The 57671-nt window shown below is 66.3% G+C and carries 40 protein-coding genes (1 of these 40 running past the window's edge); 33 read left to right on the plus strand and 7 right to left on the minus strand.

Annotated elements, in window-relative coordinates; translation table 11 throughout:
- Nucleotides 1–190: 190 nt before the first annotated feature.
- Nucleotides 191–1132 carry a hypothetical protein gene (locus YH64_RS23435; protein ID WP_046806703.1) on the plus strand — a complete coding sequence of 314 codons (942 nt, stop codon included), beginning with the start codon at nucleotides 191–193 and terminating at the stop codon, nucleotides 1130–1132.
- A gap of 61 nt (nucleotides 1133–1193) precedes the next feature.
- Here the strand turns inward: YH64_RS23435 and YH64_RS23440 are convergent, their stop codons facing one another.
- Nucleotides 1194–2441, minus strand: a complete 1248-nt coding sequence (locus YH64_RS23440; protein ID WP_046806704.1) for an NnrS family protein — start codon at nucleotides 2439–2441, stop codon at nucleotides 1194–1196.
- A gap of 262 nt (nucleotides 2442–2703) precedes the next feature.
- On the opposite strand from YH64_RS23440, the gene YH64_RS23445 reads away from it, so the two are divergent.
- The 20 genes from YH64_RS23445 to YH64_RS23540 all read left to right on the plus strand — a co-directional run bounded on the left by YH64_RS23445 (nucleotide 2704) and on the right by YH64_RS23540 (nucleotide 36738).
- Entirely contained in the window at nucleotides 2704–3954 is a 1251-nt protein-coding gene (locus tag YH64_RS23445) for a nitrate/nitrite transporter (RefSeq protein WP_046806705.1), read from the plus strand.
- Between the two features lie 8 nt (nucleotides 3955–3962).
- Nucleotides 3963–5348: a NarK family nitrate/nitrite MFS transporter gene (locus YH64_RS23450; RefSeq protein WP_046806706.1), complete on the plus strand. Its 1386-nt coding sequence runs from the start codon at nucleotides 3963–3965 to the stop codon at nucleotides 5346–5348.
- Nucleotides 5349–5494: 146 nt separating this feature from the next.
- Nucleotides 5495–9256: a nitrate reductase subunit alpha gene (locus YH64_RS23455; RefSeq protein WP_046806707.1), complete on the plus strand. Its 3762-nt coding sequence runs from the start codon at nucleotides 5495–5497 to the stop codon at nucleotides 9254–9256.
- The gene (gene narH / locus YH64_RS23460; RefSeq protein ID WP_046806708.1) at nucleotides 9253–10821 is read left to right on the plus strand and encodes a nitrate reductase subunit beta; all 1569 of its coding nucleotides are present in this window, start codon (nucleotides 9253–9255) and stop codon (nucleotides 10819–10821) included. The genes YH64_RS23455 and narH overlap by 4 nt, the downstream gene beginning before the upstream one ends.
- A 16-nt stretch (nucleotides 10822–10837) precedes the next feature.
- Nucleotides 10838–11506, plus strand: a complete 669-nt coding sequence (gene narJ / locus YH64_RS23465; protein ID WP_046806709.1) for a nitrate reductase molybdenum cofactor assembly chaperone — start codon at nucleotides 10838–10840, stop codon at nucleotides 11504–11506.
- Entirely contained in the window at nucleotides 11503–12186 is a 684-nt protein-coding gene (gene narI / locus YH64_RS23470; protein ID WP_046806710.1) for a respiratory nitrate reductase subunit gamma, read from the plus strand. The genes narJ and narI overlap by 4 nt, the downstream gene beginning before the upstream one ends.
- Before the next feature lie 24 nt (nucleotides 12187–12210).
- Entirely contained in the window at nucleotides 12211–13023 is an 813-nt protein-coding gene (locus tag YH64_RS23475; RefSeq protein ID WP_046806741.1) for a peptidylprolyl isomerase, read from the plus strand.
- Nucleotides 13023–14126 (plus strand): GTP 3',8-cyclase MoaA, encoded by a 1104-nt coding sequence (locus tag YH64_RS23480; RefSeq protein ID WP_370512772.1) that lies wholly within the window; start codon nucleotides 13023–13025, stop codon nucleotides 14124–14126. Before YH64_RS23475 ends, YH64_RS23480 begins: the two co-directional genes overlap by 1 nt.
- A gap of 16 nt (nucleotides 14127–14142) precedes the next feature.
- Complete coding sequence (locus tag YH64_RS23485) at nucleotides 14143–14802, plus strand: carbonic anhydrase (protein WP_046806711.1); 660 nt, start codon at nucleotides 14143–14145, stop codon at nucleotides 14800–14802.
- Complete coding sequence (mobB, locus tag YH64_RS23490; RefSeq protein WP_046806712.1) at nucleotides 14799–15296, plus strand: molybdopterin-guanine dinucleotide biosynthesis protein B; 498 nt, start codon at nucleotides 14799–14801, stop codon at nucleotides 15294–15296. The genes YH64_RS23485 and mobB overlap by 4 nt, the downstream gene beginning before the upstream one ends.
- A gap of 115 nt (nucleotides 15297–15411) precedes the next feature.
- The gene (locus YH64_RS23495; protein ID WP_223264967.1) at nucleotides 15412–17424 is read left to right on the plus strand and encodes a type IV pili methyl-accepting chemotaxis transducer N-terminal domain-containing protein; all 2013 of its coding nucleotides are present in this window, start codon (nucleotides 15412–15414) and stop codon (nucleotides 17422–17424) included.
- Between the two features lie 12 nt (nucleotides 17425–17436).
- On the plus strand, nucleotides 17437–18111 hold the full coding sequence (locus tag YH64_RS23500) for a response regulator transcription factor (protein ID WP_046806713.1): 675 nt from the start codon (nucleotides 17437–17439) through the stop codon (nucleotides 18109–18111).
- A gap of 502 nt (nucleotides 18112–18613) precedes the next feature.
- The gene (locus tag YH64_RS23505; RefSeq protein WP_143215506.1) at nucleotides 18614–30184 is read left to right on the plus strand and encodes an ESPR-type extended signal peptide-containing protein; all 11571 of its coding nucleotides are present in this window, start codon (nucleotides 18614–18616) and stop codon (nucleotides 30182–30184) included.
- A gap of 96 nt (nucleotides 30185–30280) precedes the next feature.
- On the plus strand, nucleotides 30281–30742 hold the full coding sequence (locus YH64_RS23510) for a DUF4019 domain-containing protein (RefSeq protein WP_046806715.1): 462 nt from the start codon (nucleotides 30281–30283) through the stop codon (nucleotides 30740–30742).
- Between the two features lie 114 nt (nucleotides 30743–30856).
- The gene (locus YH64_RS23515) at nucleotides 30857–31873 is read left to right on the plus strand and encodes a peptidase U32 family protein (protein WP_046806716.1); all 1017 of its coding nucleotides are present in this window, start codon (nucleotides 30857–30859) and stop codon (nucleotides 31871–31873) included.
- On the plus strand, nucleotides 31870–32763 hold the full coding sequence (locus YH64_RS23520; RefSeq protein WP_046806744.1) for a U32 family peptidase: 894 nt from the start codon (nucleotides 31870–31872) through the stop codon (nucleotides 32761–32763). The genes YH64_RS23515 and YH64_RS23520 overlap by 4 nt, the downstream gene beginning before the upstream one ends.
- On the plus strand, nucleotides 32760–33179 hold the full coding sequence (locus YH64_RS23525) for an SCP2 domain-containing protein (RefSeq protein ID WP_046806717.1): 420 nt from the start codon (nucleotides 32760–32762) through the stop codon (nucleotides 33177–33179). Before YH64_RS23520 ends, YH64_RS23525 begins: the two co-directional genes overlap by 4 nt.
- 154 nt (nucleotides 33180–33333) lie before the next feature.
- Nucleotides 33334–34683, plus strand: coding sequence for an MFS transporter (locus YH64_RS23530; protein ID WP_046806718.1), 1350 nt, complete (start codon nucleotides 33334–33336; stop codon nucleotides 34681–34683).
- Entirely contained in the window at nucleotides 34680–35699 is a 1020-nt protein-coding gene (locus YH64_RS23535; RefSeq protein WP_046806719.1) for a histone deacetylase family protein, read from the plus strand. Before YH64_RS23530 ends, YH64_RS23535 begins: the two co-directional genes overlap by 4 nt.
- 67 nt (nucleotides 35700–35766) lie before the next feature.
- Entirely contained in the window at nucleotides 35767–36738 is a 972-nt protein-coding gene (locus YH64_RS23540; RefSeq protein WP_104145800.1) for a LysR family transcriptional regulator, read from the plus strand.
- Nucleotides 36739–36784: 46 nt separating this feature from the next.
- On the opposite strand, the gene YH64_RS30635 is transcribed toward YH64_RS23540, so the two are convergent.
- Both YH64_RS30635 and YH64_RS23555 read right to left on the minus strand, forming a co-directional pair.
- On the minus strand, nucleotides 36785–39331 hold the full coding sequence (locus YH64_RS30635) for an ABC transporter permease subunit (RefSeq protein WP_046806745.1): 2547 nt from the start codon (nucleotides 39329–39331) through the stop codon (nucleotides 36785–36787).
- Between the two features lie 63 nt (nucleotides 39332–39394).
- Nucleotides 39395–40414 carry an amino acid ABC transporter substrate-binding protein gene (locus tag YH64_RS23555; RefSeq protein WP_046806721.1) on the minus strand — a complete coding sequence of 340 codons (1020 nt, stop codon included), beginning with the start codon at nucleotides 40412–40414 and terminating at the stop codon, nucleotides 39395–39397.
- 169 nt (nucleotides 40415–40583) lie between these two features.
- Here YH64_RS23555 and YH64_RS23560 point away from each other — a divergent pair, with 169 nt between their 5' ends.
- Both YH64_RS23560 and YH64_RS23565 read left to right on the plus strand, forming a co-directional pair.
- A complete protein-coding gene (locus YH64_RS23560; RefSeq protein WP_046806722.1) occupies nucleotides 40584–41723 on the plus strand; it encodes an aminotransferase class V-fold PLP-dependent enzyme in 1140 nt (379 codons plus the stop codon).
- A gap of 38 nt (nucleotides 41724–41761) precedes the next feature.
- Nucleotides 41762–43057, plus strand: a complete 1296-nt coding sequence (locus tag YH64_RS23565; RefSeq protein WP_046806723.1) for an O-acetylhomoserine aminocarboxypropyltransferase/cysteine synthase family protein — start codon at nucleotides 41762–41764, stop codon at nucleotides 43055–43057.
- Here the strand turns inward: YH64_RS23565 and YH64_RS23570 are convergent.
- A complete protein-coding gene (locus tag YH64_RS23570; protein ID WP_046806724.1) occupies nucleotides 43054–44004 on the minus strand; it encodes an AraC family transcriptional regulator in 951 nt (316 codons plus the stop codon). The two genes, YH64_RS23565 and YH64_RS23570, sit on opposite strands and share 4 nt — an antisense overlap.
- 237 nt (nucleotides 44005–44241) lie before the next feature.
- Between YH64_RS23570 and YH64_RS23575 the strand changes: the two genes are divergently transcribed.
- The 5 genes from YH64_RS23575 to YH64_RS23600 all read left to right on the plus strand — a co-directional run bounded on the left by YH64_RS23575 (nucleotide 44242) and on the right by YH64_RS23600 (nucleotide 49145).
- Entirely contained in the window at nucleotides 44242–44796 is a 555-nt protein-coding gene (locus YH64_RS23575; RefSeq protein WP_046806746.1) for a carboxymuconolactone decarboxylase family protein, read from the plus strand.
- Nucleotides 44796–45929 carry an acyl-CoA dehydrogenase family protein gene (locus tag YH64_RS23580; RefSeq protein ID WP_046806725.1) on the plus strand — a complete coding sequence of 378 codons (1134 nt, stop codon included), beginning with the start codon at nucleotides 44796–44798 and terminating at the stop codon, nucleotides 45927–45929. The genes YH64_RS23575 and YH64_RS23580 overlap by 1 nt, the downstream gene beginning before the upstream one ends.
- A gap of 104 nt (nucleotides 45930–46033) precedes the next feature.
- Nucleotides 46034–46831, plus strand: a complete 798-nt coding sequence (locus YH64_RS23585) for an ABC transporter ATP-binding protein (RefSeq protein WP_082134605.1) — start codon at nucleotides 46034–46036, stop codon at nucleotides 46829–46831.
- A gap of 32 nt (nucleotides 46832–46863) precedes the next feature.
- Nucleotides 46864–48054 carry an ABC transporter substrate-binding protein gene (locus YH64_RS23590; protein ID WP_046806726.1) on the plus strand — a complete coding sequence of 397 codons (1191 nt, stop codon included), beginning with the start codon at nucleotides 46864–46866 and terminating at the stop codon, nucleotides 48052–48054.
- A gap of 341 nt (nucleotides 48055–48395) precedes the next feature.
- Nucleotides 48396–49145, plus strand: a complete 750-nt coding sequence (locus tag YH64_RS23600; RefSeq protein WP_046806748.1) for an ABC transporter permease — start codon at nucleotides 48396–48398, stop codon at nucleotides 49143–49145.
- Nucleotides 49146–49352: 207 nt separating this feature from the next.
- Here YH64_RS23600 and YH64_RS23605 read toward each other — a convergent pair whose 3' ends face one another.
- Complete coding sequence (locus tag YH64_RS23605) at nucleotides 49353–49820, minus strand: surface-adhesin E family protein (protein ID WP_255444694.1); 468 nt, start codon at nucleotides 49818–49820, stop codon at nucleotides 49353–49355.
- Between the two features lie 246 nt (nucleotides 49821–50066).
- On the opposite strand from YH64_RS23605, the gene YH64_RS23610 reads away from it, so the two are divergent.
- Complete coding sequence (locus tag YH64_RS23610) at nucleotides 50067–51386, plus strand: hypothetical protein (RefSeq protein ID WP_046806729.1); 1320 nt, start codon at nucleotides 50067–50069, stop codon at nucleotides 51384–51386.
- Nucleotides 51387–51552: 166 nt separating this feature from the next.
- Here YH64_RS23610 and YH64_RS23615 read toward each other — a convergent pair whose 3' ends face one another.
- Complete coding sequence (locus tag YH64_RS23615; protein ID WP_046806730.1) at nucleotides 51553–52242, minus strand: GntR family transcriptional regulator; 690 nt, start codon at nucleotides 52240–52242, stop codon at nucleotides 51553–51555.
- Between the two features lie 120 nt (nucleotides 52243–52362).
- Between YH64_RS23615 and araD the strand changes: the two genes are divergently transcribed.
- The 3 genes from araD (at nucleotide 52363) to YH64_RS23630 (ending at nucleotide 56062) form a co-directional block, all read left to right on the plus strand.
- Complete coding sequence (gene araD / locus YH64_RS23620; protein ID WP_046806731.1) at nucleotides 52363–54093, plus strand: L-arabinonate dehydratase; 1731 nt, start codon at nucleotides 52363–52365, stop codon at nucleotides 54091–54093.
- 147 nt (nucleotides 54094–54240) lie between these two features.
- The gene (locus YH64_RS23625; protein ID WP_046806732.1) at nucleotides 54241–54951 is read left to right on the plus strand and encodes a ribonuclease activity regulator RraA; all 711 of its coding nucleotides are present in this window, start codon (nucleotides 54241–54243) and stop codon (nucleotides 54949–54951) included.
- 121 nt (nucleotides 54952–55072) lie between these two features.
- Nucleotides 55073–56062: a tripartite tricarboxylate transporter substrate binding protein gene (locus YH64_RS23630; protein ID WP_046806733.1), complete on the plus strand. Its 990-nt coding sequence runs from the start codon at nucleotides 55073–55075 to the stop codon at nucleotides 56060–56062.
- A 79-nt stretch (nucleotides 56063–56141) separates the two neighbouring features.
- On the opposite strand, the gene YH64_RS23635 is transcribed toward YH64_RS23630, so the two are convergent.
- Entirely contained in the window at nucleotides 56142–57128 is a 987-nt protein-coding gene (locus YH64_RS23635) for a tripartite tricarboxylate transporter substrate binding protein (RefSeq protein ID WP_104145809.1), read from the minus strand.
- A gap of 203 nt (nucleotides 57129–57331) precedes the next feature.
- Here YH64_RS23635 and YH64_RS23640 point away from each other — a divergent pair, with 203 nt between their 5' ends.
- On the plus strand, nucleotides 57332–57671 hold the beginning of the coding sequence (locus YH64_RS23640) for a LysR family transcriptional regulator (protein WP_046806735.1). It continues 560 nt past the right edge of the window; only the first 340 of its 900 coding nucleotides appear in the window; the start codon lies at nucleotides 57332–57334; its stop codon lies off the right edge, out of view.

Genomic DNA, 57671 nt, shown 5'->3' on the forward strand with positions numbered 1-57671 from the left:
TTGTGCTGAGAGATGTTGCGCTGACGTGGCGAAGACGTGGCGAAGAGGTTGCGGGCAGGGTGTGCCGGACAGCCGAGATTCTATATTAATAATAATGATTAGCGTTATTAACTGAAAAACCCAAGAGGGGTTTGCCCGAATCGTTTAGAGTGGCGGCTACTTTCATTACCCGGTTTGCAAGGAGCAGGTCATGGGCCAACATTCACTGGAAACCCCGCGTCAGTTATTCGAGCGGCTACAGGCACGCCTGGAAACGGAACGCGGCCGCCTGGATCAATGGCAGGCGGTCGAGGCCGAATACCAGCGCAAGTACACGGAAGGCCTGGCGCCGCTGGAAAAGAAGCTGCACGAACTGCGCATGAAGCTCGTGCTGTGCTTTGACCACGCGCACAAGAACATGGGGCTGTCCAAGGCCGAACGCGAATTCGTGTCTGAGCTGGTGACCGAGTTTTCGGCGGAATTGCTGCTGCTGGACGCCAAGGGCGAACTGCCGGCCGGTTGCGATGCCGACAAGCTCAAGACCCTTTACAAGAAGCACAGTGGCCTGGACTACGACGAGGCCGCCGCTGACGAATCCGAAGACGCCAAGGCGGAACTGATCGAGGCGCTGGAGCTGGACCCCGACACCGATCTGTCGACCTTTACGCCGACGCAACTGCTGCGCATCATCCAGGACCAGTTCGAAGACGACGAAGCCGAAGACCTGCTGGCCCTGGCCCGCGCTGCCTTGCGCAACACCACGCCGAACGCGGTGGCGTGGCAGGCGATGCAGGACGAAGAAGCGGCGCGGCGCAAGCTGGGCACGCCGGATTTGACGCCGCTGGCCGATGTGCCCGACGGCGGCCTGCCGCAAGCCAACGCCACCTTGCAAGCGCAACTGGACGAAGTGCTGCATCAGGCCAGCTACGCCGAAGAAGGCTTCAAGCTGCGCTACGACCTGGACCCGTTCGCCTCGTTCGACCCCGAGACGGTGCTGGAAGAACTGGATGACGACATCGTCGACATCCAGGAGTACATCGGCGAACTGGAACACGAGGTGATGCAGTTCTCGGATCAGGCGTTGCTGAAGGCGTGGCTGAAGGCTATGCGCCGCGAAGTCGAGGCGATCGAGCGCCGGGAAGGGCGCGGCTAAACGAGACGGCTATACCGGCCTGCTAAACAGGCCGGCGGGCAGGCGTGGCGGGCCGCCCCACTCAGACGCGCGGCCGGGCGACCGGCATCACGCGCATCATCGGCGCCGCCGGCTTGGCGGCGTCGGCGCGTGGGCGGATCATCAGCGGGAAAAAGCGCCACAGGTACAGAGCCATCGCCAGTACCCAGGCGCTGGTGGCGGCATGCAGCAGACCGGTGGCGGCCACGCTGGGCCACAGGGCTGCCAGCCGCAACAGCGCCGCCACGATCACCAGCACGAAACTGGCCACCATGCAGCGATCGGTTTGCAAGGGCCGCCCCAGGTGGCCTAGTGCCGTGCGGGTCACCATGCCCACGATCAGCACCGCATACCCCGCCACGCCGATCACGTGCGCGGGCCACGCCAGCCGGACGACCACGCCCGCCAATTGCGCCGCGCCCACCAGCAGCCCGGCGCCCAGGCCGACATAGCCGGCATACAAGATCCACAGCAGCGGCACGCGCCGCACGGCCCACGGCTTCCATGACACCCATTGCCATAGCGCGATCAAGCCCGTGGCCGTCAAGGCCGCGGCGGCCAGACGCGGCTGCCCCGCAAGCAAACCGGCAATGGCCGCCACGCCCGTGCCCAATTGCCAATGACCGCTGCGGGTCTGGGCGGGTATGTCCAGGCCCGTCACGGCACGCTTGGCAAAGAACGGAATCACGCGACGCGCAATCAGCAGCGTCAGCACGGCCATGCAAAGCAGGCCGGCATTGAAGTAGCGCATCACCGCCAGATAGTCGCCTTGCGCAGCGGCCCATAAATACAGCGCGTTGGTGGCGGCCAAGCCCAGCATCAAGACCGGCACGCCCGCGTTGCGCTGGTTGCGCGTGACCCACACGGCGCGGCCCAGGGCGGCGGCGCCCCACACGAAAAACCCCAGGTCCGCCACGACGGCGATCACGTACGCGGGCCTGCCCGGCGTCAGGTAGCCCACCCGCGCCACCACCCATAACAGGCACAAGAGCGCCAGCGCGTTGCCGCGCAAGGGGTTCTTGCCCGTCCAGTTGGCGCCGGCCGTCAGCAGAAAGCCCACGGCAATCGTGGCGACAAACCCCCACAGCATTTCGTGCGCATGCCAGAACACGCCGGCCATCAGCCCGGTGATGCGACCCGGCGCATGCACCCACAACCACACCGATACCAACGCCCACAGGCAGCCGGCCAGATACAGCGGCCGGAAGCCCATTTCGGTGAAGGCGCGCCATTGCGGGCGAGGCCGGCGGGGTGGCGTGGCGGGTTCATCGATGGTCAGCAACGAGGGCATGGCGGTCTGCGCCTTTTTGAAGGTGTATTGGTGAAGGTGTATTCGCAATACATATTAAGCCTGGGCCTGCGCCGGGCATAGGCCAACGCTTGATCCAGCGCAAACGCGGGCACGGAAACCGGGTGACTAGGCACATCGGCGTGGCCCGAATGGTCGGCCGGCGAATGGTCGCCGGCGCGGCGCGTGCCTAGGCTAGCGCCATGTCTTCGTGAGTAAAGCGAGAGTAACCATGACAGCAGCAACATCCCCGTCCGGCAGGCCGATGCGGGTCCTGATTTCAAGCACGTTCGCCTTCACCATCTGCTTTGCGGTATGGATGATCTTCGCGGTGCTGGGCATACCCATCAAGGCGCAACTGGGCTTGTCCGAAACGCAATTCGGCCTGTTGGCCGCCATGCCGGTATTGACCGGTTCGCTGGTGCGCGTGCCGCTTGGCATCTGGACCGACCGCTACGGCGGCCGGCCCGTGTTCTTCATCCTGATGCTGTTGGCGGTGGTGCCGATCTGGCTGCTGTCCTACGCCACCGAGTACTGGCAATTTCTGGTGCTGGCCTTGTTCGTGGGCCTGACGGGCGGCTCGTTCTCGGTCGGCACGCCGTATGTGGCGCGCTGGTTTCCGCGCAACAAGCAGGGCCTGGCCATGGGCGTGTTCGGCGCGGGCAACTCCGGGTCGGCCATCACCAAGTTCGTGGCGCCCGCGTTGATCGCGGCGGCCGGCGGCGCCTGGGTCATCGTGCCCCAGGTGTACGCGGTGGCGCTGCTGGTCACGGCGGTGCTGTTCTGGATGTTCTCGGCATCGGACCCGTCGCACCGGGTGACCCAGCGCGCCACGCTGTCGGCACAATTTGCCATGCTGCGCGACCCGCGCGTCTGGCGCTACTGCCAGTACTACTCGGTGGTGTTCGGCGGCTATGTGGCGTTGGCGCTGTGGATGACCAAGTACTACATCGGCGAATACGGCTTCGACATGAAGCTGGCCGCGCTGCTGGCCGCCTGCTTCTCGTTGCCCGGCGGCGTCTTGCGCGCCATGGGCGGGTGGATCTCGGACCGCTACGGCGCCTACAAGACCACGTGGTGGGTGATGTGGGTGTGCTGGGTGGCGTTCTTCCTGCTGAGCTACCCGCAAACCCAGTTCACCGTGATGACCACCGGCGGCCCCCGGCAGTTCGGCATTGCGTTGGGCCCGGTCTCCTTCACTGTGCTGCTGTTCGTGGTCGGCATCGCCATGGCCATCGGCAAGGCGTCGGTCTTCAAGTTCATCTCGGACGAGTTCGGCGAAAACATCGGCGCGGTGTCCGGCATCGTGGGCCTGGCGGGCGGCATGGGCGGCTTCGTGTTGCCCATCCTGTTCGGCGTGCTGCTGGACCTGACCGGCGTACGGTCCAGCGCCTTCATGCTGCTGTACGGCACCGTCTGCGTGTCGCTGATCTTCATGCACTTCAGCTTCCGCCCTGAAAGCGCGGCGCTGGGGCGGGCGTCGCTTACGACCCCGCAACCCATTTCCTCCAAATAGAGGCTCCTATGTTCACACAAGTCCTGACGCGTTGGGAGCCGGAGAACCCCGGCTTCTGGAAGCAGACCGGCGCCCGCGTCGCCAACCGCAATCTTTGGATCTCGATTCCCGCGCTGATGCTGGCGTTCAGCATCTGGATGCTGTGGAGCGTGGTCGTCGTCAACCTGGACCGCGCCGGTTTCATGCTGTCCAAGAACCAGCTGTTCTGGCTGACGGCGCTGCCCGCGCTGTCGGGCGCCACCTTGCGCATCTTCTATTCGTTCCTGGTGCCCGTGTTCGGCGGACGCAAGTGGACGGCGATCTCGACGGCGTCCTTGCTGGTGCCCGCGTTGGGCATGGGTTTTGCGCTGCGCGACCCCACCACGTCGTTCCCAACGCTGCTGATCCTGGCGCTGCTGTGCGGGCTGGGCGGCGGCAACTTCAGTTCCAGCATGGCCAACATCAGCTTTTTTTTCCCGAAGGAAAAGAAGGGCCTGGCGACGGGGCTTAACGCCGGCATCGGGAACCTGGGCGTGTCGCTGGCGCAGTTTGTCGTGCCCGTGGTGATTTCGGTGGGCGTCTTCGGCGCGGCCGGCGGCGCGCCGCAGGACATCACGGTCAATGGCGCGTCGCAGAACCTGTGGCTGCAAAACGCCGGTTTCATCTGGGTGGTACCGATCGCCATTGCGGCCATCGCGGCGTGGTTCGGCATGAACGACATCGCCGACGCGCGTGCGTCGTTCGCGGACCAGGCGGTGATCTTCAAGCGCAAGCACAACTGGTTGATGTGCTGGCTGTACGTGGGCACGTTCGGCTCCTTCATCGGGTTTTCGGCGGGCTTCGCCATGCTGACCAAGACGCTGTTCCCCGACGTCAACCCCATGGCGTACGCGTTCCTGGGGCCGCTGGTGGGCTCGTTGACGCGGCCCGTGGGCGGCTGGGTGTCGGACAAGCTGGGCGGCGCGCGCGTCACGCTGGTCACCTTCGCCGGAATGATTGCGGCGGTGCTGGGCGTGATGCTGTTCCTGCCCGGGGCCGGCCAGGGCGGCAACTTCAACGGTTTCCTCGCGATGTTCATTGTGCTGTTCGCGCTGACGGGCGTGGGCAACGGCTCGACGTTTCGGATGATTCCCGTGATCTTCCTGCGCGAACGCACCCAGGCGGCTGCGGGCAAAGGCTCCGACGCGCACAAGCGTGCGCTGGGCGAAGCGGCCAAGGAATCGGCGGCGGTGTTGGGCTTTTCCGGGGCCATCGGCGCCTACGGCGGCTTTTTCATCCCGCGCAGTTTCGGCACGTCGCTGGAAATGACGGGCAGCGTGCAGGCGGCTCTGTTTTGCTTCATCGGTTTTTACGCCACGTGCATGGTGATTACGTGGTGGTTCTATGCGCGCAGGAACGCGCCGGTGCCTTGCTGAACAAAGCGCGCGGCGGGTGACTAGTCACTTTGCCGCGCCCGGCCTGGCCCTCTGGCGAATGGTCGGGGGACGGACCCCGACCTACAGTGAAACCAGCGCAACGATTGCAGTACGCGCCGCCGACGCGGCGCTCTTGGAGAAACACAATGAGTCACTTCCTGGACCGGTTGAAGTTCATGTCCCGGGTCAAATCCACCTTTGCCGATGGTCACGGCGAAACGGTCAATGAAGACCGCAAGTGGGAAAACGCCTACCGCGCCCGTTGGCAGCACGACAAGGTGGTGCGGTCTACCCACGGCGTGAACTGCACGGGCTCGTGCTCGTGGAAGGTGTACGTCAAGAACGGACTGATCACCTGGGAAACGCAGCAGACCGACTACCCGCGCACGCGGCCCGACCTGCCCAACCACGAACCGCGCGGCTGTCCGCGTGGCGCCTCGTACAGCTGGTACGTGTATTCGGCACAGCGTGTGAAGTACCCGATGATCCGCGGCCGCCTGATGCAGATGTGGCGCGAAGCCCGCAAGACGATGGACCCCATTGCCGCCTGGGAATGGATCAGCCAGGACCCCGTGCGCGCCAAGCGCTACAAGTCAGTCCGCGGCCTGGGCGGCTTTGTTCGCGCCGATTGGGACACCGCCACCGAAATCATTGCCGCCGCCAATGCGCTTACCATCAAGAAATTCGGTCCCGACCGCGTGATCGGCTTTTCGCCGATTCCCGCCATGTCCATGGTCAGCTACGCCGCCGGCGCGCGTTACCTCAGCCTGCTGGGCGGCGCATGCCTGAGCTTCTACGACTGGTATTGCGACCTGCCGCCGGCCAGCCCGCAGATCTGGGGCGAGCAGACCGACGTGCCGGAATCGGCGGATTGGTACAACTCCACCTACCTGATGGTGTGGGGATCGAACGTGCCGCAGACCCGCACCCCCGATGCGCACTTCTACACCGAGGTCCGCTACAAGGGCACCAAGACGGTGGCCGTGTCCAGCGACTTCGGTGAAATGGTCAAGTTCGGCGACATCTGGCTGGCGCCCAAGCAAGGTACCGATGCCGCGCTGGCGATGGCGATGGGCCACGTCATCTTGAAAGAGTTCCACCTGTCGGCCAACCCGTCGCCGTACTTTCGCGACTACGTGCGCCGCTACACCGACATGCCCATGCTGGTGTTGCTCAAGCCGCGCGATGGCTTCTACGCACCCGACCACTTCCTGCGCGCCTCGCACCTTGACGGCGCGCTGGGCGAACAGAACAACCCCGACTGGAAGACGCTGGTGCTGGACGCGCACAGCGGCGCCCTGGTGGCGCCCAACGGCAGCATCGGCTTTCGGTGGGGCGAGGGCGCGGTCAACGATGGTGAAAAGGTTGGCCGCTGGAACCTGGAATCCCGCAATGGCGGCAATGGCCAGGCCATCGAACCCACCCTGAGCCTGCTGGGCCAGGGCGCGGAAACGGTGGGCGTGGGCTTCCCGTACTTTGGCGGCGAGCACGACGACGTGCTGGTGCGCAACCTGCCGGCCCGCCGCATCCGCCTGGCCGATGGCGCGGACGCGCTGGTCGCCACGGTGTACGACCTGCAAATGGCCAACTACGGCCTGGACCGTGGCCTGGGCGGCGCCAACGTCGCCACGTCCTACGACGATGACGTGGCCTACACGCCCGCCTGGCAGGAAAAGCATACCGGCGTGCCGCGCGCGCAGGTGATCCAGGTGGCGCGCGAATTCGCGCAGAACGCGCACGACACCGAAGGCAAGTCGATGGTGATCGTGGGCGCGGGCCTGAACCACTGGTACCACATGGACATGATCTACCGCGGCATCATCAACATGCTGATGATGTGCGGTTGCGTGGGCAAGAGCGGCGGTGGCTGGGCGCATTACGTGGGCCAGGAAAAGCTGCGCCCGCAGTTCGGCTGGGCCCCGCTGGCCTTTGCGTCGGATTGGGTGCGTCCGCCGCGCCAGATGAACGGCACGTCGTTCTTCTACGCCCACACCAGCCAGTGGCGCCATGAAAAGTTGAACGTGCAGGAAGTGCTTGGCCCCACCGCCGACCGCGCCAAGTACGGCGACCTGTCGATGATCGACCTGAACGCGCGCGCCGAACGCATGGGCTGGCTGCCGTCGGCCCCGCAACTGCGCACCAATCCGCTGGACCTGGTGGCCCAGGCCGACGCCGCCGGCAAGGACCCCATTGCGCACGCCGTGGAACAACTGAAGTCCGGCGCGCTGCGCATGTCTTGCGAAGACCCGGACGACCCGGCCAACTTTCCGCGCAACATGTTCGTATGGCGCTCCAACATCCTGGGTTCCAGCGGCAAGGGCCACGAGTACTTCCTGAAGTACCTGCTGGGCACGCAAAACGCCGTGTTCGGCGACGAAGCCGCCGCCATCAAGCCCACCGAAGTGACTTATCAGGAAGACGCCGCCGAGGGCAAGCTGGACTTGCTGACGGTGCTGGACTTCCGCATGAGCACCACCTGCCTGTACGGCGACATCGTGCTGCCCACGGCCACCTGGTACGAAAAGGACGACTTGAACACGTCCGACATGCACCCCTTCATCCACCCCTTGAGCGAAGCCGTGCAGCCGCTGTGGGAAAGCAAGACCGACTGGGAAATCTACAAGCTGCTGGCCAGGAAGTTCAGCGAGATCGGCGGCCCCTACCTGGGCAAGCGCCGCGACCTGGTACTGACCCCGCTGATGCACGACACGCCGGGAGAACTGGGCCAGGCGTTCGAACCGCGCGACTGGAAGCTGGGCGAATGCGATCTGGTGCCGGGCAAGACCGCGCCGTCGATGACGGTGGTTGAGCGCGACTACAACGACATCTATCGCAAGTTCACGTCGGTGGGCCCCTTGCTGGACAAGCTGGGCAACGGCGGCAAGGGCATCAACTGGAACACCGAGCACGAAGTGCACGAGCTGGCCGGCATCAACGCCAGCGTGGGCGAGGCCGGCGTCAGCCAGGGCCGCCCGCGCCTGGACACCGCCATCGACGCGGCGGAAATGATCCTGACCTTTGCGCCCGAAACCAACGGCCATGTGTCGGTCAAGGCATGGGAAGCGCTAGGCAAGATCACCGGGCGCGACCACACCCACCTGGCCGTGGGCCGCCAGCACGACAAGATCCGTTTCCGGGATATCCAGGCGCAACCGCGCAAGATCATTTCGGCGCCGACGTGGTCGGGGCTGGAAAGCGAAGAGGTCAGCTACAACGCGGGCTACACCAACGTGCACGAACTGATCCCGTGGCGTACGCTGACCGGCCGCCAGCAGTTCTACCAGGACCACCGCTGGATGCTGGATTTTGGCGAGGGTTCGTGCGTGTACAAGCCCGCCATCGACACCAAGACGGTGGCGCCCATGCTGGGCAAGTATCCCAACGGCGAAAAGGAACTGGTGCTGAACTGGCTGACGCCGCACCAGAAATGGGGCATCCACAGCACCTATTCCGACAACCTGCGCATGCTGACCTTAAGCCGTGGCGGCCCCCACGTGTGGGTGTCGGAAACCGAGGCCAAACAGGCCGGCCTGGTGGACAACGACTGGGTTGAAGTCTTCAACGTGAACGGCACCTTGACCGCGCGCGTCGTGGTCAGCCAGCGCGTGCCGGTGGGCATGTGCCTGATGTACCACGCGCAGGAAAAGATCGTGAACGTGCCCGGCGCGGAAACCAGCGGCAAGCGCGGCGGCATCCATAACTCGGTTACGCGCACGGTGCTCAAGCCCACGCACATGATCGGTGGTTACGCGCAGCAGGCCTACGGCTTTAACTACTACGGCACCGTGGGCGCCAACCGCGACGAATTCGTGGTGCTGCGCAAGATGAAGAAGGTGGACTGGCTGGAAGGCCCGCTGGTCGAGGACCCGGCTGAACAAGCCACGCAACAAGAAGAGAAGCAATCATGAGGATACGCGCCCAAATCGGCATGGTGCTGAACCTGGACAAGTGCATCGGCTGCCACACGTGTTCGGTCACCTGCAAGAACGTCTGGACCAGCCGCGACGGCGTCGAATACGCCTGGTTCAACAACGTGGAAACCAAGCCCGGCATCGGCTACCCCAAGGAATGGGAAAACCAGGACAAGTGGAAGGGCGGCTGGAAGCGCACCGCCGCCGGCAAGCTGGAACCGCGCCAGGGCGGCAAGCTGCGCATCCTGGCCAACCTGTTCGCCAACCCGAACCTGCCGGCCATTGACGACTACTACGAACCCTTCACCTTCGACTACGAACACCTGCAGAACGCGCCGCTGTCGCAAACGCCGCCCACCGCGCGCCCCGTGTCGGTGCTGACCGGCAAGAAGATGGACAAGATCCATTGGGGCCCGAACTGGGAAGACGACCTGGGCGGTGAATTCAGCGCGCGCAGCCGCGACGCGTTGTTCGAAGGCGTGCAGAAAGAGATGTACTCGACGTTCGAGAACACGTTCATGATGTACCTGCCGCGCCTGTGCGAACACTGCCTGAACCCCGCCTGCGTAGCCAGCTGCCCGTCGGGCTCGATCTACAAGCGCGAAGACGACGGCATCGTGCTGGTGGATCAGGACAAATGCCGCGGCTGGCGAATGTGCATCTCGGGCTGCCCGTACAAGAAGATCTACTACAACTGGAGCAGCGGCAAGGCCGAGAAGTGCACGTTCTGCTATCCGCGCATTGAAGCCGGCCAGCCCACCGTGTGCTCGGAAACCTGCGTGGGCCGCATCCGTTACCTGGGCGTCATGCTGTATGACGCCGACCAGATCGAACGCGCGGCCGCCACCGCCAACGAACAGGACCTTTATGAATCGCAGCTGGACCTGTTCCTGGACCCGCATTCCCCGGCGGTGATCGCCGCCGCGCGCGAACAGGGCATACCCGAATCGTGGCTGGAAGCGGCCCGGCAGTCGCCCGTCTACAAGATGGCCGTGCAATGGCGCGTGGCGTTTCCGCTGCATCCGGAATACCGCACCTTGCCGATGGTCTGGTACATCCCGCCGCTGTCCCCTATCCAGACGGCGGCCGAAGCCGGCCAGATGCCGCAGCGCACCGTGGGCAAGAGCGCGATGATTCCGGACGTGTCCAGCCTGCGCATTCCCGTGCGCTACCTGGCCAACCTGCTCACGGCCGGCAAGGAAGCGCCTGTGTTGCAGGCGCTGGAACGCATGCTGGCGATGCGCGCCTACAAGCGCTCGGAAACCGTGCACGGCGAACGCGACACGGCGCTGCTGGAACAGGTGGGGCTGTCCGAGGAAACGGTGCAGGACATGTACCAGATCATGGCGATTGCCAACTACGAAGACCGCTTCGTCGTACCCAGCAGCCACAAGGAAATCGTGGAAGACAGCTTCAACGAAAAAGGCAGCTGCGGCTTTACCTTCGGCAACGGCTGCTCGGGCGGCGTGTCCGAAGGCACTTTGTTCGGCCGCAAGCCGCAGGGCAGCGAAATCTTCATCGAGATGCCCAAATCCCGCAAGAAGGCCGCCCAGGCGCGCTAGGACAGGAGAGAACACCATGACGCACTACCGCTTGCTTTCCGCCTTGCTCAGCTACCCCGAGCCCGATCTGCTGGACGCGCTGGGCGAGGTCGAGGCCGCGTTGGCCGACGACCCGGACGCCGAAGAAGCCTTGCAACCGCTGGTCGCCTATCTGGCAACCAATGACCTGATCACCGTGCAGGAAAACTACGTTGCCACCTTCGACCGCAACCGCTCGCATTCGCTGCACCTGTTCGAACACGTGCATGGCGAAAGCCGTGACCGGGGTCAGGCCATGGTCGACCTGCTGGATACGTACCGGCAGCACGGCTTTGAGCCGGTCGTGTCCGAGCTGCCCGACCACGTGCCGCTGTTCCTGGAATTTCTGGGCGTGATCGACCCGGCCGACGCGCAAGACCTGTTGGACGAAGCCATCCACGTGCTGGCCGCCATCGGTGCGCGACTGGCGCGCGGCGACAGCCCGTACGCGGGAATCTTCCAGGTGCTGCGCGCGGCGGCCCGGGTGGTGCCGCGCGAGCAGACCGACGCGCCCGTGCGCGACATGGACGAAGCCATGGACACGTTCGGCGTCAGCGCGGACGGCGTGGAACCGCTGCTGCGGCCGTTCGCGGGCGATGCCGCACAAGCCGTGCGCTTCTATCCCCGCGCCAACCCCCCCATTCGTGCTCAGGACGACGCATCATGAATTCCCTGAATCAATTCCTTTTCGGTATTTATCCCTACATTGCGCTGACCGTCTTCCTGCTGGGCAGCCTGGCCCGTTTCGAGCGCGAGCAATACACCTGGAAGACCGACAGCTCGCAGCTGCTGCATCGCGGCCAGCTTCGGCTGGGCAATATCCTTTTCCACGTCGGCATCCTGGGCTTGTTCTTCGGCCATCTGGCCGGCCTGCTGACGCCGGTGGTGGTGTGGGACACGCTGGGCGTAAGCCACACGCTTAAGCAGACGGTGGCCATGGTGGCGGGCGGCGTGATGGGCGGGCTGTGCTTGATCGGCCTGTTGATCCTGATCCATCGCCGCCTGACCGATCCCCGCATCGCGCGCACGACCCGGCCGGGCGACAAGCTGCTGCTGCTTTGGATACTGGTGACCTTGCTGCTGGGGCTGTCGACCATCGTGCTGTCCGCCGGCCACATGGACGGCGACATGATGGTGCGGCTGATGACGTGGGCGCAGCACATCGTGACGTTCCAGGGCGACGCCGCCAGCTATATCGCGGGTGTGCCGCTGCTGTTCAAGGCGCATCTATTCATGGGGCTGACGCTGTTCGTGATTTTCCCGTTCACCCGCTTGGTCCACGTCTGGAGCGGCTTTGCCTCGCTGGGCTATCTGGGCCGCGCCTGGCAACTGGTGCGCCCACGCTGAAACCGTTTGAACCAGGAGCCCAACATGCCTGTCATCGTCAATGGCGTCGAACTGAACGACGCCGATCTGGAACGTGAACTGCCTTTGCACGCCGACGCCGGCAACCCGATGCGCCACGCCATCACGGCGCTGGTCTTGCGGCGGGTGTTGCTGGACGAGGCGCTGCGCCTGGGCGTGGGCAGCGTCGGCAACCAGGACGCCGACAACAACGGCGCCAACGACAGCGCCATCGGTGACAACGAAGACGCCATCATCACCGCCTTGCTTGCCCGCCAGGCCGCCGCGCCGGTGGCGGACGACGCCGCCTGCCGGCGCTTCTATCATGCCAATCCGCAGCGCTTCATGGTGGGCGAGCTGGTCGAAGCCGACCACATCCTTTTCCAGGTGACGCCCGACGTCAACCTGGACATGCTGCGCGCCCATGCCAACGTGGTGCTGCAAGATTTGCTGGCCGATCCGTCAAGCTTTGCCCAGGTGGCGCGCGAGCAGTCCAACTGCCCGTCGGCCGCCGTGGGCGGCAGTCTGGGCCAATTGGGCCGGGGCGATACCGTGCCCGAGTTTGAACGCGCGGTGTTCGCGCTGCCGTCTGGCGGGCTGTTGCCGCAGCTGCTGCAAACGCGGCACGGGCTGCACATCGTGCGGGTGACGCGCCGCATCGAAGGGCGCATGCTGCCCTACGAACACGTCGCGCAGCAGATCGCGGCGTCGCTGTCGGCCATGAGCCAGGACACCGCCTGGCGGCAATACACCAAGCTGCTGGTGGATCAGGCGGACGTGCAGGGCATAGACCTGCAAGGCAGCGAGGCGGATCGCGTGGTGGGCGGGAGGGCCGCGTGATGGGCGACCCTGCGGTAATGGACGACCCCGCCGCCGCCCGCGACTTTTGCACGCTGACCGACGGCTACGGCCGACGCATCGATTACCTGCGCGTGTCCGTCACGGATCGCTGCGACCTGCGTTGCAGCTACTGCCTGCCCAAGGATTTCAAGGGCTTTGAAACGCCCGCCAACTGGCTGACGCATGCCGAAATGGCGCGGGTGATCGGCCTGTTTGTGGCGCTGGGCGTAGGCAAGGTGCGGCTGACGGGCGGCGAGCCGCTGCTACGTCGGGGCGTGGCGGATCTGGCCGGCGTGGTCGCCGCCATGCCTGGCGTGACCGACCTGTCGGTATCCACCAACGGCACGCGGCTGGCGCGCCATGCGCGGGCGCTGCGCGCGGCGGGCGTGACGCGGCTGAACGTCAGCCTGGATACGTTGGACGCAGAGGCCTTCAAGCAGATCACGGGGCGCGATTGTCTGGCGGACGTGCTGGCCGGCCTTGCCGCTGCGCGCGACGCGGGCTTTGCGCCCATCAAGCTCAATAGCGTCGTGCACGCGGCAACGCCGCACGCGGACGTGCGGCGGTTGTTGGACTACGCCATCTCGCAGGGCTTCGTACTACGCCTGATCGAACCCATGCCGATGGGCACGTGCGGGCAAGGCATGCGGCATACGGACTTGAATGCGCTGGGCGCCACGCTGGCCGCCGAGGCGGGGATGGTGCCGGCGATGCCGGTAGCGGACCGGCCGTTGGGGCAAGGCACAGGCACGCACGCGGGCTCGGGTTTCGGGTCGGGTTTCGGTTTGGGCTTCGGCGCCGGCTCCGGCCCCGCCCGGTACTGGACCGCCGGCCATGGCGCGCCGGTGCTGGGCGTCATCACCCCCATGTCGCGGCATTTCTGCGCGGCCTGCAACCGTGTCCGCCTGGGCGTGGACGGCACCTTGTACCTGTGCCTGGGCCAGGAAGACCAGGTGCCCCTGGGCCGCATGCTGCGCGCCGGGGCCACCGACGCCGCGCTGACGCGCGCCATCCTGGCCGGCATCGCCGCCAAACCGGAACGCCACGACTTCCTGGCCCAGCCGGATCGCATCGTGCGCTTCATGGCGCAGACGGGCGGCTGAAGGACGAGGAAAAATCATGCGCGACATCGAACGATTCATCGACGGCTTCCAACGTTTTCAACAACAGTATTACGAGGAGGCACCCGCGCTGTACCGCCACCTGCGCGATGGCCAGCACCCCAGCACCTTGCTGATCGGATGCTGCGATTCCCGCGTGGACCCGGCCATGTTGCTGGGCTGCGACCCCGGCGACATCTTCGCCGTGCGCAACGTGGCCAACCTGGTGCCGCCGGCCAGCGCGGATCGTGGCCTGCAAGGCGTGCTGGCGGCGATTCAATTCGCGGTCGAGCAACTGCGGGTCAGCCGCATCATCGTGCTGGGCCATGCGCATTGCGGCGGCATCCGCGCGCTGATGGAGCAGCGCACCCGCAGCGATGGCGAAACCGATTACCTGGAACGGTGGATGGACATCGCCGAACCGGCCCGCGACCGCGTGTTGCGCCAGATGCCGGCCGCGACCGACGCCGAACGGCGGCGCGCGTGCGAGCAGGCGTCCATCCTGATTTCGCTGCGCAACCTTGACGACCTGCCATTCGTGCGGCGCGCCGTGGCGGCGGGCAGCCTGACGCTGCACGGCTGGTATTTCGATCTGGTGGCCGGGGCATTGCTGGCATACTCGCCCCGGGCAGACGCGTTTCTACCCATTGTCTGTCCCTTGTTTTCGGAGCATGCATGAGCCCAGTTTTCGGTATCGCCGGCCGGTCCGGCAGCGGCAAGACCACGCTTATCGAAGCGATGCTGCCGCTATTGGCGGCGCGCGGCCTGCGCGTGAACGTCATCAAGCACAGCCATCACGACTTTCAGATGGAACCGCCTGGCAAGGACAGCGCGCGCTTTCGGCTGGCGGGCGCGCAGGAGGTGATGGTGGCCTCGCCGTACCGCTACGCCATCGTGCATGAATTGCGCGACGCGCCCGAACCCACGCTGGACGAGCAATTGGCGCGGCTGTCGCCCGCCGACCTGGTGCTGGTCGAAGGTTTCAAACAGGCTGCGATTGCCCGCCTAGAAGTTTATCGACCCGCCCTGGGCAAGCCTGCGCTGCATGCGGAGGACGGCAGTTTCCTGGCCGTTGTGACTGACACCGCGCTGGACACCGCCTTGCCGTGCCTGCCGCTGAACGACCCCGCGCGGGTCGTGCAATTCATCTGCGACCAACTGGGCCTGCCCTGAAGGCGAATACACTAGGCACCGCGCGGGACGCACGGCGGGCATTGCAAGCATCGCAACCACCGCAACCACCGCCAACACTGCACCGCACGTCCCGCATCGCCCTGATCCGATCACCATGACGACTTCTCCGTCCACCGCCGGTACCGCCACCCGCACCGACCGTGGCGCCACCGCCAGCGCTGCCTCCAGCGCCCGCACCGCTGCGCCGGATGTCGGCTCCGACGGCCTGCCGTCGCCCCGGCATCGGCTGTCCACGCGCATCGTCGCCAGCTCACTGGCCGCGTTGGTGGTGGTGCTGTCAATGATCAGCTGGACGCTGTGGCTGTCGTGGCAGCTGGAAGGCGCGGGCGCCGCCATCAACGACACCGGCAGCCTGCGCATGCGCGCCAACCGCGTCGCCGTCGAGCTGATGCGGCCGCAAGCAGGCCGCGAGGCGCGCAGCCAGGAACAGATGGCCGAAATGGACGAGACCATTTCCCGCCTGGCGCGCGGCAACCCGGCGCGCCCGCTTTTCATCCCCAATAACGAAGCGATCCGCACGCAATGGCATGACGTGGCCAATTACTGGCACGACGTGATGAAGCCCGCTGCCCAGCGCGCGCTGATGCAACCGGACGCGGCCGTGTACTTGCAGACGCTGCCCGAGTTCGTCACGCGCGCGGACACGCTGGTGCGCATGATCGAGCAAGACAACGCCGGCAAGACCACGGCGTTGCGGCTGTCGCAAGGCGTGCTGGCCGCCATCGCCTGCGCCGGCACGCTGGCGATGATCTATCTGCTGTACCTGTGGATCATCGCCCCGGTGCTGCGCCTGCGCGACGGCCTGCAACGCATGGCCGAGCGGGATTTCAGCACGCGGCTGCCCGTGGAAAGCGAAGACGAATTTGGCGTGCTGGCGCGCGGCTACAACCGCATGGCCGACCAGCTGCAAGACCTGTACACCGGCTTGGAAACGCGCGTCGAACAAAAGACCGCGCAGCTGGCCGCGCAAAACCGAGACATCGGCGCGCTGTACGACATGGCTGCCTTCCTGAATCAGCCCAACGACATCGAAGCCATGTGCGACGGCTTCCTGCGCCGCGTCATGTTGCAGTTCGACGCCGACGGCGGCAGCATCCGCGCGCTGGACCCCGACAACGAAAAGCTCAACCTGGTGGTGTCGGTGGGCCTGTCCGACGCGCTGGTGGAATCCGAACATTGCATGAAGGTGGACGACTGCTATTGCGGCGTGGCCACGCGCCAGGCGGGCGTCGTCGTCATCCAGGATTTCCGGCATTCACCGCCCGACATGGACTTGAACTGCGTGCGCGACGGCTTTGCCAGCGTGGCGGTGTTCCGCATCGTGACGCGAGACGAAGTGCTGGGTTCGTACTCGCTGCATTTCCGGCAACAGCGCCGGCTGGCGCCGTCCGACTCGCAGCTGCTTGAAACGCTGGGCCAGCATCTGGGTGTGGCGCTGGATAACCGCCGCCTTAGCGCGCAGGCCCGGCAACTGGCCGTGGTTCAGGAACGTGGGCTGGTCGCGCAAGGCTTGCACGACAGCCTGGCGCAAGGGCTGAATTTCCTGAACCTGCAATTGCAGATGCTGGACGCGGCCGTCAAGCGCGGCGACGAAGACGAGGTGGCTGAAATTCTGCCGCTGCTGCGCACCGGCGTTGACGAAAGCTATCAGGACGTGCGCGAACTGCTGAACAACTTCCGCACCAAATTGGGCCAGGGCGACTTGCAAGCCGCTATCGAAAGCACCGTGGAGCGTTTTCGGCGCCAGACGGCCATCGACATCACGCTGCGGTTTGATCGGGGCGAAGGCGCGCCGTTGCCGCCTGACCAGCAACTGCAAGTCCTGTTCATTCTGCAAGAAGCCCTGTCCAACGTGCGCAAGCATTCCGAGGCCAGCCGCGTAGACGTCACGGTGGGCAACGACCGCGACTTCAGCCTGCACATCGTCGATAACGGCCAGGGCTTTGACCCCGCCGATGTGGCGGCGCGCGGCGACGCGCACGTGGGCCTGCACATCATGCAAGAGCGTGCGGCCCGCATGCGCGCCCTGATAAAACTCGAATCGCAGCCCGGCGCCGGTACGCGCGTCATGCTGACTTTGCCTGGCAGCGAGCGCCAGGCCGCCTGACCTTTATTGACCATGCCCATCCGTATCCTGCTTGTCGATGACCACACCCTGTTCCGTTCCGGCGTGCGCCTGCTGCTGCAACGCCAGCCCGACTTTGAAGTGGTGGCCGAAGCGGGCGACGGCGTGGAGGGGATCAAGCGCGCCAAGGAATTGCAGCCCGATGTGATACTGCTGGACTTGAACCTGCCCGGCTTGTCCGGCCTTGAAACGCTGCAACTGCTGACGCAGGATCTGCCGTCTTGCGCGGTCATCATCCTGACCGTGTCGGAAGAAGCCGATGAACTGGGCCAGGCCTTGCGCGACGGGGCGCGCGGCTATCTGGTCAAGAACATCGACGCCGACGTGCTGACATCGGCCATCCGGCGCGCAGCCAGGGGCGAATCGGTGATAGCCGAGAGCATGACGGCCAAGCTGGTGGACCAATTCCGTGGCCAGGCCACGCAGGCGGCCCAGGCGGCGCAAGGCAAGGGCGCGGCCGAACGCCACCGCCTGACCGCCCGCGAGACGCAGATCGTGCAATGCCTGGCGCGCGGCGCCAGCAATAAAGTCATCGCGCGCGAACTGGACGTAAGCGAAAGCACGGTGAAGATCCATGTGCAGAACGTGCTGAAGAAATTGAACCTGACCAGCCGGGTGCAGGTGGCCGTCTATGCGGTGGAACACGGCCTGTATTCCGAAGAAGAATGACGGCTGCGTCATTAAACAATGACGGGCATGAAATATTGAATCTAAGACCGAATTCAATATTAGTACGACGGAAATACCCGGATTTCTGTCAATTCATATAAATAAGATTTCAGGCATCTGGCATACCGAATCCGTTTCGGTATCGCCGGATACTGCGTCCGTTTTTTCATCTTTCCGCCATGCCCACCCGTTGGCATTGTCAGGCGGCATAACCCTCTCCCGATGTTGTCTCCCTTGCCGCCCACCGTTGAATGGGTGTGTGGCGAATCATTTGCGCGCGGCTATTTTTTTAGCAATTCATTTTTGCCATCTGATTATTCAGACGGAATTTATAAGAGGTTTCACGCGCTAGCGACAAAACACAAGTCGGATTAATTCCTTTCACTAGGATTCGTGACAGAAATGTCTGAATTTGCTGGGAAAAATCCTCTGATTCCTACTAGAAGAATCAGCGTCGCATTTACTGCTGGCGAATCGCGAAATTCGTCAATGGAGATTGGCCGTGAATAAAATCTATAGCCTCGTTTGGAACCGTGTGACAGGTGCGTGGGTCGTCGTGTCGGAATTGACGAAATCCCGTGGAAAGTCCAATCGAGGTGCGCGGCAAGCCGCGTTGCGCAGGGCGGGCGGCATCGCGGCGCCATTGATACTTGCGGCGGCAATGGGAGGGACGGTCTGGGCGGGTACCGCCATTCAGGGCATCATCATCAACCCGATCACCACCGGCGGCATTTCACCGGCCGCGGTCGACGCGAACTCCATCGCGATCGGCGGCGGCGGGGGGGCAACGGCGACGAACGTCAGCGTGGCAATCGGCGATGGGTCCCTGGCCACAGGGGCGAGCTCCATCGCGGTGGGCCGTAATTCCTCGGTGACCGGCAATAACGCGACGGGCGTAGGCTCGAAGTCGACGGCCACCGGCATCAATTCGTCTGCGTTCGGTTCCGACTCCAACGCCGGCGCCAACAATACCGTGGCGGTGGGTGCTTCCTCGACCGCGTCCAACACGGGCGCAACCGCCGTGGGGCAAGGGTCAACCGCGTCTGGCAACAGCTCGGTGGCGGTGGGCACGGGCGCTTCAGCGCTTGCCACGGGTGCCGTGGCGCTTGGACTGAACACCACAGCCGCCGGCAACAGCACCGTCGCCTTGGGCCAATTGTCCAGCACGTCCGCGGCTAATGCCGTGGCCATCGGCGTGTCGTCCACAGCCACGGCCACGGGCGCGGTGGCGCTGGGTGCGTCAGCGGCATCAGGCGGTATCGGATCGATCGGGATCGGCGTCAACGCGCAAGCCTTGAACCAGAACTCGTTGGCCATCGGGTCCAGCGCGGTGGCCGGCGCAACGGTGGGCGGCCCCATCAACGACACGGCGCTGGGCAACAACGCGCTGGCCAGCGGCGGCAGTTCGCTGGCGGCCGGCAACGGGGCGCGCGCCACCGCGGCCGGTGCGGTCGCGTTGGGCGCCAACGCGACGACGGGCGCCTCTTCGGCCGCCATCAACGGCATCGCGATTGGCGGACAATCGTCGGTGACCAGCCTCGCCACGTCGGGCATCGCCATCGGTCGCAATGCGCAGACCCTCGGCGCGTTCGGCATCGCGGTGGGCGATGGGTCGCGGGCCAGCGGCACGGGGCAGAACGTGGCGATTGGCTCGTCCGGCACGGCGGCCAACAGTGCCACTGCCCTGGGCGGGGCGGTGGCCATCGGGCGCCAACAAACCGCAACGGGCGACGGCGCGGTGGCAATCGGTGATCCCAACACCGCGACGGGCACGGGCGCGGTGGCGGTAGGCGCGGACAATAACGCGGCGGCGGACGGCTCGCTGGCCGTGGGTAACGGCAATACGGCCCTGACACCGGGATCGATTGCGCTGGGATCCACTTCGCAGGCCAACGGCGGCAATGGCGCTTTCGGCGCGGGCTTTTCTTCTGTGGCCGCCGGGCGCGGCGCGGTCGCCATCGGCAACACCAACCCGGCCACTGGCCAAGGCGCCGTCGCCATTGGCGACCTGAACACGGCGACCGGCCTGGCGTCCATCGCCATCGGCTCCGGCTCCCTGGCCACGGCGGGCAGCACCATTGCCCTGGGTTACCAGGCCAAGGCGTCGTCGGGGCAGGCCATTGCCATCGGCTATCAAAGCACCACCGCTGGCGTGAACGCAGTGGCGCTGGGCTATCTGACCAGCGCGGGCGGGTCCCGATCCGTGTCTATTGGCCCTGAAGCCAATGCGGCGGGATCGTCGTCCATCGCCATCGGCGACCTGTCAGTAGCCAAGGCGACGCAAGACACGTTTATCGGCTATCTGGCGGGCAGCGGGCTGAACACCAGCGTGGGGAACAACACCGCCATCGGCGCGCAAGCGGGCACGTTGGCGGCGGGCTCGTTCAACACGGCCGTCGGCAGAAGCGCCGGCCAGAACGTCAGCGGCAACTACAACATGGCGGGCGGGCACCTGGCCGGCAACAACGTGTCGGTGGACCGGACCGTGGCGCTTGGCTATCTGGCGACGACCAACATCGCCAACTCGGTGGCGCTGGGCAGCAACACCACCACCACCAGTATCTCGACGGCGTTTACGTCCGGCATGAACGCGTATGCCAGCAGCACGATCGGCGGCAACACGTACACCTACCTGGGCGGCCAACTCGTGCCCACGGGCGTGGTCAGCGTCGGGATTGACGGCAACACCACGCGCCGCATCCAGAACGTGTCCGCCGGCTTGCTCAGCGCCACCAGCACCGACGCGGTCAACGGTTCGCAGCTGTACGCGGTGGCGCAGCAGGTGTCCTCGTCGGCACCGACCCCCACCAACTATTTCAACGCCAACTCCACGGCGACCGGCGCGGGCAGCAATACGCGCGCCAACTCGGGCGCGACGGGTACGGACGCGGTGGCCGTGGGCGCCAGCGCCGCCGCCACCGGGCTGAACGACATGGCGTTCGGCAAGACGGCCACGGCGGGGGCGGGCAACGCCATCGCCATGGGTGTCGGGGCGCAGGCGACCGGCATCGCATCCATAGCGCTGGGCGCGGGCGCGACATCGACCGTGCCGGGCGGCGTTGCACTGGGCACGAACGCGGTGGGCTCGACCAACATACAGACCAGCGGTGTGGTGTCGCCCAGCACGGCGGGGCCGATCGCGGGTATCGCCTTCGACAACACGTCGAATATGGGCGTGGGCGCCATTTCTGTCGGCACGGCCACCGGCAAGCGCCAGATCAAGAACCTGGCGGATGGCTCCGATCTGACGGACGCCGTCACCGTGCGGCAGATGACGGCGGTGACCAGCGCGGCCAACTCGGGCATGAACAACGTGGGCACCAGCGTTGCCACCAACCTGGGCGGCGGCGCGACCTACACGGCGGCTACCGGCACCATCGGCACGCCAACCTACAGCGTGCAAGGCACGTCCTACACCAACGTGGGCACCGCGATAGGCGGGCTTAACACGGCGGTGACGAACCTGGCGACGGGCAAGATCGGCCCCTTTGTATCCGACAGCAGCGTGACCACGGTGCAGGCGGTGTCCTCGGGCGCGGGCGCGGCCGCGGGCGGTTTCGGCGCGTCGGCTACCGGCGCGGCATCCACCGTGGTGGGCAACCAATCGAGCGATAACGCGGTTGCCAACTCCGCCGTCCTGGGCCAGGGGGCGTCGGTCACGGCGGGCTTGACGGGCAAGAACGTGGTGCTTGGTCAAGGTTCGACGGCGACGATCGGGTCGCAAGCCGGTTATTCCTCGTTCGGCCTGGCGGCGGCGCAGAGCTCCGCCGGTGAAGTGTCGGTGGGCACGGCGGGCAGCCGTCGCAAGATCACCAACGTGGCGGCCGGCAGCGCACTGACCGACGCCGTGAACGTGGGTCAGCTGAGCGGCGCGGCGTCCAACGTAGGCAGCAGCCTGGCCACCGGCCTGGGCGGTGGCGCTACCTACAACAGCACGGCGGGCACGGTCAGCGCGCCCAGCTACACGGTGCAGGGCACGGCATACACGAACGTGGGCGCGGCATTGACGGGGGCCAACACGGCCATCACCAACCTGGTGTCGGGCGACACGGGGCCGTTCGTCTCGGACAACAGCGCGACCACGACGCAAGCCGTGGCCTCTGCCGCGAACAGCAGCGCGGGCGGCTTTGGCTCGTCGGCGACCGGTGCGGCATCGACGGTGGTGGGCAATCTGGCCACCGATAACGCGGTGGCCAATTCCACCGTGATCGGGCAAGGCGCTTTGGTCGCCTCGGGCCTGTCGGGTTCCAACGTGGCGGTGGGCCAGGGGGCGTCGGCCACAGTGGGTTCGCAGACCGGCTACACCGCCTTTGGCTTGGCGGCGACGCAGACCTCGGGTGGTGAGATGTCGGTAGGCACAGGCGCCAGCCGTCGCAAAATCACCAACGTAGCGGCAGGCAGCGCGGCGACGGACGCGGTGAACGTCGGCCAGTTGACGGGTGCGGCATCCAACCTGGGCACCAGCCTGGCCACGAGCCTGGGCGGGGGGGCCGCCTACAGCAGCGCGGCCGGCACGGTCAGTGCGCCCGGCTACACGATTCAAGGCACGTCCTACGCCAACGTGGGCGCGGCGTTGACGGGTGCCAACACCGCCCTGACCAATCTGGCGACGGGTAAAACCGGTCCGTTCGTCTCGGACAACAGCGTGACCGCGACGCAGGCGGTGGCCTCGGCGGCGAACAGCAGCGCAGGGGGCTTTGGGTCATCGGCCACGGGCGGAGCATCGACCGTGGTGGGCAACCAGGCCACCGACAACGCCGTGGCCAATTCCACGGTGATCGGGCAAGGCGCGCGCGTTACGGCCGGCTTGTCCGGCTCGAACGTGGCGCTGGGGCAGAACGCCAACGCCAGCACAGGGTCGCAAACCGGCTACACCGCGTTCGGCTTGTCGGCCACGCAGACGTCGGCCGGCGAAGTCTCGGTGGGCACGTCGGCCAACCGCCGCAAGATCAGCAACGTGGCGGCCGGCAGCGCGCTGAATGACGCTGTCAACGTGGCGCAGCTGAGCGGCGCCGCGTCCAACCTGGGCACGAGCCTGGCCACGGGCCTGGGCGGCGGGTCGACCTACAGCAGCGCGGCCGGCACGGTCAGCGCGCCCAGCTACACCGTGCAGGGCACGTCCTACGCCAATGTGGGCGCGGCGTTCGCGGGCACGGACGCGGCTATCAGCAGCTTGCTGACGGGCGATACGGGGCCGTTCGTGTCCGACAACAGCGTCACCACCACGCAGGCGGTGGCGTCGGGCGCGAACAGCAGCGCCGGCGGCTTCGGTGCATCGGCAACCGGCGCGGCGTCCACGGTGATCGGCAACGAAGCCACCGACAATGCGGTCGCCGGCTCGACGGTACTGGGGCAGGGCGCGCACATCGCCACGGGCGTGTCGGGTTCGAACGTGGCGCTCGGGCAGGACTCCAGCGCGGCCACCGGTTCGCAGACCGGCTACACGGCGTTCGGCTTGTCCACGGCGCAAGATTCCGATGGCGAGGTGTCGGTGGGATCCAGCACCATCCAGCGCAAGGTCACCAATCTGGCGGCCGGCAAGGCGCCGACCGACGCCGTCAACGTGGCGCAACTGAGCGGCGCGGCGTCCAACCTGGGCGCCAGCGTGGCGACGGGCCTGGGCGGCGGGTCCGCCTATAACCCGGCCACCGGCCAGGTCGCGCCGCCCAGCTTCGGCATCCAGGGCGGCACCTACAACAGCGTGGGCGACGCGCTGAGCCAGCTGGATTCCGCGGTAAGCGGCATCAGCAGCGGCAGCACCGGCCCATTCGTGTCGGACGACAGCGTGACGGCATTGCAACCGGTCGCCTCCGGTGCCGATGCAGTGGCGGGCGGCTTCGGCGCTTCGGCAACGGGGGCGGCGTCGACGGTCGTCGGAAACTCGGCGACGGATAACGCGGTGGCGGATTCCACTGTGCTCGGTCAAGGCGCGTCGGTTGCGGCGGGGCTGACGGGTTCTAACGTGGCGTTGGGTCAAGGCTCGATTGCGGCGGTCGGTGCCGAAACCGGCTACACCGCGATTGGCTTGTCGGCGGCACAAAGCTCCAGCGGTGAAGTGTCGCTGGGTTCGGCGGGTGCCGAACGCAAAATCACCAATGTTGCAGCGGGTAGCGCGGCAACCGATGCCGTGAACGTCGGTCAACTGACGGGTGTGTCGAACGCGGCGACGTCTGGTTTGAATACGCTGGGCACAAGCGTGGCGTCCAACCTGGGCGGCGGATCGGCGTTTGATCCGACGACCGGCACCGTTACCGCGCCCAGCTACGGTGTGCAAGGCAATTCGTATTCCAACCTGGGCGGCGCCATTGGCGGGCTGGACTCGGCAGTCACCGGTCTGGATTCGGCAGTCTCCGGTTTGGACTCAGCGGTCTCCGGCCTGGACTCCGCAGTTGCCGGCCTGAGCAGCGGCAACATCGGGCCCTTTGTGTCGGACAACAGCGTGACGACGACGCAAGCCGTCGCGTCGGGCGCCGATGCGTCGGCGGGTGGCTTCGGGGCTTCGGCAACGGGCGCCGCGTCGACGGTCTTGGGCAATTCCGCGACGGATAACGCGGTTGCGGATTCGACTGTCCTGGGTCAAGGCGCGTCGATCACGGCGGGGCTGACGGGTTCAAACGTGGCGCTGGGTCAAGGCTCAACCGCAACGATTGGGTCGGAAACCGGCTACACCGCAATCGGACTGACGGCACCCCAAAGCTCCAGCGGTGAAGTGTCCCTTGGCTCGGCAGGTGCCGAACGCAAGATCACCAACCTTGCTGCGGGCAGCGCAGCCACCGATGCGGTCAACGTCGGGCAACTGACGGGCGTGTCGAACGCGGCGACGTCTGGTTTGAATACGCTGGGCACGAGCGTGGCGTCCAACTTGGGCGGCGGATCGGCGTTCGATCCGACGACCGGCACGGTTACCGCGCCAAGCTACGGCGTCCAAGGCAATTCGTACTCCAACCTGGGCGGCGCCATTGGCGGGCTGGACTCCGCAGTCACCGGTCTGGACTCGGCAGTCACCGGTTTGGACTCGGCAGTGGCTGGCCTGGACTCCGCTGTTTCCGGTCTGGACTCCGCAGTTGCCGGCCTGAGCAGCGGCAACATCGGGCCGTTTGTGTCGGACAACAGCGTGACGACGACCCAAGCCGTGGCGTCGGGCGCGGATGCGTCGGCGGGTGGCTTCGGGGCCTCGGCAACGGGCGCCGCGTCGACGGTCCTGGGCAATTCCGCGACGGATAACGCGGTTGCGGATTCGACTGTCCTGGGTCAAGGCGCGTCGATCACGGCGGGGCTGACGGGTTCTAACGTGGCGTTGGGTCAAGGCTCGATTGCGGCGATCGGTGCCGAAACCGGCTACACCGCGATTGGCTTGTCGGCACCCCAAAGCTCCAGCGGTGAAGTGTCGCTGGGCTCGACGGGCGCCGAACGCAAGATCACGAATCTTGCAGCGGGCAGCGCAGCCACCGACGCCGTCAACGTCGGGCAACTGACGGGTGTGTCGAACGCGGCAACATCGGGCCTGAATACGCTGGGCACGAGCGTGGCATCCAATTTGGGCGGCGGATCGGCATTCGATCCGACGACCGGCACGGTTACCGCGCCCAGCTACGGCGTCCAAGGCAATTCGTATTCCAACCTGGGCGGCGCCATTGGCGGGCTGGACTCCGCAGTCACCGGTCTGGACTCGGCAGTCACCGGTTTGGACTCGGCAGTGGCTGGCCTGGACTCCGCGGTTTCCGGTCTGGACTCCGCAGTTGCAGGCCTGAGCAGCGGCAACATCGGGCCTTTTGTGTCGGACAACAGCGTGACGACGACCCAAGCCGTGGCGTCGGGCGCCGACGCGTCGGCGGGTGGCTTCGGGGCTTCCGCAACGGGCGCCGCGTCGACGGTCCTGGGCAATTCCGCGACGGATAACGCGGTTGCGGATTCCACTGTCCTGGGCCAAGGCGCGTCGATCACGGCGGGGCTGACGGGTTCTAACGTGGCGTTGGGTCAAGGCTCAACGGCAACGATAGGTGCCGAAACCGGCTACACCGCAATCGGACTGACGGCACCCCAAAGCTCCAGCGGTGAAGTGTCGCTGGGTTCGGCGGGTGCCGAACGCAAGATCACCAATCTTGCAGCGGGCAGCGCTGCCACCGATGCCGTCAACGTCGGGCAACTGACGGGCGTGTCGAACGCGGCAACATCGGGCCTGAATACGCTGGGCACGAGCGTGGCATCCAACCTGGGCGGTGGATCGGCATTCGATCCGACGACCGGCACGGTTACCACTCCCAGCTACGGAGTGCAAGGCAACACCTACTCCAACCTGGGCGGCGCCATCGGCGGGCTGGACTCGGCAGTCACCGGTCTGGACTCGGCTGTGGCTGGCCTGGACTCCGCAGTGTCCGGTTTGGACTCCGCAGTTGCGGGCCTGAGCAGCGGCAACATCGGGCCCTTTGTGTCGGACAACAGCGTAACGACGACGCAAGCCGTGGCGTCGGGCGCTGATGCGTCGGCGGGTGGCTTCGGGGCCTCGGCAACGGGCGCCGCGTCGACGGTCTTGGGCAATTCCGCGACGGATAACGCGGTTGCGGATTCCACTGTCCTGGGTCAAGGCGCATCGATCACGGCGGGCCTGACGGGCTCTAACGTGGCGTTGGGTCAAGGCTCAACCGCAACGATCGGTGCTGAAATCGGCTACACCGCGATTGGCTTGTCGACACCCCAAAGCTCCAGCGGTGAAGTGTCCCTTGGCTCGGCAGGTGCCGAACGCAAGATCACCAATCTTGCAGCGGGCAGCGCAGCCACTGATGCCGTGAACGTCGGGCAACTGACGGGTGTGTCGAACGCGGCAACATCGGGCCTGAATACGCTGGGCACGAGCGTGGCATCCAACCTGGGCGGCGGATCGGCGTTCGATCCGACGACCGGCACGGTCACCGCGCCGGCCTACAGCGTGCAAGGCAATACGTACTCCAATTTGGGCAGCGCCATCGGCGGGCTGGACTCCGCGGTCACCGGTTTGGACTCCGCCGTTTCCGGTCTGGACTCGGCAGTGGCTGGCCTGGACTCCACTGTCTCCGGCCTGGACTCCGCAGTTGCGGGCTTGAGCAGCGGCAACGTTGGCCCCTTTGTGTCGGACAACAGCGTGACGACGGCGCAAGCCGTGGCGTCCGGCGCTGATGCGTCGGCGGGTGGCTTCGGGGCTTCAGCAAGCGGCGCCGCGTCGACCGTCTTGGGTAACTCTGCGACGGATAATGCCGTGGCCGGTTCAACCGTCCTGGGTCAAGGCGCATCGATCACGGGGGGCCTGACGGGCTCTAACGTGGCGTTGGGTCAAGGCTCAATCGCAACGATCGGTGCTGAAATCGGCTACACCGCGATTGGCTTGTCGGCAGCACAAAGCTCCAGCGGTGAAGTGTCCCTTGGCTCGGCAGGTGCCGAACGCAAGATCACCAACCTCGCAGCCGGCAGTGCGGCAACCGATGCGGTCAACGTCGGGCAACTGACGGGCGTGTCGAACGCGGCGACAGCGGGCTTGAACACGCTGGCCACCAGCGTGGCAACCGGCCTGGGCGGCGGATCCGCCTATGACCCCGTCACTGGTTCGATCAGTGCGCCCACCTACACCGTGCAGGGCAATACCTACACGACGTTGGGCAACGCAATCGGTGGGCTGGATGCCACCGTGTCGAACATCAGCAGCGGCAAGTCGGGGCCGTTTGTGGCGGACGCGTCGGTCACCACCGCGCAACCGTTGGCAGCAGGCGCCAACAGCGCGGCGGGCGGCTTTGGCGCGCTGGCCACGGGTGCGGCATCGGTCGTGCTGGGTAACCAGGCTACCGACAACGGCGTGGCCAGATCCACGGTGCTGGGCCAGGGGGCGACCATCAATGCCGGCTTGACTGGCGCCAACGTGGCCTTGGGCCAGGGGTCGGTGGTGTCGATGGGCGCGCAGAACGCGTATGTGGCCTTTGGCCTGGCGGGCACGATCAGCTCGGCGGGCGAAGTCTCGGTGGGCTCGCCGGGCAACCTGCGCAAGCTGACCAACGTGGCGCCGGGCAGCGACCTGACCGATGCCGTCAACGTACGCCAGCTGCAAACCGTGAATACGCGTCTGGCGCAGGTGAATACCGACGCCTTGATGTGGGACCCGTCGTCCAACGGGGGCGTGGGCGCCTACACGGCCGCGCACGGCAGCATCGGCGGACCCAGCATCATCACCAGCGTGGCGCCGGGCGTGCTCAGCGCAACCAGCTGGGATGCCGTGAACGGAGCGCAGCTGTTCGCCACCAACGAAGCAGTGTCGGAGTTGACCACCGCGGTGAACAGCTATACCAGCACCTTGGACCCGGCAGTCAATGGCCAGGGCGTTCGTTACGAGCGCACCAACGACACCGGGATGACTCCGAGCGACGCGTTTGCAAGGGGACAGGGCTCAACCGCCATCGGCTACAACGCCCAGGCGGACGGCGCGGGCAGCCTGGCCTTGGGCGCCAACACGCACGTCACTGTGGATGGCGGTATCGCCATCGGCGAAGGGTCTATCTCGGATCGGGCCGCCGTGACGCGCGCCGTGGCGCCGGGGGCGTTCTCGGTGGGCGCGCCAGGCATGCTGCGCCAGGTCATCAACGTGGCCGATGGCACACAAGCGCAGGACGCCGTGACGGTGCGCCAACTGCAAGGAGCCATCGCGTCGGTCGCAGTGACGGGCACCCAGTACTTCCACGCCAACAGCACGTTGGTGGATTCGTTGTCGGTGGGCACGGACGCCATCGCCGTCGGACCCGAAGCGGTGGTCAACGGGGACTCGGGCATCGGCATTGGGCTGGCGGCGGAAGTGGACAGCACTGCCACCAACGGCATTGCCATCGGTTCCTCGGCGCGATCCGCGCTGGACTCGGCCGTGGCCTTGGGCTCGTCCGCCCTGGCCGGGGGCTCGCAGTCGTTGGCCTTGGGCGCCTCGGCGAGCGCCGCGGGTGATCGCAGCGTGGCGCTGGGCGGTTCCGCCAGCGCCGCCGGGGATAACACCGTGGCGCTGGGCACTGGCGCGCAGGCCTTGCAAGCGGGCGACGTGGCGCTGGGCGCCGATGCGGTGGCCGACATGGGCGCGGCGCCGGCCTACACCGGCAAGTACTCGGGCGTGTCCAACACCATCGCTGGCACGGTGTCCGTGGGCACGGCGGGCGCGGAACGCACCGTCAGCAACGTGGCCGACGCGCAAAACGCCACTGACGCCGTGAACCTGCGGCAGCTGGATGGCGCGGTGACGCAGGCCAACCTGTACACCGACCAGCAGATCGCCACCGTCAATAGCGGCTTGACGCAAGGCGGCAGCGGCATGTTCCAGGTGAACCAGGCCAGCGCCACACCGGCGCCCACGGCCACCGGCGCGGATGCCACCGCGGCCGGCGCGGGCGCCGTCGCCTCGGGTGACGGTAGCACCGCGTTGGGCAACGGCGCCGAAGCGCGTGGCGCCAACTCGGTGGCGCTGGGGGCGGGCAGTACCGACGGCGGACGTGCCAACGTCGTGTCCGTCGGGGCGGCCGGCAAGGAACGCCAGGTGACCAACGTGGCGGCCGGCACGGCACAGACGGACGCGGTCAACGTGCAGCAGTTGGACGCGGCCAAGCAGGGCTCGGTGCAGTACGCCACCACGCCGGGCACGGGCGCGGTTGACTACTCGCGCGTCACGCTGGGCAACGGCGGGGCACCGGTCACGCTCAGCAACGTGGCCGATGGCGTCGACAACAACGACGCCGTCAACGTGCAGCAGTTGAACGCCGGGCTGGGCGGCGCGGTGCAGCAGTCCAACGCCTACACCGACGGCAAGTTCCAGAACCTGCGCAACGACGTCGATCGCTATCGCCGCGATGCGGCGGGCGGCACGGCCACGGCGTTGGCGGTGGCGGGTCTGGCGCAAGCCTACGCGCCGGGCCGGGGCATGTTCTCGATAGCGGGCAGCACGTACGACGGGCAGCAGGGCTTTGCGATGGGCTTGTCCACCGTGTCGGCCAGCGGCAATTGGGTCTACAAGCTGTCCGGTTCCACCAACACGCGCGGTACGTATGGCGCGGTGATCGGAGCGGGCTATCAGTGGTAAGGGAACGTCGGCTTGCCGGAACGATTTTCCGGCAAGCCGGTGGACTTGTGCAGTGCTTGTGCCAATGCGGTGTTTATCTTTTCACAGTGAGGACTTATGCAACAACAAACTCTGATTTCTCGCGCCTTGCGCGTCGGCCTCTTCAGCGGCGCCCTGTTGCTGGCGGCGCCGGCGCTGGCGGCCGATCCGTCGCTGGACAGCGCGGTGACGGCGGCCCAGCAATGGGCGTCGATGTCGGATAGCGGCGCCACGGACAAGATGTGGAGCGCCAGCAGCGACATCATGAAAAAGCGCGTGGACAAGCAGGGCTGGTCCGAATACCTGAGCCAGCTGCGCAATGAAGTCGGCCGCCACACGAAGCGCGAGTGGCTACAGGTGGTGCGCGTGTCCGACCCGGCCGACCTGCCGCAAGGCCAATACGTGAACGTGATTTTTTCCACCAAGTTCCTCAACATGCCCGCCACCGAAACCGTATCGATGGTGGCCGGCAAGAACCGCTGGATACCGATGGGCTACGTGGTGCGCAAGATTGCACCGGATGGGCAAGCGCCGATGTAAGCCGGCGGCGCGCGCGGGGCGGCGCCTCGGGGATGCGCCCCGGGGCCTGCCCAGCCGGGCCAAGTTTGATTTGCGACAAGGCCCGCGTGTGCGCCGGACTCTAGACTGCCGGGCATGGAAACCTCTTCCCATCCCCTGGAACTGGTCGCGCCGGCCGGTAGCCTTGCAGCGCTGACCGCCGCATTGGATGCCGGCGCCGATACCGTCTATCTCGGCCTGCGCAACGCCACCAACGCCCGCAACTTCGCCGGGCTGAATTTCTCTGAAAACGACATACGCCACGGCGTCGAGCTTGCGCATCGGCGCGGACGCCAGGTGCTGTTCGCCATCAACACCTTTGTGCAGGCGGGCAGGGCGGCCGAGTGGCACGCGGCGGTGGATGCCGCGCACGCCTTGGGCGCCGACGCCGTCATCATGGCCGACCCCGGCCTGTTGGCCTATGCCAGTGATCGCTACCCCGACCTGCGCCTGCACCTGTCGGTGCAAGGGTCGGCCACGCACGCCGACGCCATCGAACTGATGAAGGAACAATTCGGCATCCGCCGCGTGGTGTTGCCGCGCGTCCTGACCTTGTCGGAAGTGGCGCGCATCTGCGCCAACGTCAGCGTCGAAGTCGAAGTGTTTGGCTTTGGCAGCCTGTGCGTGATGGCCGAGGGCCGCTGCCTGCTGTCGTCGTACGCCACGGGCGATTCCCCCAACAACAAGGGCGTGTGCTCGCCCGCCCACGCAGTGCGCTGGGTGGAAGCGAACGGCCGCATGGACGCACGCTTGTCGGGCATTTTGATCGACCGCTACGAACCCGGCGAATCGGCCGCGTACCCCACGCTGTGCAAGGGGCGGTTTCAAGTTGATGGCCGCGACGATCATGCGCTGGAAGAACCCACCAGCCTGAACGCCATCGGCCTGTTGCCGCGCCTGGCGCAGATGGGGGTGCGCGCCATCAAGATCGAGGGCCGCCAGCGCAGCCCGGCTTATGTGGCGCAGGTGGTCGCCACGCTGCGCGCCGCGCTGGACAGCGCGCAGGCCGACCCCGCACGCTTTGCCCCGCTGGCCAAGTGGAACGCCTTGCTGGCGCGCCACGCGGAAGGATCCCAAGTCACACAAGGCGCATTTGAACGGCCATGGAAATGAACCCCAAGCAATATCAAATATCGGTCGGGCCGCTGCTGTACTACTGGACTCGGCGCGACACGCTGGACTTCTACGCCGCCTTGGCCGACGGCCCGGCTGACATTCTTTATGTGGGCGAAACCGTCTGTAGCCGCCGCCATGAATTGCGCGCCGACGACTGGCGCGACCTGGCGCACGACCTGCGCGCCGCAGGCAAGACGGTGGTGCTGTCGGGCCGCACCTTGATCGAGACGGGGGCGGAAGCCAGCGCCTTGAAGAAGCTGTGCGCGCAGGACGACTTCATGATCGAAGCGGGCGAGCTGGGCGCGGTGCGGCATCTGGCCGGGCGGCCATTTGTGGCGGGGCCGCACGTGAACGCGTATCACGGCGGCACGCTGCAATGGCTGGCGCAGCAGGGCGCCATGCGTTTTGTGGCGCCGCTGGAGATGGACGGCGAAACGTTGGCGCGGCTGCTGCAAGAGCGGCCCGTCGGGCTGGCCGCCGAAACGCTGGTATGGGGTCGCATGGCGCTGGCGTTCTCGGCGCGCTGCTTTACCGCGCGGCATTTTCGCTTGAAGAAAGACGAGTGTGGCTTTCGCTGCATTGAGCATCCCGATGGCCTGGACATGCGCACGCGTGAATCGCGTGAATTTCTCAGCATCAACGGCATCCAGGTGCAGTCCGCCGCGTGCCTGGATCTACTGGCGCAGGCCAGCGAGCTGGCGCGGATGGGCGTCGACGTCTTGCGCGTCAATCCGCAGTCGGCCGGCACGCACGAGGCCATTGCCGCGCTGGATGCCATACGCCATGGCCAACCCGCGGGCACGGTGCTGCCACCGGCCGGCATGGGGCGATGCAACGGCTATTACCACGGCCGCTCGGGCATCGAATTGCTGGAGGCCACGGCATGACGGCGCCCGCGCACATTCCGGCCTTTCTGGCGGCGTTGGGGCGCCGCGTGCCGGCGCCGCTGGCGTCGTTGCACATGGCGGCGGGGCTGGAACTGGCGCGTCGCGTCAAGTGGCTGGCGCCACCCGCCGAACTGGACGGCCGTACTTTTGCCATCACCATCGAGGACCTGGGCCTGCGTGCCGGCTTCTCGGTGCAAGGCGGCGCATTCCGCCCGGCCTGGACCCGCGCGCCGGCCGACCTGGAGCTGGGCGCGGTTTTGGCGGACCTGATCGGCATGGCGCGCGGCGACACCGATGCCGATACCCTGTTCTTTCAACGGCGCCTGCGGATATCCGGGGATACCGAACTAGGGTTGATCGTGAAGAACTGGCTGGACGCCGCGCCGCGCCCGGCCTGGATGCGGGCAGCAATATAAGGTCTTGGGCGGGCCTGAAAACCCGCTAAAACTAGGGGTTTCCACTCATTAGGCAAAGTAATTCAGAGGATAAGAAATAAGAATTTTTCTTATGGCGGGGCCGGGGCTATAACGATTGCCTGATAGACCTCAACCTACGTAAGAGAGATAAGCCATGAGGGGAAATTCCGTGACGGGCCACCAACCGGTGCGCGCGTCGACCGCCGCTTTTGTCGGCACCATGATCGAGTGGTACGACTTCTACATCTACGCCACTGCTGCCGCGCTGGTGTTCGGCAAGTTGTTCTTTCCGTCCGCGTCGGGCTTTTACGGCACCTTGGCCGCGTTCGGCACTTTTGCCGTGGGCTTTTTCGCGCGGCCGCTGGGCGGCGCGATCTTTGGCCACATCGGCGACAAGATCGGCCGCAAGAAATCCCTGGTGATCACCTTGGTGATGATGGGCTCGGTCACGGTGCTGATCGGCCTGTTGCCCACACACGCGTCCATCGGCGTCTGGGCGCCCGTGCTGTTGATCCTGCTGCGCATCGTGCAGGGCATTGCCGTGGGCGGTGAATGGGGTGGGGCGGTGCTGATGGCGGGCGAACATTCGCCGGACAAAAGCAAGCGCACGTTCTTTGCATCGTTTGCGCAGCTGGGCAGCCCGGCCGGGCTGATTTTGTCGATGCTGATGTTCAAGCTGGTCACCGGGCTGGATGACGAGGCGTTTCTCAGCTGGGGCTGGCGCGTGCCGTTCCTGTTCTCGGCCGTGTTGCTGGTGGTGGGGTTCGTGATCCGCCTGAGCGTGAACGAATCGCCCGACTTCGTGGCCGAGCAGGCCGCACAGGCCACGCGCGCCAAGTCCGCCGCGCTGGCCGGCGCCAAGCCCGCGCAGGCGCCGCTGGCACAGGTGCTGCGCGGCGCACCGGGCCTGCTGGCGCTGGCCGTGGGCGCCAATGTGCTGGGCATTGCCGGCTTCTATTTCACCAACACGTTCATGATTGCCTACACCACGCAGTACGTGGGCCTGAACCGCGCGGTGATCCTGGACTGCCTGCTGGTGGTGTCGATCATGCAGTTCTTCATCACGCCGCTGTCGGCCTACATTGCCAGCCGCGTGGGCAACCTGCGCTTTCTGGGCGCCATGGCGTTTGCATCGATCTTCACGCCCTACGCGATGTTCAACCTGGTCGACCAGGGCTCGCTTACCAGTATTACGCTGGGGGTCGGCGTGGCGGTACTCTTCATGGGCGCCTACTACGCCGTTATCGCCGGCTACGTCAGCGACAGCTTTCCCACCCGCATCCGCTACACCGGTATTTCGATGGCATATCAGTTGTCGGGCGCCATCTTCGGTGGCTTGACGCCGCTGCTGGGTACGGTGCTGGCCGAGAATTTCAAGGGCCAGTGGTGGCCGCTGGCGCTGTTGTTCTCGGCGATTTCGTTGCTTTCCCTGGTTTCCGTCCTGCTGCTGGGCACTGTCGGCCAGCGCACCCAGAATTTTCAACTGAAGGATCAGCAAGCATGAAGGCATTTTTTCACGACGACCAGAAGCTGCATCATCCCCAGACCTATTTTTCACGCGGCAAGATGCGCACGCCGCAAGAAGTGCCGGCCCGCCTGGACGGTCTGGTGCAGGCGGCGCAGAAGCTGGGCTTTGACGTGCAGGCGCCGGCCGATCATGGCGCGCGCGCGCTGGCGGCGGTGCATTCGCTGGACTACCTGCGTTTTCTGCAAGACGCGCATGCCGACTGGATGAAGCTGCCGGGCGACTGGGGCGGCGAGGTGGTCTCGAACGTGTTCGTGCGTGAACCCAACGCCTTGCGTGGCGTGCTGGCCAAGGCCGGGCGTTACCTGGCGGACGGCAGCTGCCCCGTGGGCCCGCATACCTGGCAGTCGGCCTACTGGGCGGCGCAGTGCGCGGTGGCCGGCGCCGGAGCCTTGCTGGCCGGCGACCCGCACGCCTACGCCATCTGCCGCCCACCGGGCCACCATGCGCGGCGCGATGCGGCGGGTGGCTTTTGCTACCTGAACAACGCGGCCATCGCGGCGCAGCGGCTGACGTCGAAGTTTCCCCGCGTGGCCATCCTGGACACCGACATGCACCACGGGCAAGGCATCCAGGAAATCTTCTACGAACGCAACGACGTGTTGTACGTGTCGATTCACGGCGATCCTGAAAACTTCTACCCGGTGGTCGCGGGCTTTGAAGACGAGCGTGGCGCGGGCGCGGGCTACGGCTACAACATCAACCTGCCCATGCCGCACGGCTCCAGCGAAGCCGTGTTCTTCGACCGGCTGGCGCAGGCGCGCCGCGCCATCGAGCTGTTCCAGCCGGACGCGCTGGTGCTGTCGCTGGGTTTCGACATTTTCGAGAAAGACCCGCAGGCCATGGTCAGCGTCACGGAAGACGGTTTCGAGCGCTTGGGCGGCGAGGTCGGCGCGCTGCGCCTGCCCACGCTGATCGTGCAGGAAGGCGGCTACTATATCGACGGATTGGAATCCAACGCGTCGCGCTTCTTCGCGGGGCTGACCGGCGTCTGAAACACGGGGCATCGGCGGGGCCGGCGTGGACTCCACCCGGCCTTTTTTTCGCCCTTGACCCCACGCCATGCCCCAGCCGCCCGTTCGCACTGTCCCGTCACAACCGCTTGCCCCCGAACGCATGGACTGGAACCTGCTGCGTACCTTCATGTTTGTCGTGCAAGAGCGCGGCGTGGGTCGCGCGGCGCAGGCGCTGCATCTGAGCCAGCCGGCGGTCAGCCAGGCGCTGAAGCGGCTTGAAGATGCAGTGGGTGGGCTGCTGCTGCACCGGCGCAACGGCGAATTCCGTCTGACCGGCCTGGGCGATGAAATCTACGCCATTGCCCGCGACATGTACGGCACGATGGCGCGCATTGAAAACGCCACCACCCAGGACCGCGCCGAAATTGCCGGTACGCTGCGGCTGCTGGTCATGAGCAAGGTGCAAAGCCCGGCCTATGACGATTTCCTGGCGCAGTTTCACCGGCGCTATCCCAAGATTGAGTTTCACGTGGATGTGCTGCCCAGCGCCGCCATCCTGGACGCCCTGGCCAAGCGCGTGCCGGCCCTGGGCATCTGTCTGTGCCGCAAACCGGTTGACGCGCTGGAGCGGCGGCTGTTTCTGCGCCACCATTACGCGGTCGTCTGCGGCCGTCATCATCCGCTGTTCTCCAAGCCGCGCGTCAGCCTTGAAGACCTGATGGACCAGAACTTCGTGTGCTTCGCCAGCGACCAGATCGGCGATACGCTATCGCCCTTGACGATCTTTCGCGATCAGCAGGGGTTTACCGGTCGCATCGTGGGCACCTCGCCCAATATCGAAGAAATACGCCGCATGGTGGTGGCCGGCATCGGCCTGAGTTTCCTGCCGGAACATTTGATACGCCAGGATGTGATGAGCGGTGACCTGCGCCGGCTGCCGCCCGCGGAGTCGGTGGCCGAGATCGATGTGTTCCTGACCTGGCACAAGCAACGCAAGCTGAGCACGGTGGAAGTCGCGTACCTGAGCGCCTTCGACCGTTTTCTGAACCGCATCCCGCTGGATTCGCGCGCGGGGTGATGGCGCCGGGCCGCGGCGCGCCTGCCAAGCGCGGCTACCGAAGGCGCTAACCCGCGCGCGTTTCCATGCGCCGGGCCACGCGTGACAGCGCCAGGCTGGCGCCGAAATACAGCAGCGCCACCGCCAGGTAGACCTCAACGTGATAGGGCCGCCAGTCGGTGCCCGCGACCACCGCCTTGGCCGCGCCCAATACGTCGAAGACGCCGATGATGCTGACCAGCGAGGTGTCTTTTACCGCGCCCACGAACACGCCCAAGGCGGCCGGCGCGGCGATGCGGCGGGCTTGTGGCCAGATCACCGTGGCATAGGCCGTGAACGGCCGCATGCCCAGCGCGCGCGCCGCCATCATCTGGCCGGGCGGAATCGCTTGCAGTGCGCCGCGCAGCACCTCGGCCAACAGACACGCCGTATGCAGGGTCAGCGCGGCCAACGCCATGCTGAACTTGGACACGTTGCCGCCCAACAGCATGGGCAACACGAACGACGCGAACAATAGTTGGGTCACCAGCGGCACGCCGCGCACCGCTTCGATCAGGCCGGCTGCCGCCATCGACCCGGCCCGGCTGCCGGACCGGCGCAGCAGCGCCAGCGCAAAGGCCAGCGGCACGGCGGCGGCCAGCGCGGCAATGGCCAGGATCAACGTGACCAGCAAGCCGCCCCAGCGTTGCGGCCCGATTGGCGTGCCGCCCCAGGGCCACCCGGACAAGGCGGAAACGGCGATGGCCAGCAGCGTCAGAAGTAATACAGGCAGCAGTGCCGGCAGGAACTTCGGCAGGAACTTCGGCAGGAACTTCGGCGGCAGCTCGGGCAGCAGCTTGGGCAGAAACTTCGGCAGCCACTTCGGCAGCCACTTCGGCAGAAACTTCGGCAGCCACTTCGGCAGCAACGCCGGCAGAAACTTCGGCAGCAACGCCGGCAGCGAACCTGGCGTCCACCTCGGCTGCAACGCGGCGAGCGAGCCCAGCAGGTGCCCCGGCACCGACCCGACCCGGCGCGGGCGCGCGGCCAGGCCGCCTGCGCCCAGCGTCAGCGCGATGCCTGCGACCAGTGCCGCGCAGGCGACCAGCGCGGCGCTCCGGTCGCCCGGAGCCATCGTGCCAAAGACCAGCAGCGGCAGGTTTTCGCCCACGGCCGCCCAGCATGCGCCGGCGGCGCGCGCGCAGGCTTCGGGCTCGCCATGCCATACCGCGCCCAGCACGGCCCAGTCCAGCAATGCCCACGCCGCTATCGCAAGCGCCAGTGTGATTGCCACCGTCATGGCAAGCCGGAATCCGGCGACCAATGCCGCCGTGATTGCCCAGGCGTACGTCGCCCGTGTTGCCAAGGTCAATGGCGCGGTGATTGCCGATGCCAAGGCTTGCCGTGTTGCTGGCGCCGCCAGCCCGTTCAGCGCGACCTGCCCAAGCTTGCCGCGCCAGCGTCGGTGGCCGTCCGTGGCGTTCCAGCGGGGTCGGTCACCCAGGCGCGGCCCGTGCGTGTCGCCCGGACCATGCCGTGCGTGGCGCGCATTCCAGGCCGACAGGCCGCCGCCCACCAGCAGCGCCAGGCTCAGGTAAATGGCCAGCGCCAGCGCAATGCCTTCCAGCGCCAGCCCCGTCTGCGTGATGACTGTGTTGATGACGGCCATCAGTTCCTGGTAGCCGATGGCAATGGCCAAGGTGCTGTTCTTGATCAGCGCCAGGCATTGGTTGGCGTAAGGCGGCAGCGCCACCCGCACGGCATAGGGCGCAATCACCCGCTGCATCACGGCGCGCGGCGTCAAGCCCATGGCCTGGCCGGCTTCCACTAGCCCCAGCGGCACCGCGCGCACGGCGGCGCGCACGATGTCGGCGATGTAGGCGGCGTGAAAGACCACCAGCCCGATCAGCAGCGCCACGAACTCGATGCTGGGTTGCCAGCCGCCATGCAGCCCCAAGCCACGCTTGACCGGCAAGTCTATCTGCACGGCGGGCAGCAACGCCCAAGCGATCAGGACGGCGGCGGCCAGCGCCGCATACACCGCGCGCGGGCAGGCGCGGCGTCGCGCCCAGGCGACCAGCGCCAACGCAACCAGCACCACGGCGGCATACGGCAAGCAGCCATGCAAGGCAGGCAAGGCCAAGCCCCGATTGGACAGCAATACGGATGGCAACGGCGACCAGGCTTGCCGTGCATCCGGCAGCCGCAACAGCACCCCATACCAGACGAACAATTGCAGTAACACCGGCGTGTTGCGCAGCGGGGCGATGATGGCGGCTGCGGCGCGCGCCGCCAAGGCGTTTGCCGATAGCCGCATCAAGCCCAGCGCGATGCCCAGCAACGTCGCCAGCGCAATCGCCAGGACGGCCACGGTCAGCGTGTTGACCAGGCCTGCCGCAATCGACATCCAGTAAGGATCGTCAGGCGTGACGCTCAACAGGCTTTCCGAAATGCGAAAGCCCGACGGCTGAAGCAGGAAGCCGAATCCGCCTTGCACCCCGCGCGCGGCCTGTACGCCTTCGATGTGCGCCAGCAACACGGCGGCCATGCCGCCCAGCACCAGCGTCCATGCCAGCGTGGGCAGCCAGCGGCGCAAGAAGCCGGGCGGCGCAAAGGGAAGTGTGGTTGCAGTCATTGAAGTCTTGCCCATGCAAAAGGCGGGCCGGTGGCCCGCCCGCCGCGTTCAGTCCTTAGCGCTTCACTGGAATGGCGGCGAATACAGCAGGCCGCCCTTGTTCCATTGCGCATTCAGGCCACGGTCCAGTTTCAGCGGGGTGTTGGCGCCCAGGTTGCGGTCCCACACTTCGCCGTAATTGCCCACGGCCTTGATGGCGTTCTTGGCCCAGCTTTCGTCCAGGCCGAAGCTTTTGCCGATGCCCGGGTCCACGCCCAGCAGGCGGCGTACCTGTGCGTCGGTGCTTTGCGATTGGGCGTCGGCATTGGCCGACGTCACCCCCAGCTCTTCGGCGGCCACCAGCGCGTTGACCGTCCACCGCACAATGGCGGCCCAGTTGGGATCGTCCTGCCGAACGAAGGGGCCCAGCGGCGACTTGTTGATGCGTTCGGGCAGGATGACGAAGTCGTCCGGCTTGGCGGCGCGCGCCGCGCGGCTGGCGGCCAGCGTGGACGCGTCCGACAGGTACACGTCGCAGCGCCCGGCGTAGAACGCCTGTTCCAGTTCGACCAGGTTTTCAATCACCACGGGCCGATACGTCAGCTTGTTCTTCTTGAAGTAGTCGACCAGGTTCTGTTCATTGACGGTGCCCGGCTGCACGCAGACCTGCGCGCCTTCAAGCTCGGTGGCGCTTTTGACGCCCAGCTTGCGCGGCACCAGAAAACCCTGGCCGTCGTAGAACACGATGCCGGCCGACGCAATGCCCAGGCCCGCGTCACGGCTGGACGTGATGGTGGTGTTGCGGTTCAGTACGTCGATTTCGCCGGACTGTAGCGCGGGAAAGCGCTGCTGCGAACTCAAGGGCACGAAGCGGGTTTTGTTCGCGTCGCCAAGCACGGCGGCGGCCAGCGCGCGGCACAGGTCGGCGTCCAGGCCGGTCCAGCGGCCGTCCTTGTTCGCAATCGACAAGCCGGCCGACCCTTGGCTGACGCCGCAAACCAGTTCGCCGCGCTTCTTGATGGTATCGACGGTGCCTGCCTGCGCCACGCCCGCGGCCAGCGCCACCGCCGCGCCCGCCGCCTTCCAGAATTGAATCAATCGCATGCCGTTCCCGTATCGTATGTATGCAAGAAAGGCATGAATTCTAGGGGCGCGCCCGCGATATCCGAGCGACTGTATCGTCATATCAATATAAGAACTAAGCCTTATCCAGATGCGCATCGGGTCCCTAGAATTCGGCCATACCAAGTTGCAATCCACAGGAAGGCCGCGCATGAGCTGGCAGGACGAATTCAGGCAGTTATTTCCCATCACGCGTGACAAGGCCTACGCCAACATCGCCTACACCAGCCCGCTGTCGCCCAAGGTGGCCGATGCGGTGGCACAGTTTTTTGAGGGCATCACCCATGCCCGCAGCGACAAGCCGCAATGGCTGCGCGATGCCGATGCGTTGCGCGTGCGCCTGGCACGTCTGATCGGCGGCGACGCCCGGCGGCTGGCCTTCACCAAGAACACCACCGAAGGCTTGAACACCGTGGCCCAGGGCCTGCCCTGGCAACCCGGCGACAACCTGGTCGTGGATGACCAGGAACATCCCACCAATGCCTTGCCGTGGTTGAACCTGCGCCGCCACGGCGTGCAGGTGCGCGTGGCGGCGGTGTCGTCGCATCGCTATACGGTGGACGATTTATGGCAGCACGTGGATGCGCGCACCCGTCTGATCGCGGTGTCATGGGTGCAGTACGGCACCGGCCTGCGTACCGACATTGCCGAGCTGGGCCGCCGCTGCGCGCAGCGCGGCATCTGGCTGGTGGTCGATGGCATCCAGGGGGCAGGGCTGCTGCGCGCGCGGGTAGACGAATGGCAGGTGGATGCCTTCGCCAGCGGCGCGCACAAGGGCATGCTGGGTCCGCTGGGCGTGGGCCTCTTGCATGTGTCGGAAAAATTGCTGGACGCGCTGGACCCGCTTTACGTGGGGCCATCGGGCGTCACTACCTTGGACAAGTCGGGCCTGCAATGGCAGGTGGGCGTGGCGGATGCGGGCGACGCGCGCCGTCTGGAAACGGGCAACCTCAACTACCCGGGCATCGCGGGTTGGGCGGGCGCGCTGGATCTGATCGAAGGCGCCGGCCCGGATCGCATCGAACCCTGGGTACTGGAACTGTCGCACGCCCTGCACGACGGCTTGCGGGCGCAGGGGGTGGCCGTGGTATCGCCGTCCGACCCCGAATTGCGCAGCACCACAACAGCGTTGCGCGTGGCCGACCCGGCCGCCGCGCTGGCGCATTTGACGCGCGCCGGTGTGGTGGCCAGCGTGGTGGAGTATGGTTACGTGCGCTTGTCCGTCGGCGCCTATAACAACCACGCGGACATCGACCGTATCCTGAGCGCCACGCGCGCCCTGGCGGCCTGATCCGCAAACTCGAATCAACGACATTCCTGGAGAGACACATGACTGAACCGAAGAAGCCCAACTGGCGCCTGGAAACCGTGGCCGTGCATGGCGGCTACCGCCCCGACCCGACCACGCGCGCCGTCGCCGTGCCCATCTATCAAACGGTTGCCTACGCGTTCGATGACACGCAGCATGGCGCCGACCTGTTCGACCTGAAGGTGCCGGGCAACATCTATACCCGCATCATGAACCCCACGACCGACGTGCTGGAGCAGCGCGTGGCGGCCCTGGAAGGCGGCATTGCCGCGCTGGCGCTGGCCTCGGGCCAGTCGGCCGTGACCTATGCCATCCTGACCATCGCGGAAGCGGGCGACAACATCATTTCGTCCAGCACGCTGTATGGCGGCACCTACAACCTGTTCGCGCACACGCTGCCGCAATACGGCATCACCACGCGCTTTGCCAACCCCAGCGACCTGGCCGCCTTCGAAGCGCAAATCGATGACCGCACCAAGGCCATCTTCGCGGAATCGGTCGGCAACCCGCTGGGCAACATCACCGACATCGCCGCGCTGGCCGACGTCGCGCACCGCCATGGCCTGCCGCTGATCGTGGACAACACCGTGCCGTCGCCATACCTGCTGCGCCCCATCGAGCACGGCGCCGACATCGTGGTGCAATCGCTGACCAAGTACCTGGGCGGCCACGGCACCAGCCTGGGCGGCGCCATCATTGATTCCGGCAAATTCCCGTGGGCCGAGCACAAGGCGCGCTTCAAGCGCCTGAACGAACCGGACGTGAGCTACCACGGCGTGGTCTACACCGAAGCATTCGGGCCGGCCGCCTACATCGGCCGCGCGCGCGTCGTGCCGCTGCGCAACACGGGCGCGGCGATCTCGCCGTTCAACTCGTTCCAGATTCTGCAAGGCATCGAAACGCTGGCGCTGCGCGTGGACCGTATCGTTGAAAACGCGGTCAAGGTGGCGAACTTCCTGCGTGAACATCCGAAGGTGGAATGGGTGAACTACGCGGGCCTGCCGGACCACCCCGACCACGCGCTGGCGCAGAAGTACCTGGGCGGCAAGGTGCCGGGCCTGTTCACCTTCGGCGTGAAGGGCGGCCGCGACGCGGGCGCGCGCTTCCAGGACGCGCTGCAACTGTTCACGCGCCTGGTCAACATCGGTGATTCCAAGTCGCTGGCGACCCACCCGGCATCCACCACGCACCGCCAGCTGAATCCCGAAGAGCTGCAAAAGGCAGGCGTGCGCGAAGAAACGGTGCGCTTGTCCATCGGCATCGAACACATCGACGACCTGATCGCCGATCTGGAACAAGCGTTGGCGCAGGTTTAAGCGCCGCCCGGCGGACGCTTGCGCAGGGCCGAGGGCGCGACGCCCTCGGTGCGCAGAAACACCCGGCTGAACGCAGCCTGCGATTGATAGCCCACGCGCTCGGCCGCATCCTGTATGCCCATGCCCTGGCTCAGATACCGGCGCGCCACGCGCATGCGCAGCAATTGCAGCAGCTGCGCGGGCGTGGTGCCGCTTTGCAGCGTGAAGCGTCGGTGGAACGTGGCCTTGGACATATGCAGGCGGTCGGCCATGTCCTGCATGCTCCAGGGCGCGGCGGGCTGCGCCAGGATGGCTTGCAGCAGGCTGGCCATGGCGGGGTCGCGCGCCAGCACGAACAGCCCGTAGGCCTGACGATCATGCACGGCCAGATGGCGCAGCATGAAGAAGATCAGCAGATCGGTCAGCCGTTCCAGCACCACGGGCGAGCCGCCCGGCGTGGGCGCGGTGTCGGCGGTTTCGGCCAGGATCAGGTCGAACACACCGCGCGCCGTGCGAAAGCGCTCGTCCTGGGCGCGCAGCACCAGGTAGTCGGGCAGGGTGTCGGCCAACAGGTCGGCCAGCCCCGGCCGGAATTGGAAAAAGCCGCAGGCCAGGCCCGTGCCATCGGCCTGCCGGGGCAGCAGCGGCTCCATGGCGCGGCACAGCGCGGTGCCGGGCGCCGCGGCATCAAGCGGCGTCAGCGCATGCGGAATATCCCGCAGGAAAAATATGCCGTCGCCGGCGGCAAGCGTCAGCGTGTCCAGCTCGGCGCCCTGGCCGTCATGCAGTGCAACGCGGCATTGGCCGTGCAGAATCAGATGAAAGCTGGCGCGCGCGCGGCCGCTGGTGCTGGCGGACCAATTGCCGCAATACTGGCCCAGGTGATACAAGCTGGATTGCACTTCCAGGCTGGACAGAAGCAGCGCGTCGACGGCGGCTTGATCGGTAGGGGAGGCGTCGTTGGGCAAGATGGGCAGGCGTGGCGGTGGCGAAGGTGGGGGCGGAGCTTGGGGGCGGTGCGGGTGACGGTAAATCGCAACTGATCTGGTCCAGTGACCGTCGCAGTTTCGGCTGGTTATAAGCGCATAGCTGAAAGTCGATAAGATCTAGCATCAAGTTGCGATCATCGCGCATTGTCGCTTGTGGCCGGGCGCCCGCACAATATTGTTTTCAACCTTGTCTTGAACGACACCCAGGAGATCCACATGGCCCGTTTGCCCGTCCATACCGCGCAAAGCGCTCCCGAATCCACGCGCGCCGCGCTGGCCGCCGCGGAGCAGGGCGCGGGATACCTGTCCAATCTGCTGGGCGTGCTGGCCAATGCGCCGGTGGCGCTGGAAGCCTATCAAACCCTGTCGCAATTGAACGCGCGCGCCGGCCTTAGCTTGCAGGAACGCGAGGTGGTGCAACTGGTGGCGGGCACGCGTCACGGCTGCACGTTCTGCGTGGCGGGCCACACCGCCATCGCCCGCAACAAGGCGCGCTTGTCGCCCGAGGTTGTCGATGCGCTGCGTGCGCAAGGCGTGCTGCCCGACCAACGCCTGCAAGCGCTGGCGGCGTTCACCGAAGCCGTGATCGACACCCGCGGGCGCGTCAGCGACGACGCACTGCAAGCGCTGCGCGATGCCGGCTATACGGACGGCAACGCGCTGGAAGTGATTGTGGGCGTGGGGCTGGCCACCATCTGCAACTTTGGCAATAACCTGGCGCAGACCCCGCTGAACGAGCAGCTGCGTGACTACGCCTGGAGCGGCGCGTGATGGCGGCGCAAGCCTTGAACCCCGACGCAGGCCTGCGCCTGCCTGACGATCTGGCAGCGTGGTTGGCCGACCATGCCGACGCGCTGGACGACGGCACGCAGGACGCCGCCACTGTGCTGCCCAGGCTGGCGCGGGCCGGCATCTTTCGTATCGGCGTGCCGCAAGCGCAGGGCGGGCTGGCCGGTACGGACATTGGTGACGCCATCGAAGCCGTGTCGCAAGTGGCCGAGTATTCGGTTGCCAGCGCCTTCGTGGCGTGGGGCCAGCGTGTCTTTATCGAATACCTGTTGCGCAGCCCGAACGCGGGCTTGGCGCAACGTTGGTTGCCCGCGCTGTTGTCGGGCGAACAAGCCGGCGCCACCGCGCTGTCGAACGCGATGAAGTTCTTGTCGGGCATCGAATCGCTGCAAATCAGCGCGCGCGAATCCGAGGGCGCCTGGGTGCTGGACGGCCGCATGCCGTGGGTGACGAATCTGCGGCCCCAGGGCTTTCTGGTGGCGGCCGCCGTCAGCGCACCCGACGGCACGCCGGCCGTGGTGGCGTTGCCGCACGATATCGCGGGGCTGGTGCGCAGCCCGGACCTTTCGCTGATGGCCTTGCAGTCCAGCAATACGGCGGCGTTGGAGGTGCAGGGCGTGCGCATCGATCCGGAATGGCTGATCCACCCTGACGCGCGCCAATATCTGCCCGGCGCCCGGCCGGCTTTTGCGGGGCTGCAATGCGGCTTGTCCATCGGCCTGGCGCGGCGCGCCTTGCAGGCGGCGGCGCAAAGCGGGCAGGGGCAGGCGTCGCGGGGCATTCTGGGCGAACCGCTGGCGGCGTTGCGCGCGCAGGTGCAGGCCCTAAGCGCAAGGCTGATCGACGGGGTGCGCTCAGGGCGTTTCGTCACCGAGCCCTGGGCGTTGTTCGAGATCCGCATCGCGCTGGCCGAGGCCGCGCAGCAGGCGGTGCAACTGGAACTGCAAGCCAGCGGCGGCGCAGCGTATCTGACCAGTGCCGGCGCGGGCTTTGCCCGACGGTGGCGCGAGGCGGCTTTCCTGCCCATCGTCACGCCCAGCCTGGTGCAGTTGAAAACCGAATTGGCCAAGCGCCAGGCCAAGCTGGCGGCCGAAGCGGCCGGGATCGCGGTATGACGGCGGGCGCGCCGCCGGTGAGCACGACGACGGGCGAGCGGCCGGGGCCCATGACGGCGGGCGAGCTGCCTGTGCGCAGCCCCAAGGGCGCGCCGCCGCCGCACATGACGGCGGGCGCGCCGCCGGTGTTGCAGGCGCGCGGCCTGGCCCTGCGCTATCCCGCCGCACCGGCGCCGGTCTTTGAAGCGGTCGACCTGGACCTGGCGCGCGGCGAAGTGGTGGCGGTGCTGGGCGCCAGCGGCGCGGGCAAGTCCAGCCTGCTGCGCGTGCTGGCGGGCCTGCAAGGGGCCACTGCCGGATCGCTGCTGATGGAAGGCGCGCCGCTGACCGGCGTGCACCCGCGCGTGGCGGTGGCGTTTCAAGACCCCAGCCTGTTGCCGTGGCTGTCCCTGGAACGCAATGTGGCGTTCGGGCTGGACTTCAAGCATCAACCGGCGTTGACGGACGCGCAGCGCCGCGCGCGCGTGGACCAGGCCATTGACGAAGTCGGCCTGTCGCATGCGCGGCACCTGCGCCCCGCGCAGCTGTCCGGTGGCATGGCCCAGCGCACCGCCTTGGCGCGTTGCCTGGCGCGCCAGCCGTCGGTGTTGCTGCTTGATGAGCCGTTCGGCGCGCTTGACGAAGTCACGCGCGGCGACATGCAACTGCTGCTGCGCAAGGTGGTGGCCGACTTCCAGACCGCCGCCGTGCTGATCACCCACGATATCGACGAAGCGCTGGTGCTGGCTGACCGCATCGTGCTGCTGGGCGGCGCGCCCGGCCGCATCCTGGGCACCTGGCAGGTTGACCTGCCGCAGCCGCGCGCCGACCTGTTGCCTGAAATGGGCGCGCTGCGCCTTGAAATCCTGACCCGCTTGCGCAGTGCGCTGCGCGCGGGTCATGTTGCGTCTGTACCGGCCTGACCGGATTCCGATTCCCAAGCAAGGAGTATTTGATGTGCCTGGAACACATGTCGCGTCGCGACTGGTTGAAACTATCGGCCCTGCTGACGGCAGGTGGCGCAGCGTCCTTGCTGTCAGCGTTCAACGCCCGCGCGCAAACCGAGCCGGACGCGCCCGTGCGCATCGGCTATCTGCCCATTACCGACGCCGCGCCGCTGCTGGTGGCGCATAACAATGGCCTGTTCGAGAAGGCCGGGGTCAAGGCAGAAAAGCCCACGCTGCTGCGCAGTTGGGCGCAGGTGATCGAAGCGTTTATTTCCGGGCAGGTCAATGTGGTGCATCTGCTGTCGCCCATGACCGTGTGGGCACGCTTTGGCAGCCAGGTGCCGGCCAAGGTGGTGGCATGGAACCACGTGGGCGGGTCCGGCCTGACCGTGGCGCCTGCCGTCAACAGCGTCAAGGAACTAGGCGGCAAGACGGTCGCCATTCCGTTCTGGTATTCCATCCACAACGTCATGCTGCAATACCTGCTGCGCGAAAACGGCTTGACGCCGGTAGCGCGCAAGGACGGTTCGGCGGGCGCCAATGAGGTCAACCTGGTCGTCATGGCGCCCGCCGACATGCCGCCCGCGCTGGCGCAGAACCGCATCGCCGGCTATATCGTGGCCGAGCCGTTCAATGCGCTGGCCGAAACGCTGGGCGTGGGCAAGGTGCTGCGTTTTACCGGCGACGTCTGGCGCAACCACGCGTGCTGCGTGGTGTTCATGCACGAGCGTGACCTGGAACAGCGGCCGGCGTGGTCGCAAAAGGTGGTGGACGCCATCGTGCAGGCGCAACTGTGGATTCGGGACCATCGGGCCGAGACGGCGCAACTGCTGTCCAAGGAAGGCATCAACCGCTACACGCCGCACGCCTTGCCGGCGCTGACCAAGGTGCTGGCGCCGCCCGCGTCCGACCGAGAGCAGTACCTGGCCAGCGGTGCCATTCGCCATGCCGATTGGGATGAGCGCCGGATCGACTTCCAGCCGTATCCCTTTCCCAGCTACACCGAAGAGCTGGTGCGCCGCCTGCGCGACACGGTGATCGAGGCCGACCGGGGCTTTCTTGCCGACCTGGACCCGGCCCGCGCGGCGCGCGAGTTGGTGGACGACCGCTACGTCAAGCGCGCCATCGAATCCGTGGGTGGCCTGAGCCGCTTCGGCTTTCCCGACGCCTACAGCCGGACTGAAATGGTGCAGGCGTGACGGCACGGGAATCGCTTGCCGGCGCGGCGGTAGACGGTATGGCACAACCGGCACAACCGGCACAAACGGCACAACCCGCACAAGCGGCACAAGCGGCACAAGCGGCACAAGCGGCACAACCGGCACAAGCGGCACAACCGGCACAACCGGCACAACCGGCACAACCGGCACAAACCGAGCACACCGGGCACACCGGGCACACCGAGCACACCGAGCACACCGAGCGCACCGAGCGCACCGAGCGCACCGGGCAAACCGAGCACACCGGGCAATCGCCACAATCGCCGTCCGTGGCATCCTCGACGCGGGCCGGGCGGACGGTTCGCGCCGGGGCGGGATCCCTGGGCCTGGGCGCGCGATGCGCACTGGGCCTGGGCGGCCTGGCTGCGCTGCTGGCGCTGTGGTGGCTGGGCACGGACGTGCTGTCGCCGGCCGGCGGCATGGCGCGGCGCTTTTCGCCGGGCGCCACATTCATCAGCCTGGCCGAATTGCTGACGGCGTCCGACCTGCCGATGCACATCCTGGTCAGCCTGCGGCGCATCGGCGTGGGCCTGGGGTTTGCGCTGGCCATCGGCGTGCCGCTGGGACTGGCCATCGGCAGTTGGCGCCGCCTGGAAGCCACGGTGTCGCCCGCCATGCAGTTCCTGCGCATGATTTCGCCGCTGTCCTGGATGCCGATAGCCGTGATGGTGTTCGGCGTGGGCGACGATCCGGTCTATTTCCTGCTGACGTTCGCCGCCGTCTGGCCCATCGTGCTGAACACGGCGGCCGGCGTGCAGCAGCTGGACCCGCGCTGGTTACAGCTGGCGCAAAGCGTGGCGGCCACGCGTTGGGAGACCTTGCGCAGCGTGATCTTGCCCGGCGTGCTGGGCCACATCCTGACCGGCGTGCGCCTGGCCATCGGCATTTTGTGGATTGTGCTGGTGCCGTGCGAGATGCTGGGCGTGTCGGCGGGGATGGGGTATTTCATCCTGGACACGCGTGACCGGCTGGCCTATTCAGAACTGATGGCCATGGTGTTGATGATCGGCGTGCTGGGCTTTCTGCTGGACGCGGCGGCGCGCGGCTTGTATCGGTACTGGCGCGGATAGAGCGCAGGCAGGGCGCAGGTAGGGCGCAGGTAGGGCGCAAGCAGGGCGTGGCCAGGGCGCGGACAGGGTGCGGACAGGGCGAGGACAGGGCGAGGACAGGGCGCGGACAGGGCGCGGACAGCGTGCGGACAGGGCGCGGACAGGGCGCGCATAGACAGAGCGCAGCAAGCGATGCCACTGCGCGGCGGGGTCGGCGCCCGCCGCCTGTCACTTGCGCGCGTTCTTGCCCGGCGCCGGGCAGACCACGCCGCGCAACTTGCGTTGCACGGGGTCCCGGGCGACCGGCGCATTGTGAATGCCCGCCACGGGTATCGATTCCACCAGCGCGCCGGTGGCGTTGTTGCCGGCGTAGTGCTGGGTCTGCGTGACGGTGTAGGTGTTGGCGCTGCAATTCAAAATGATGGGCTGCGACACCGACGCGTAAGGCTGGCCGTTGGTCTCGGACACGCGCGGCTGCGCGTAAAACCAGGCCACGGTCACCGCCATCACCACCGGGCGGTCGGACATGGGGGCGATGGACGCGCTGTCATAGAACACACCGGGCATCGCTTGCGGGTCCAGCGGCGTCCAGACCGGGTCGCCGCCAAAGGTCATGCCGGATACGCCCAGGTCGCGCGGCACGATGTTGACGGCGCACGCGTCGGCGGGAATCGGATCGCCTTCGCGTACGGTCACCGCCGCGCAAACATCCGGCGCGACGGCTTTTGCGGGCTGCCCCCAGGCGGCTGCCCCGAAAACGAGCAGGGCTAGGGTAAGCGGGGCGAGCCTTGCAATCATGTCCGGGTTCCGTGTGTGGCCGATGCGGCGTAAGAGTATGTCACGCCAGTATAGAGAACGTTGCGCAACGCGCTATAGTTTCGCCCATTCTCCAAACGCCACCGGCCAAATGGTTGGTCTTCATCCCCAGTATGTGTCGTCGCCATGAACCTTAGACTGCTTGCCAGCGGCGTCGCCATCGCCGTCGCGGCGGTCTTGGGCTATGGCATCTACCAGTTGGTGCCGATGGGCCAGCCGTTGACCCGCAGCGAAGTCATCGGCGAACTTAACGGCTTGCCGCTGGCCTCGTCCTCGCGCGTGTCGCTGCAACGGTTTGGTGAACGACAACTGTTGATCGGCCAGCGCCTGGTCGGCGCCAAGGACCTGGCCAGCCTGGAACGCGCGCCGCTGCTGGACGCGCAACTGCCCGGCTACGACGCGCGCCAGCCCCCGCCGTGGCAACTGGCCGACACGCGCAACCTGATCTATGGCGGGCAGGGCACCGGCGTGTTCGAGCTGCTGGGATCGGTGCGCGGGGATACCGGCGTCAGCGTGATCGGCGCGCCCGACGGCGGCACGCTGTATCTGGTGACCGCTGCGCCTTCGGCCGGGCAGGGCGAGTCGCCCTCCGGCTGGGACACCCTGCGGTCGGACGACCTGGGCAAGACCTGGACCTACGCGCCCGATGTCACGCTGGGCGGCTCGCGCCAGTACACCGTATTCCTGACCGGGCAGCGCGTCATCGCGCTGGAACGCCATGAGTCCGGGCAGCGCCTTTTGGTCAGCGAAGATGGCGCGCGCCACTGGGCGGCCACGCGGCTGGACGACCAGGTCTGGCCCGACGCCAGCGCGTTCGATCGCGCGTTCCGCGAAGCCGCCGAACGGCCCGGCAACCCGCGCGCCGACGACCAATTGGCCTACGACTGGTCGCTTTATCCGCTGGACGACACGCACGCCGTCGGCTGGAGCTGGCGCACGCGGGTCAGCCTGAATGCGTCCCACGGCAACGAAGTGCTGGAGACGCGGCGTTTCGAAGTGGAATTCCAGGACGGCGCACCGCCCGGCTTCCGCATCACGCAGGGCGTGCCGCCCGTGCCCGCGCCAGCGCCGGACGACCTGTACACGCGCGACCAGGCCGTGTTTCAGACCCAGGGCGACGCCATCTATGAACTGGACAAAGCCGATCGGTCATGGCGGCGCCGCGCGGTATCGCCCAGCGTGCAGGGCACGCCAAGCTGGATCGGCGACGCCTGGTTTGGCCCCAACGCGTGGGTCATCAAGACCTACGCGGACCATTTGTTGTCGTTCAACGAATACACCAAGACGTACTTCTATACGCGCGACCACGGCAAGACCTGGCGCCCGTTTCAAATGCCGCAGGATGTGGAAACCGGCCTGATCGGGCTGGACTTGTCCGGCGACGGCCTGTTGTCGCTGGCCGAGCGCGACGGCAAGACGGTCATCCGGCGGTATCCGCTGGACTAGGCGCAGGCCGGGCCGCGTTGGCGGGCCGGAAGGCTGGCTGGCGGGCAGGCAGGCAGGAAGGCAGGCCGGCGGGCAGGAAGGCCGGCAGGCACGCAGGCCGGCAGGAGGGCAGGCAGGAAGGCTGATGCGCGTTTGGCCGTCGCGCTATCCCCGCCGATCTATCCCGCTATTGCTCCAGCACGTATTCCGGATACCGCTTGCAGATCTCGGCCACCTGGCTCAGCGTGCCCGACAGATGCTCGCGCAGCACGCGCTGCGCGCCGGCCGGGTCTTGCGCCACGATGGCGTCCAGCAGGCGTTGATGGTCGTCCATGATTCGTTCCGCCTTGCCGGCCTCGGGCAGATGCAGGCGACGCAAGCGATCCAGGTGCCCGCTGTAGCGCTGCTCCAGTTCCCACAGGCTGTGCACGCCCGCCGCCGTGTGCATGTCGCGGTGAAACGCCTGATCGGCGTTGATGAACTGCTGGTATTGCCCGCTGGCGTGGCTGGCGTGCTGCAAGTCGATGCTGGCTTGCAGGCGCTGGTGCAGGATGGGGTCGGGCCGTTGCGCCAGCATGTGCACGATTTCAAGCTCCAGCGATTGCCGCAGGAAATGCGCCTGGCGGGCCGCCGGGATGTCGATGCGGCTGACCACCGTGGTGTGCTGCGGATAAATCTCCACCAGCGCCTCTTCCGCCAGCCGCATCAGCGCGTCGCGAATCGGCGTCTGGCTCAGGCCATAGGTTTCGGCCAGCGTCACGCGGGACAGGGGCGCGCCGGGGGCGAGCTCCAGCGACACGATCTGTTCGCGTAGATGTTCGAAGACCTGGGGCGCCGCGTGGCGCGAACGGTCCAGTCTTAGCTTGGGGCTTTGCATCGCTGGCCTGGCGGGGTACGGAGGTAAAGCCCGCAGTGTAGCGGGTTTCCACCTAGCTGACGCACTAATGTATTAGTGTTTAAATGGCTTCATCCCCACCACGCCTTTCTTTATTCCCCCATGAAACGTACCTACGAAAGTCTGCGCAGCGCCGCCTGGATGGCCAAGGATGACCTGCGTTCGTTCGGCCACCGTTCACGCATGATGCAGATGGGCTACGGCCCGGACGACTGGGTCGGCCGGCCCATCATCGCCATCATCAACACCTGGTCGGACCTGAACCCCTGTCACAGCCACTTCAAGCAGCGCGTCGAAGACGTGAAGCGCGGCGTGTTCCAGGCGGGCGGCTTTCCGGTGGAGCTGCCGGCGATCTCGGTGTCGGAATCGTTCGTCAAGCCCACCACCATGCTGTATCGCAACTTCCTGGCCATGGAAACCGAAGAGCTGCTGCGCAGCCACCCGGTCGATGGCGCGGTGCTGATGGGCGGGTGCGACAAGACCACCCCGGGCCTGTTGATGGGCGCCATCAGCGCCGGGCTGCCGTGTGTGTACGTGCCCGCCGGCCCCATGCTGCGCGGCAACTGGAAGGGCAAGATCCTGGGATCCGGCTCGGACGCCTGGAAGCTCTGGGACGAACGCCGCGCCGGCAAGATCACGCAAGAACAATGGACCGAAGTGGAAGGCGGCATCGCGCGCAGCTACGGCACCTGCATGACGATGGGCACGGCCAGCACCATGACGGCCATTGCCGAAGCCATCGGCATGACGCTGCCGGGCGCGTCGTCGATTCCGGCGGCTGACGTCAACCACATGCGCATGTCCGCCGAATGCGGCCGCCGTGTGGTGGAAATGGTCTGGGACGATCTCACCCCGCAACGCATCCTGAACATGGCGTCGTTCAAGAACGCCATCAACGTGGCCATGGCCATGGGCTGCTCGACCAACGCCATCATCCACCTGGTGGCCATGTCGCGCCGCGCGGGCCACGCCGTCGGCCTGGAAGACTTTGATGCCGCCAGCCGCAAGGTGCCCGTCATTGCGAACATCCGGCCCAGCGGCGACACCTACCTGATGGAAGACTTCTATTACGCTGGCGGCCTGCCCGCGTTGATGACGCGCCTGGAAGGGCACCTGGACCTGTCGGCCATGACGGTGACGGGCAAGACGCTGGGCGAGAACATCGCGGGCGCCGAGGTCTATAACGATGACGTGATCCGCAAGCTGGACACCGCCATCTACGACGAAGGCGCGCTGGCGGTTTTGCGCGGCAACATTGCGCCGGATGGCTGCGTCATCAAGCCCAGCGCCTGCGCCCCGCAGTTCTTGCAGCACACCGGCCCCGCGCTGGTGTTCGACGACTACCCCAGCATGAAGGCGGCGGTCGATGACGAGAATCTGGACGTCACGCCCGAACACATCATGATCCTGCGCAATGCCGGCCCCCAAGGCGGCCCGGGCATGCCGGAATGGGGCATGCTGCCGATCCCGACCAAGCTGGTCAAGCAGGGCGTGCGCGACATGCTGCGCCTGTCTGACGCACGCATGAGCGGCACGAGCTACGGCGCCTGCATCCTGCACGCGGCGCCCGAGTCCTACGTGGGCGGCCCGCTGGCCTTCGTCAAGACGGGCGACCTGATCACCGTCGACGTGCCGGCGCGCAGCATCCACCTGAACATCAGCGACGAAGAACTGGCCGCGCGCCGCGCCGCCTGGACGCCGCCGCCCAAGCGCTATGAGCGCGGCTACGGCTGGATGTATTCCAAGCACATCCTGCAAGCCAACGACGGCTGCGATTTTGACTTTCTGGAAACCGAATTCGGCGCACCCGTGCCGGAGCCCGAAATCTTCTAAGCGCAACGGCGGGCCACTGCCCGCCGCGCCGATCAGTTATCGCCTTTCATTTTTGCGAATTCATTCTTTGTGATTTCATTTTTGTGATTTCAATTTTGTGATTTCAACTTTGTTTTCCGCATTTTGCCCGGAGCCATCGTGTCCCAAATGAACCCCGAACCCCGTGCCCGCCTGTCCGGCATCAGCACGGCCACCCTGTGCACGGCGCTGTTCAAGCGCGGCCTGCGCAACCAGTTCATCCAGGATGTGCGTCCGCTGAACGCCAACCTGCCCAACATGGTCGGCCCCGCGTTCACGCTGCGCTACATCCCGGCCCGCGAAGACCTGAACACCATCAAGGTGTTCGAAGACCGCTCGCACCCGCAGCGCGTGGCGGTTGAGACCTGCCCGGAAGGCGCGGTGCTGGTCATGGACAGCCGCAAGGACGCGCGCGCCGCGTCCGCCGGCTCCATCCTGGTGACGCGGCTGATGAAGCGTGGCGTGGCCGGCGTGGTGACCGACGGCGGCTTTCGGGATTCGCCTGAAATCGCCGAGCTGGGCTTTGCCGCGTATCACCAGCGCCCCTCGGCGCCTACCAACCTGACCTTGCACCAGGCGCTGGACATCAACGCGCCCATCGGTTGCGGCGACGTGGCTGTGTGGCCGGGCGACATCGTCGTGGGCGACCGCGAAGGCGTGGTGGTGATTCCCGCGCATCTGGCCGATGAAATCTCGGTCGAAGCCGTGGAAATGACCGCGTTCGAAGACTTCGTGACCAGCCAGGTGCAGCAGGGCGCGTCCATCCTGGGCCTGTACCCGCCCACCGACCCGGGCACCAAAGATAAATTCGCCGCCTGGCGCAAAGCGCAGGGGCGGTAAGCCAAAACACCAGGCCAAACACCAGGCCAAACCCGCAAGCCAAGGCCACCGAGGCTTGCCGCCGGCCATGCGGCCGGCGACCCCATACTTATAAGCAATAAATCAAGGCAGGAGACAAACCATGAACATGCAACGACGCAGTGCGTTGGCCGCGCTGCTGGCCGGCGCCGTCCTGGGCACGCTGGCCACCGCGGCAAGCGCCGCCGACTGGCCCGCGCAAAAGCCGATTTCCTATGTGGTGCCCTTTACCGTTGGCGGGTCCACCGACGTGGTGGGCCGCGTGCTGGCCCAGAAACTGGGCGACCGCCTGCACCAGAACGTGATCGTTGAAAACAAGCCCGGTGCGGCCGGCGGCATCGGCGCCACTTACGTGGCCAAGGCGGCGCCCGACGGCTACACCTTGTTCGGTGGCACCATCAGCACGCACGCCATCAACGCCAGCCTGTACAAGAACCTGAAGTACGACCCGGTCAAGGATTTCGAACCCGTTTCGCTGATCGCGTATCTGCCCAACGTGTTGCTGGTGGACCCGAACCTGGGCGTGAACTCGGTGGCCGATCTGATCGCGCTGCTCAAGCGCGACCCCGCCAAGCGTACGTTTGCCTCGTCCGGCGCGGGCACGTCCACCCATCTGGCGGGCGAATTGTTTTCCAGCATGATCGGGGTGCCGCTCACGCACGTGCCGTACAAGGGCACGCCGCCCGCCATGGTCGATGTGTCCTCGGGCGCGGTCACCTTCATGTTTGACCAGATGACCGCCGCGCTGCCGCTCTTGCAAACGGGCAAGCTCAAGCTGCTGGCCGTGACCACCAAGGACCGCATTTCGCTGGCGCCCAACGTGCCCACGATGCAGGAAGCCGGCGTGCCGGGCTTTCAGATGGCGTCCTGGCAGGCGGTGTACGCGCCCAAGGGCACGCCCAAGCCGATCCTGGACAAGCTGGCCGCCGAAATCGCCATCATCCTGAAAGAACCCGACGTGCAGGAAAAGCTGGGCAAGACCATGGGCATGGAACTGGTTGGCAGTACGCCCGACCAGTTGCGCGCCTTGATGGCCACCGAGATTCCGCGCTGGGCCGAAGTGGTGAAAAAATCCGGAGCGACGGTGGAATAAGCCGTATCAACGGATGGCAAAACGCCCACGGACGCGAGAGCGGCGTGGGCGTTTTTCTTGGGGCGGGACACGGACCCAGTCAGTTGATCTTGATATTGCGTTCCTTCACCAGCGTCTTCCACTGCGCCGTTTCCTTGGCCAGATGGTCGCGTAGCGCGTCCGGGGTGCTGCCGATCGATTCCGCGCCGATGGAATCCAGCGTCGCCTTGACCTTCGGTTCGGCCAGCGCGTTGCGCATGGCTTCGTTCAATTTCGCCACCACCTCAGGCTTGGTGCCCGCCGGCGCAAAGGCCGCAAACCACGGCATCAGTTCATAGCCCGCCACGCCGGCCTCCTGCATGGTGGGCACGTCGGGCAGGGCGGCCGAACGCTTGGCCGTGGTGACGCCCAGCGCGCGCAGCTTGCCCGTCGCGATGTGCGGCTTGGCGGACGTGATGCTGTCGAACATGTAGTCCACCTGGCCGCCCAGCAAGTCGGCAACGGCCGGGCCGCTGCCCTTGTACGGCACGTGCAGCATGTCGACCCCGGTCATCGACACGAACAGTTCGCCCGCCAGATGAATCGATGTGCCGACTCCCGCCGATGCGTAGGTGTAGTGGTTGGGCTGGGCGCGGGCTTTCGTGATGACGTCCTGCACGCTGGTCGCGCCCGTGCGTGCCGGGTTGGTCACCAACACGTTGGGCACGACCGCCAGCAACGAGATCGGCGCAAAGTCCTTGATGGGGTCGTAGTTCAAATCCGCGTACAGCGCGGGGTTGACCGCCATGCCGTTGGCCACGATCAGGATCGTGTAGCCGTCCGGCTTGGCACGCGCGACGCTGGCCGCACCGATGTTGCCGCCCGCGCCCGCGCGGTTTTCCACGATGACCGAGGTATTGAGCTGCTTGCTCATCGATTCGCCCAACGTGCGCGCGATGCTGTCCATGGCGCCGCCGGGCGGGAACGGCACGACCCACTTGATGGGATGGTCGGGGTAGCTGTCGGCCAGCGCGGCCGACGCGCCGCTTATCAGCGACAGGGCCACGACGGCGCGGGCTAAGGGTTTGATCACATGGCGCAGGCGCATGGTTGTCTCCAAGGTGCTTGGTTTATTCAGGACGCGCTCTTGTCGGGCGGCGCGGCTTTGTCTTTGTGTGGGCGGCCCCACGCTAGCTGGATTCATACTTTTCCAGCCGAAGGGCCAGCAATCTTCGCAGTATGGCTCGTGCTTTTCCTTGGCGTCCAAGACTATATGGGTTTCCATTCATACCTTTCCAGTCTAGGTGACCCATGCAACTGAGGCACTTGCGTTACTTTCAGGCCGTGGCGGAAGAGGGCAGCTTCACCCGCGCCGCCGCGCGTTTGCATATCGCCCAGCCGCCGCTTAGCCGCCAAATCCGCCAGTTTGAAGACGAGCTGGGCGTGGTGCTGTTCGAACGCACCACGCGCGCACTGCGGCTGACCGAAGCCGGCCGCTTTCTGCTGGAACAGTCGCGGCTGTTGACCGCGCGCCTGGAAGAAGTGCTGGAAGGCACGCGCCGCCTGGGCCAGACCCAGCGCCGCTGGTTCGGCATCGGGTTTGTGCCGTCGACGCTGTATGGTTTTGTGCCGGAACTGATCCGCCAACTGC

The organism is Achromobacter sp. LC458 (genome assembly GCF_001005835.2).
GTDB classification, from domain to species: Bacteria; Pseudomonadota; Gammaproteobacteria; order Burkholderiales; family Burkholderiaceae_B; genus Achromobacter; species Achromobacter spanius_B.

What these genes read in the sequence shown, in the direction of transcription:
- YH64_RS23530 (WP_046806718.1), top strand. Translation starts at nt 33,334, where the DNA reads ATGAGGGGAAATTCCGTGACGGGCCACCAACCGGTGCGCGCGTCGACC.
- YH64_RS23480 (WP_370512772.1), top strand. Translation starts at nt 13,023, where the DNA reads ATGGGCGACCCTGCGGTAATGGACGACCCCGCCGCCGCCCGCGACTTT.
- YH64_RS23510 (WP_046806715.1), top strand. Translation starts at nt 30,281, where the DNA reads ATGCAACAACAAACTCTGATTTCTCGCGCCTTGCGCGTCGGCCTCTTC.
- YH64_RS23520 (WP_046806744.1), top strand. Translation starts at nt 31,870, where the DNA reads ATGAACCCCAAGCAATATCAAATATCGGTCGGGCCGCTGCTGTACTAC.
- YH64_RS23575 (WP_046806746.1), top strand. Translation starts at nt 44,242, where the DNA reads ATGGCCCGTTTGCCCGTCCATACCGCGCAAAGCGCTCCCGAATCCACG.
- YH64_RS23475 (WP_046806741.1), top strand. Translation starts at nt 12,211, where the DNA reads ATGCCTGTCATCGTCAATGGCGTCGAACTGAACGACGCCGATCTGGAA.
- YH64_RS23635 (WP_104145809.1), bottom strand. Translation starts at nt 57,128, where the DNA reads ATGCGCCTGCGCCATGTGATCAAACCCTTAGCCCGCGCCGTCGTGGCC.
- YH64_RS23435 (WP_046806703.1), top strand. Translation starts at nt 191, where the DNA reads ATGGGCCAACATTCACTGGAAACCCCGCGTCAGTTATTCGAGCGGCTA.
- YH64_RS23555 (WP_046806721.1), bottom strand. Translation starts at nt 40,414, where the DNA reads ATGCGATTGATTCAATTCTGGAAGGCGGCGGGCGCGGCGGTGGCGCTG.
- YH64_RS23500 (WP_046806713.1), top strand. Translation starts at nt 17,437, where the DNA reads ATGCCCATCCGTATCCTGCTTGTCGATGACCACACCCTGTTCCGTTCC.
- YH64_RS30635 (WP_046806745.1), bottom strand. Translation starts at nt 39,331, where the DNA reads ATGACTGCAACCACACTTCCCTTTGCGCCGCCCGGCTTCTTGCGCCGC.
- YH64_RS23615 (WP_046806730.1), bottom strand. Translation starts at nt 52,242, where the DNA reads ATGCAAAGCCCCAAGCTAAGACTGGACCGTTCGCGCCACGCGGCGCCC.
- YH64_RS23525 (WP_046806717.1), top strand. Translation starts at nt 32,760, where the DNA reads ATGACGGCGCCCGCGCACATTCCGGCCTTTCTGGCGGCGTTGGGGCGC.
- YH64_RS23495 (WP_223264967.1), top strand. Translation starts at nt 15,412, where the DNA reads ATGACGACTTCTCCGTCCACCGCCGGTACCGCCACCCGCACCGACCGT.
- YH64_RS23535 (WP_046806719.1), top strand. Translation starts at nt 34,680, where the DNA reads ATGAAGGCATTTTTTCACGACGACCAGAAGCTGCATCATCCCCAGACC.
- YH64_RS23585 (WP_082134605.1), top strand. Translation starts at nt 46,034, where the DNA reads ATGACGGCGGGCGCGCCGCCGGTGTTGCAGGCGCGCGGCCTGGCCCTG.
- YH64_RS23610 (WP_046806729.1), top strand. Translation starts at nt 50,067, where the DNA reads ATGAACCTTAGACTGCTTGCCAGCGGCGTCGCCATCGCCGTCGCGGCG.
- YH64_RS23625 (WP_046806732.1), top strand. Translation starts at nt 54,241, where the DNA reads ATGAACCCCGAACCCCGTGCCCGCCTGTCCGGCATCAGCACGGCCACC.
- YH64_RS23630 (WP_046806733.1), top strand. Translation starts at nt 55,073, where the DNA reads ATGAACATGCAACGACGCAGTGCGTTGGCCGCGCTGCTGGCCGGCGCC.
- YH64_RS23445 (WP_046806705.1), top strand. Translation starts at nt 2,704, where the DNA reads ATGCGGGTCCTGATTTCAAGCACGTTCGCCTTCACCATCTGCTTTGCG.
- narI (WP_046806710.1), top strand. Translation starts at nt 11,503, where the DNA reads ATGAATTCCCTGAATCAATTCCTTTTCGGTATTTATCCCTACATTGCG.
- YH64_RS23450 (WP_046806706.1), top strand. Translation starts at nt 3,963, where the DNA reads ATGTTCACACAAGTCCTGACGCGTTGGGAGCCGGAGAACCCCGGCTTC.
- narH (WP_046806708.1), top strand. Translation starts at nt 9,253, where the DNA reads ATGAGGATACGCGCCCAAATCGGCATGGTGCTGAACCTGGACAAGTGC.
- YH64_RS23440 (WP_046806704.1), bottom strand. Translation starts at nt 2,441, where the DNA reads ATGCCCTCGTTGCTGACCATCGATGAACCCGCCACGCCACCCCGCCGG.
- YH64_RS23485 (WP_046806711.1), top strand. Translation starts at nt 14,143, where the DNA reads ATGCGCGACATCGAACGATTCATCGACGGCTTCCAACGTTTTCAACAA.
- YH64_RS23565 (WP_046806723.1), top strand. Translation starts at nt 41,762, where the DNA reads ATGACTGAACCGAAGAAGCCCAACTGGCGCCTGGAAACCGTGGCCGTG.
- narJ (WP_046806709.1), top strand. Translation starts at nt 10,838, where the DNA reads ATGACGCACTACCGCTTGCTTTCCGCCTTGCTCAGCTACCCCGAGCCC.
- YH64_RS23560 (WP_046806722.1), top strand. Translation starts at nt 40,584, where the DNA reads ATGAGCTGGCAGGACGAATTCAGGCAGTTATTTCCCATCACGCGTGAC.
- YH64_RS23455 (WP_046806707.1), top strand. Translation starts at nt 5,495, where the DNA reads ATGAGTCACTTCCTGGACCGGTTGAAGTTCATGTCCCGGGTCAAATCC.
- araD (WP_046806731.1), top strand. Translation starts at nt 52,363, where the DNA reads ATGAAACGTACCTACGAAAGTCTGCGCAGCGCCGCCTGGATGGCCAAG.
- YH64_RS23540 (WP_104145800.1), top strand. Translation starts at nt 35,767, where the DNA reads ATGCCCCAGCCGCCCGTTCGCACTGTCCCGTCACAACCGCTTGCCCCC.
- YH64_RS23580 (WP_046806725.1), top strand. Translation starts at nt 44,796, where the DNA reads ATGGCGGCGCAAGCCTTGAACCCCGACGCAGGCCTGCGCCTGCCTGAC.
- mobB (WP_046806712.1), top strand. Translation starts at nt 14,799, where the DNA reads ATGAGCCCAGTTTTCGGTATCGCCGGCCGGTCCGGCAGCGGCAAGACC.
- YH64_RS23515 (WP_046806716.1), top strand. Translation starts at nt 30,857, where the DNA reads ATGGAAACCTCTTCCCATCCCCTGGAACTGGTCGCGCCGGCCGGTAGC.
- YH64_RS23590 (WP_046806726.1), top strand. Translation starts at nt 46,864, where the DNA reads ATGTGCCTGGAACACATGTCGCGTCGCGACTGGTTGAAACTATCGGCC.